General features: G+C 44.1%; 49 protein-coding genes (1 of these 49 running past the window's edge). 30 read left to right on the top strand and 19 right to left on the bottom strand.

Going from position 1 to position 57671, the window contains the following annotated elements:
• Nucleotides 1-184: 184 nt before the first annotated feature.
• Entirely contained in the window at nucleotides 185-490 is a 306-nt protein-coding gene (locus tag ACRD6K_RS13550) for a hypothetical protein (RefSeq protein WP_430973671.1), read from the top strand.
• 315 nt (nucleotides 491-805) lie between these two features.
• Here ACRD6K_RS13550 and ACRD6K_RS13555 read toward each other — a convergent pair whose 3' ends face one another.
• Complete coding sequence (locus ACRD6K_RS13555) at nucleotides 806-2386, bottom strand: sulfatase family protein (RefSeq protein ID WP_430973672.1); 1581 nt, start codon at nucleotides 2384-2386, stop codon at nucleotides 806-808.
• A gap of 240 nt (nucleotides 2387-2626) precedes the next feature.
• Between ACRD6K_RS13555 and ACRD6K_RS13560 the strand changes: the two genes are divergently transcribed.
• The 6 genes from ACRD6K_RS13560 to ACRD6K_RS13585 all read left to right on the top strand — a co-directional run bounded on the left by ACRD6K_RS13560 (nucleotide 2627) and on the right by ACRD6K_RS13585 (nucleotide 10626).
• Nucleotides 2627-3856 (top strand): M48 family metallopeptidase, encoded by a 1230-nt coding sequence (locus ACRD6K_RS13560; RefSeq protein WP_430973673.1) that lies wholly within the window; start codon nucleotides 2627-2629, stop codon nucleotides 3854-3856.
• A gap of 101 nt (nucleotides 3857-3957) precedes the next feature.
• Entirely contained in the window at nucleotides 3958-4332 is a 375-nt protein-coding gene (locus ACRD6K_RS13565; protein ID WP_430973674.1) for a four helix bundle protein, read from the top strand.
• Between the two features lie 86 nt (nucleotides 4333-4418).
• Complete coding sequence (locus ACRD6K_RS13570; protein WP_430973675.1) at nucleotides 4419-5675, top strand: competence/damage-inducible protein A; 1257 nt, start codon at nucleotides 4419-4421, stop codon at nucleotides 5673-5675.
• A 177-nt stretch (nucleotides 5676-5852) separates the two neighbouring features.
• Nucleotides 5853-8327: an AsmA family protein gene (locus ACRD6K_RS13575; RefSeq protein ID WP_430973676.1), complete on the top strand. Its 2475-nt coding sequence runs from the start codon at nucleotides 5853-5855 to the stop codon at nucleotides 8325-8327.
• A gap of 82 nt (nucleotides 8328-8409) precedes the next feature.
• Nucleotides 8410-9438 carry a glycoside hydrolase family 43 protein gene (locus tag ACRD6K_RS13580; RefSeq protein ID WP_430973677.1) on the top strand — a complete coding sequence of 343 codons (1029 nt, stop codon included), beginning with the start codon at nucleotides 8410-8412 and terminating at the stop codon, nucleotides 9436-9438.
• A 255-nt stretch (nucleotides 9439-9693) separates the two neighbouring features.
• The gene (locus tag ACRD6K_RS13585) at nucleotides 9694-10626 is read left to right on the top strand and encodes a magnesium transporter CorA family protein (RefSeq protein WP_299580645.1); all 933 of its coding nucleotides are present in this window, start codon (nucleotides 9694-9696) and stop codon (nucleotides 10624-10626) included.
• A gap of 202 nt (nucleotides 10627-10828) precedes the next feature.
• Here ACRD6K_RS13585 and ACRD6K_RS13590 read toward each other — a convergent pair whose 3' ends face one another.
• The 4 genes from ACRD6K_RS13590 to ACRD6K_RS13605 form a co-directional block, all read right to left on the bottom strand.
• Nucleotides 10829-11821: a GntR family transcriptional regulator gene (locus tag ACRD6K_RS13590; RefSeq protein WP_430973678.1), complete on the bottom strand. Its 993-nt coding sequence runs from the start codon at nucleotides 11819-11821 to the stop codon at nucleotides 10829-10831.
• A gap of 60 nt (nucleotides 11822-11881) precedes the next feature.
• Nucleotides 11882-13174, bottom strand: coding sequence for an L-fucose:H+ symporter permease (fucP, locus tag ACRD6K_RS13595; RefSeq protein WP_430973679.1), 1293 nt, complete (start codon nucleotides 13172-13174; stop codon nucleotides 11882-11884).
• 48 nt (nucleotides 13175-13222) lie between these two features.
• Nucleotides 13223-14362, bottom strand: a complete 1140-nt coding sequence (locus ACRD6K_RS13600; protein WP_430973680.1) for a DUF6786 family protein — start codon at nucleotides 14360-14362, stop codon at nucleotides 13223-13225.
• A gap of 122 nt (nucleotides 14363-14484) precedes the next feature.
• On the bottom strand, nucleotides 14485-16266 hold the full coding sequence (locus ACRD6K_RS13605; protein ID WP_430973681.1) for an L-fucose isomerase: 1782 nt from the start codon (nucleotides 16264-16266) through the stop codon (nucleotides 14485-14487).
• Between the two features lie 133 nt (nucleotides 16267-16399).
• Between ACRD6K_RS13605 and ACRD6K_RS13610 the strand changes: the two genes are divergently transcribed.
• The gene (locus tag ACRD6K_RS13610; RefSeq protein ID WP_430973682.1) at nucleotides 16400-17818 is read left to right on the top strand and encodes a dicarboxylate/amino acid:cation symporter; all 1419 of its coding nucleotides are present in this window, start codon (nucleotides 16400-16402) and stop codon (nucleotides 17816-17818) included.
• Here the strand turns inward: ACRD6K_RS13610 and ACRD6K_RS13615 are convergent.
• The 3 genes from ACRD6K_RS13615 to ACRD6K_RS13625 form a co-directional block, all read right to left on the bottom strand.
• The gene (locus tag ACRD6K_RS13615; protein WP_299580663.1) at nucleotides 17815-18225 is read right to left on the bottom strand and encodes a DUF134 domain-containing protein; all 411 of its coding nucleotides are present in this window, start codon (nucleotides 18223-18225) and stop codon (nucleotides 17815-17817) included. The two genes, ACRD6K_RS13610 and ACRD6K_RS13615, sit on opposite strands and share 4 nt — an antisense overlap.
• Complete coding sequence (gene aroC, locus ACRD6K_RS13620; RefSeq protein WP_430973683.1) at nucleotides 18226-19299, bottom strand: chorismate synthase; 1074 nt, start codon at nucleotides 19297-19299, stop codon at nucleotides 18226-18228.
• A gap of 64 nt (nucleotides 19300-19363) precedes the next feature.
• Nucleotides 19364-19942: an FKBP-type peptidyl-prolyl cis-trans isomerase gene (locus tag ACRD6K_RS13625; RefSeq protein WP_299580669.1), complete on the bottom strand. Its 579-nt coding sequence runs from the start codon at nucleotides 19940-19942 to the stop codon at nucleotides 19364-19366.
• Between the two features lie 269 nt (nucleotides 19943-20211).
• Here ACRD6K_RS13625 and ACRD6K_RS13630 point away from each other — a divergent pair, with 269 nt between their 5' ends.
• The gene (locus tag ACRD6K_RS13630; protein WP_430973684.1) at nucleotides 20212-22539 is read left to right on the top strand and encodes a TonB-dependent receptor; all 2328 of its coding nucleotides are present in this window, start codon (nucleotides 20212-20214) and stop codon (nucleotides 22537-22539) included.
• Nucleotides 22540-22624: 85 nt separating this feature from the next.
• On the opposite strand, the gene ACRD6K_RS13635 is transcribed toward ACRD6K_RS13630, so the two are convergent.
• Nucleotides 22625-25246 (bottom strand): putative LPS assembly protein LptD, encoded by a 2622-nt coding sequence (locus ACRD6K_RS13635; RefSeq protein ID WP_430973685.1) that lies wholly within the window; start codon nucleotides 25244-25246, stop codon nucleotides 22625-22627.
• An 84-nt stretch (nucleotides 25247-25330) separates the two neighbouring features.
• Here ACRD6K_RS13635 and ACRD6K_RS13640 point away from each other — a divergent pair, with 84 nt between their 5' ends.
• The 7 genes from ACRD6K_RS13640 to ACRD6K_RS13670 all read left to right on the top strand — a co-directional run bounded on the left by ACRD6K_RS13640 (nucleotide 25331) and on the right by ACRD6K_RS13670 (nucleotide 32371).
• On the top strand, nucleotides 25331-26488 hold the full coding sequence (locus ACRD6K_RS13640) for an N-acetylmuramoyl-L-alanine amidase family protein (protein WP_430973686.1): 1158 nt from the start codon (nucleotides 25331-25333) through the stop codon (nucleotides 26486-26488).
• Between the two features lie 69 nt (nucleotides 26489-26557).
• Nucleotides 26558-27817 carry an MlaD family protein gene (locus ACRD6K_RS13645; protein ID WP_430973687.1) on the top strand — a complete coding sequence of 420 codons (1260 nt, stop codon included), beginning with the start codon at nucleotides 26558-26560 and terminating at the stop codon, nucleotides 27815-27817.
• Between the two features lie 275 nt (nucleotides 27818-28092).
• Nucleotides 28093-29523 carry a chromosomal replication initiator protein DnaA gene (gene dnaA, locus ACRD6K_RS13650; protein WP_299578130.1) on the top strand — a complete coding sequence of 477 codons (1431 nt, stop codon included), beginning with the start codon at nucleotides 28093-28095 and terminating at the stop codon, nucleotides 29521-29523.
• A gap of 55 nt (nucleotides 29524-29578) precedes the next feature.
• The gene (locus ACRD6K_RS13655; RefSeq protein WP_430973688.1) at nucleotides 29579-30181 is read left to right on the top strand and encodes a YigZ family protein; all 603 of its coding nucleotides are present in this window, start codon (nucleotides 29579-29581) and stop codon (nucleotides 30179-30181) included.
• Nucleotides 30182-30483: 302 nt separating this feature from the next.
• Nucleotides 30484-31395 carry an aspartate carbamoyltransferase gene (gene pyrB, locus ACRD6K_RS13660; RefSeq protein WP_299578128.1) on the top strand — a complete coding sequence of 304 codons (912 nt, stop codon included), beginning with the start codon at nucleotides 30484-30486 and terminating at the stop codon, nucleotides 31393-31395.
• 5 nt (nucleotides 31396-31400) lie between these two features.
• A complete protein-coding gene (gene pyrI / locus ACRD6K_RS13665) occupies nucleotides 31401-31868 on the top strand; it encodes an aspartate carbamoyltransferase regulatory subunit (RefSeq protein ID WP_299578127.1) in 468 nt (155 codons plus the stop codon).
• Nucleotides 31869-31924: 56 nt separating this feature from the next.
• Nucleotides 31925-32371 (top strand): GAF domain-containing protein, encoded by a 447-nt coding sequence (locus ACRD6K_RS13670; RefSeq protein ID WP_430973689.1) that lies wholly within the window; start codon nucleotides 31925-31927, stop codon nucleotides 32369-32371.
• A 64-nt stretch (nucleotides 32372-32435) separates the two neighbouring features.
• Here the strand turns inward: ACRD6K_RS13670 and rbp are convergent, their stop codons facing one another.
• The 5 genes from rbp to ACRD6K_RS13695 form a co-directional block, all read right to left on the bottom strand.
• Nucleotides 32436-32708: an RNA-binding regulator gene (rbp, locus tag ACRD6K_RS13675; protein ID WP_299578125.1), complete on the bottom strand. Its 273-nt coding sequence runs from the start codon at nucleotides 32706-32708 to the stop codon at nucleotides 32436-32438.
• A gap of 316 nt (nucleotides 32709-33024) precedes the next feature.
• Nucleotides 33025-34206: a class I SAM-dependent rRNA methyltransferase gene (locus tag ACRD6K_RS13680; protein WP_430973690.1), complete on the bottom strand. Its 1182-nt coding sequence runs from the start codon at nucleotides 34204-34206 to the stop codon at nucleotides 33025-33027.
• On the bottom strand, nucleotides 34203-34781 hold the full coding sequence (locus ACRD6K_RS13685; RefSeq protein ID WP_430973691.1) for a 3'-5' exonuclease: 579 nt from the start codon (nucleotides 34779-34781) through the stop codon (nucleotides 34203-34205). Before ACRD6K_RS13685 ends, ACRD6K_RS13680 begins: the two co-directional genes overlap by 4 nt.
• 2 nt (nucleotides 34782-34783) lie before the next feature.
• Nucleotides 34784-35419, bottom strand: a complete 636-nt coding sequence (locus tag ACRD6K_RS13690; RefSeq protein WP_430973692.1) for a DUF5063 domain-containing protein — start codon at nucleotides 35417-35419, stop codon at nucleotides 34784-34786.
• 41 nt (nucleotides 35420-35460) lie between these two features.
• Nucleotides 35461-37392 carry a RecQ family ATP-dependent DNA helicase gene (locus tag ACRD6K_RS13695; protein WP_430973693.1) on the bottom strand — a complete coding sequence of 644 codons (1932 nt, stop codon included), beginning with the start codon at nucleotides 37390-37392 and terminating at the stop codon, nucleotides 35461-35463.
• A 160-nt stretch (nucleotides 37393-37552) separates the two neighbouring features.
• Here ACRD6K_RS13695 and guaB point away from each other — a divergent pair, with 160 nt between their 5' ends.
• The 6 genes from guaB to ACRD6K_RS13725 all read left to right on the top strand — a co-directional run bounded on the left by guaB (nucleotide 37553) and on the right by ACRD6K_RS13725 (nucleotide 45715).
• Entirely contained in the window at nucleotides 37553-39025 is a 1473-nt protein-coding gene (gene guaB / locus ACRD6K_RS13700; protein WP_430973694.1) for an IMP dehydrogenase, read from the top strand.
• Between the two features lie 48 nt (nucleotides 39026-39073).
• Nucleotides 39074-41014: a peptidylprolyl isomerase gene (locus ACRD6K_RS13705; RefSeq protein WP_430973695.1), complete on the top strand. Its 1941-nt coding sequence runs from the start codon at nucleotides 39074-39076 to the stop codon at nucleotides 41012-41014.
• Nucleotides 41011-41862 carry a hypothetical protein gene (locus ACRD6K_RS13710; protein WP_430973696.1) on the top strand — a complete coding sequence of 284 codons (852 nt, stop codon included), beginning with the start codon at nucleotides 41011-41013 and terminating at the stop codon, nucleotides 41860-41862. The genes ACRD6K_RS13705 and ACRD6K_RS13710 overlap by 4 nt, the downstream gene beginning before the upstream one ends.
• A 6-nt stretch (nucleotides 41863-41868) precedes the next feature.
• Nucleotides 41869-43212 carry a peptidylprolyl isomerase gene (locus ACRD6K_RS13715; protein ID WP_299578117.1) on the top strand — a complete coding sequence of 448 codons (1344 nt, stop codon included), beginning with the start codon at nucleotides 41869-41871 and terminating at the stop codon, nucleotides 43210-43212.
• A gap of 14 nt (nucleotides 43213-43226) precedes the next feature.
• Entirely contained in the window at nucleotides 43227-44189 is a 963-nt protein-coding gene (locus tag ACRD6K_RS13720; protein WP_299578116.1) for an AAA family ATPase, read from the top strand.
• A 74-nt stretch (nucleotides 44190-44263) separates the two neighbouring features.
• Nucleotides 44264-45715 (top strand): OstA-like protein, encoded by a 1452-nt coding sequence (locus ACRD6K_RS13725; RefSeq protein ID WP_430973697.1) that lies wholly within the window; start codon nucleotides 44264-44266, stop codon nucleotides 45713-45715.
• 47 nt (nucleotides 45716-45762) lie between these two features.
• Here the strand turns inward: ACRD6K_RS13725 and ACRD6K_RS13730 are convergent, their stop codons facing one another.
• The 3 genes from ACRD6K_RS13730 to ACRD6K_RS13740 form a co-directional block, all read right to left on the bottom strand.
• The gene (locus tag ACRD6K_RS13730) at nucleotides 45763-45984 is read right to left on the bottom strand and encodes a DUF2795 domain-containing protein (RefSeq protein WP_299578114.1); all 222 of its coding nucleotides are present in this window, start codon (nucleotides 45982-45984) and stop codon (nucleotides 45763-45765) included.
• 89 nt (nucleotides 45985-46073) lie between these two features.
• Entirely contained in the window at nucleotides 46074-46637 is a 564-nt protein-coding gene (locus ACRD6K_RS13735) for a cob(I)yrinic acid a,c-diamide adenosyltransferase (protein ID WP_430973698.1), read from the bottom strand.
• Entirely contained in the window at nucleotides 46637-47335 is a 699-nt protein-coding gene (locus ACRD6K_RS13740; protein WP_299578112.1) for an ABC transporter ATP-binding protein, read from the bottom strand. The genes ACRD6K_RS13735 and ACRD6K_RS13740 overlap by 1 nt, the downstream gene beginning before the upstream one ends.
• A 248-nt stretch (nucleotides 47336-47583) precedes the next feature.
• On the opposite strand from ACRD6K_RS13740, the gene recG reads away from it, so the two are divergent.
• The 8 genes from recG to rsxA all read left to right on the top strand — a co-directional run bounded on the left by recG (nucleotide 47584) and on the right by rsxA (nucleotide 55494).
• Nucleotides 47584-49683: an ATP-dependent DNA helicase RecG gene (gene recG, locus ACRD6K_RS13745; RefSeq protein WP_299578111.1), complete on the top strand. Its 2100-nt coding sequence runs from the start codon at nucleotides 47584-47586 to the stop codon at nucleotides 49681-49683.
• 302 nt (nucleotides 49684-49985) lie between these two features.
• Nucleotides 49986-50402, top strand: a complete 417-nt coding sequence (locus ACRD6K_RS13750; RefSeq protein ID WP_299578110.1) for a SoxR reducing system RseC family protein — start codon at nucleotides 49986-49988, stop codon at nucleotides 50400-50402.
• Between the two features lie 2 nt (nucleotides 50403-50404).
• Nucleotides 50405-51331, top strand: a complete 927-nt coding sequence (locus ACRD6K_RS13755) for a Fe-S cluster domain-containing protein (RefSeq protein ID WP_299578109.1) — start codon at nucleotides 50405-50407, stop codon at nucleotides 51329-51331.
• A gap of 14 nt (nucleotides 51332-51345) precedes the next feature.
• Nucleotides 51346-52677 (top strand): electron transport complex subunit RsxC, encoded by a 1332-nt coding sequence (rsxC, locus tag ACRD6K_RS13760; RefSeq protein ID WP_430973699.1) that lies wholly within the window; start codon nucleotides 51346-51348, stop codon nucleotides 52675-52677.
• A 36-nt stretch (nucleotides 52678-52713) separates the two neighbouring features.
• The gene (locus ACRD6K_RS13765) at nucleotides 52714-53697 is read left to right on the top strand and encodes an RnfABCDGE type electron transport complex subunit D (RefSeq protein WP_430973700.1); all 984 of its coding nucleotides are present in this window, start codon (nucleotides 52714-52716) and stop codon (nucleotides 53695-53697) included.
• On the top strand, nucleotides 53697-54329 hold the full coding sequence (locus tag ACRD6K_RS13770; RefSeq protein ID WP_430973701.1) for an RnfABCDGE type electron transport complex subunit G: 633 nt from the start codon (nucleotides 53697-53699) through the stop codon (nucleotides 54327-54329). Before ACRD6K_RS13765 ends, ACRD6K_RS13770 begins: the two co-directional genes overlap by 1 nt.
• Nucleotides 54326-54910, top strand: coding sequence for an electron transport complex subunit RsxE (rsxE, locus tag ACRD6K_RS13775; protein ID WP_299578105.1), 585 nt, complete (start codon nucleotides 54326-54328; stop codon nucleotides 54908-54910). The genes ACRD6K_RS13770 and rsxE overlap by 4 nt, the downstream gene beginning before the upstream one ends.
• A gap of 11 nt (nucleotides 54911-54921) precedes the next feature.
• Complete coding sequence (gene rsxA, locus ACRD6K_RS13780) at nucleotides 54922-55494, top strand: electron transport complex subunit RsxA (RefSeq protein WP_299578104.1); 573 nt, start codon at nucleotides 54922-54924, stop codon at nucleotides 55492-55494.
• A gap of 392 nt (nucleotides 55495-55886) precedes the next feature.
• On the opposite strand, the gene ACRD6K_RS13785 is transcribed toward rsxA, so the two are convergent.
• Together ACRD6K_RS13785 and ACRD6K_RS13790 are read right to left on the bottom strand one after the other, a co-directional pair.
• Entirely contained in the window at nucleotides 55887-56330 is a 444-nt protein-coding gene (locus tag ACRD6K_RS13785) for a DUF4293 domain-containing protein (protein WP_430973702.1), read from the bottom strand.
• Between the two features lie 101 nt (nucleotides 56331-56431).
• Nucleotides 56432-57671, bottom strand: partial view of a UvrD-helicase domain-containing protein gene (locus ACRD6K_RS13790; protein ID WP_430973703.1) — the end only. Its footprint extends 2075 nt past the window's final position; the window shows 1240 of its 3315 coding nt (coding positions 2076-3315); its start codon lies off the right edge, out of view — the gene reads right to left on this strand; its stop codon occupies nucleotides 56432-56434.

A 57671-nucleotide genomic window follows, 5' to 3' on the forward strand; every position in this document is an offset into this window, starting at 1 on the left:
ACTTCTCGTAATCAAACTTTTCTTTTACCATATCATGTAAATTTTAAAACATTCATTTTTGTTTACATGACACAGTTAGTTGAACACTCTCCCTGCCGGAATTCAAAACGACCAGACAGAATCGGGAGCTTACCATTCCGAATGGTAACAAGACTGCCTGGAATTGCAATAAGACCACTCGGAATTGGAACAAGACCGCCCAGAATTGGAACAAGACCAGCCGGAATTGAGACAAGACCGCCCGGAATTGCAGGAAGACCGTACTTCTGCTATTTCCTGCTGTTTTTCTGTCAAATCCCGGGCAAACGGGCAGTACTGGACCATGGATGGTGCGGTGCTTTCAGCCTTTTACGAACTCTCCCGTCCTATTATCTGTAATTGGGGCCAGCAAGCGATCGTTTTTCCCGGCCAACGACGCCACTCAACCGGGTGTTTATCAATACGATTACACAAGTTAAAACAAATTGAACTTAATAGCAACTTTAATTAAATTACGAAGAAGCCTGGGACCCCTCTTACTGGCGGGTTTTAATTGATTCGAAGGTGCGGCTAATTCTGATTCTACCGAGCTTGGTTTTGAATATGCATTTGGGGGCTAGGCAAATCAATCGCAAACCGGAGCCTGCAACACCCCAAAGGAAGTTTTTCTATTGACTTACTGATCGGATGACTTTGAGCCGTCCGATCAGTAAAATCCCGGGCTCACTGGAGATGCCACACGATGCAATCATGCGGCAGCGAAGGGCATATATTATCTATTTTGGCAACCCTTCTGTTAAGTTTAACCGTTGATATTCGGCGATTACTAATCCAACTTTTCCGTTTCAATATCAGTGGCATTGATCCAGCCTGCGCGAACCTTTTCACCAGCCATAAACCGGTTGTAAAAGTTTCGGGTAGCTGCCTCTGCATAAGGGTAATCCTCAAAACGATCGCCTTGTCCAAACATCCGTGGATCGCCTTCTGCCTTGAGTTCTGCTTCCATTTGCTCTGCCAGTTGGGCTTTAATTTCCTGGTAATCCGGCTTTGCGGCAAGGTTGCGCAGGCATTCCGGGTCATTGGATAGTTGATACAACTCTTCAGCCGGTCGTTTCCCAAAGTTCATCTCCCAAAACCAGCTTTCACCATTGGCTCTCCGGTTGTTCAGCACCCAGCTTTTAGTAGGCGATCCATCACAATTCATATATCCGGTTTCCGGGTTTCCCGAAGGCCAGCGTTCCGGATGATAATTCCTCAGATAAAGAAACTCTTTGGTCACAAGCCCGCGAATGGGGTACCCCTGATCATCAGGTCGCCCCATGTCATGACGCTCTTTTCCAATCACCATAAATTCCCGGCCGCATGCATCGGACAAATTCTCAAAAACAGGCAACAAACTCTCTCCTTCCATCGGTTGCATGGTAGGCTCCTTCACGCCGGCAACGTCCAAAAAAGTAGGGGCAAAATCGGTAAAACTCACAAAGTCATCCACCACCCGTCCCGGTTTTTCGATTCCTTGGGGCCACATAATCGCCAGCGGCAGGTGGTTCGAAAGCTCATACTCCATCCCTTTAATACGGGGAAAGGGCATTCCGTTGTCGGCGGTAACAACCACCAATGTATTTTCAAGAAGTCCCTGATCTTCCAGCATCTTCAGCATACGTTCCAGGTGCTGATCAAAATATTCAATCTCAAAAGCATAATCCAGCATATCGTAACGAACTGAATCATTGTCGGGCCAAAAGCCAAATACCTGGTCAATATCTGTTAGGCTTTTGCCCCCCTTCTCTACGCCTGCCCGAAACTCATACGCCCGATGGGGTTCAGTTGAACCATACCAAAAACAGAAGGGCTGCCCCTCTGCCCGCGCCTCCAGGAAAGTTTCAAAATTAGCTGCATAATCAATGTTCGAAATGAACCTGGCCGGCGGTGTTGTTTTCAATTGATTGAACGCAGGGCCAAGCAACTCGCGCCTTTTCCCATCAATTTCGCCCGGATTGCCCGGTGCCCAGCCTTTGGCCGTATGACCAACAAAATACCCCTGCTTTTGCAAGGCCTCGGCATAGGTCTCAAATTTCTCAGGGAAATAAGGCACATGATTCGCAGCGGCTTCCAGTTGCCAGCTGTTTCTCCCGGTAAGAATGCAGGAGCGCGAAGGAGCGCATTTGGCATTAGGCGTATAGGCGCGCGTAAACAGAAGTCCTTCGCGGGCCACGCGGTCAAAGGCCGGAGTTTTAACCCAATCACAACCGTAAGCTCCGGCATGTGGGAAAGACTGGTCATCGGCTATACAAAATAGAATATTGGGAGGCTGCTCTGTGGATTGCTCCGCCTCCTGACAAGACGAAAAACAGGTTCCCAACAGCAGGGTGCAAGAAACCAAAATCAAAGGTAAGTTTCGTTTCATAAGTTCGTTAGTATGAGTAATTGCTCCTTAAAACTAGGAACATTATTCAGAAGAAAAAACCCCTTGAAGCATGAAAACGAACAAATTCCATCTCTTTTGTGAGTGGATCGAAAAAGCATCGTTTTTCCTTTCGCGAAATCCTGACGCCACTCTTTTCCGGCAGGCAATAATCAAGAGGGATTATTCAGCTTTTACCATGGCTTTTTTTACCTTTGAATGCATTTTATAAAGCAATAATTTATGACACCCTTATTCTGGATCATTATTGGCATCCTGATTTTTGATTTCATTCTGGAACGTTGGTTGGATTACCTCAATACCACCCGTTGGAGTACTCAATTGCCCGACGAAGTAAAAGGAATTTACGATGAAGAAAAATACCGGAAGCAACAGGCTTATTCAAGAACCAATCATCGGTTTGGCATGCTAACCAGCTCTTTCAGCTTTGTGTTGCTGATGTTGATGTTCTTTTTCGAAGGGTTTGCCATTGTCAACAACTGGGCGCTATCGGTTTCCTCCAACCCCATTTGGGCAGCCCTCTTGTTCTTCGGAATCCTGATGCTAGGCTCCGACCTGCTTACCACTCCTTTCGACTGGTACAGCACGTTTGTGATTGAAGAAAAATACGGGTTCAACAAAACAACCGTGAAAACCTACCTGCTCGACAAACTAAAAGGCTGGCTGCTAGGCGCGCTCATTGGAGGCGGCTTGCTGGCGCTTATTATTTTCATTTACCTGAAAACCGGCGAGTGGTTCTGGGTGTATGTGTGGCTGGTAGTGAGTGGTTTTTCGGTTTTTATGGCCATGTTCTACTCTTCGCTTATTGTGCCGCTTTTCAACAAGCAAACGCCCCTGGAAGATGGGGAACTAAAACAAGCTATTCAGGATTTTGCCAGCAAAGTGGGCTTCAAGCTGGATAATATTTACGTGATTGATGGCAGCAAACGGTCGACCAAGGCCAATGCCTATTTTTCCGGATTAGGACCCAAAAAGCGGATTGTTCTTTACGACACCCTGATCAAAGACATGGAAATACCAGAGTTGGTAGCCGTTCTGGCTCATGAAATTGGGCATTACAAAAAGAAACATATTATCTGGAGCTTGCTGATTGGTCTGCTTCAAACCGGCTTGATGCTGTTCATCTTTTCATTGCTGATTGACAGCCCGGCACTATCGGCGGCTTTAGGGGTGGCCAAACCCAGTTTCCACATCGGGCTCATTGCTTTTGGCATTTTATACTCCCCTTTGTCGTCAATCATGGGCATTGGGATGAATCATTTATCGCGTAAGAATGAGTACGAAGCCGACGACTTTGCCGCTCAAAACTACAGCGGTGAACCACTGGCTTCAGCCTTGAAAAAACTATCGGTCAAAAACCTGAGCAACCTGCGTCCCCACCCGGCTTATGTTTTTGTCCATTATTCGCACCCGCCACTCTTGCAACGCTTGAAGGCCCTACGTGGAAAGTGATAAGAGAGGGTGAGCAAGGAAGGAAGAGAGAGAGAGAGAGAGAGTGTGTGTGTGTGTGTGATACGAAATATAAAAGACTGCAACCATTGAATGATAAAACTATGGAACCAATAAAAACACATCGAGACTTGAAAGTTTATACAAAATCTTTCGAAGCAGCCATGAGAATTTTTGTTTTATCCAAGTCTTTTCCAAAAGAGGAAGCCTATTCACTTACTGATCAAATTCGCAGATCATCGCGTTCGGTGTCCAGCAATATTTCGGAAGCTTTTCGCAGAAGAAAATACCCAAAGTCATTTACCAACAAATTAAATGAAAGTGAAGCGGAAGCAGCAAAAACTCAAAATTGGCTTGATTTTGCAGTAGCATGCAGCTATATTTCTCAGGATGACCATGAAACCTTAAATCAAGAATACGAAAACATTATTGGAATGCTAGTCAACATGCAGCGTCACCCCGACAAATGGAGCATCTGAGACTAATCTCATATTCTCAAAAGCTCACAGTCGCAGTCGCACTCACACTCGCACTTTCTCAAAATGAAAACAGGAACTAAAAGGAAATGAAAGCAGAAATTATTACCATAGGAGATGAAATCTTAATTGGTCAGGTGGTTGACACCAACTCAGCCTGGATGGGCGAACAGCTCAACCTGCACGGCATTGAGGTTTTTCAAATTACGTCGGTGCACGACAAGCACGACCACATTATGGAAGCGCTGGCCAATGCCGAAAAGCATGCCGATCTGGTGCTGATTACCGGGGGGCTTGGCCCCACCAAAGACGACATTACCAAAAAAGTGCTGTGCGATTATTTCGATTCTCAGCTGGTGCTGGATGAGTCGGTGCTGCAGCGCGTAACCGAACGCCTGACCAAACGCAATGTGGCTATGAACCAGTTGAACAAGGACCAGGCGCTGGTACCTGACAAATGCACGGTGCTCACCAATTCCACAGGAACAGCTCCGGGAATGTGGTTCGAGAAAAACGACACCATTTTTGTTTCCATGCCCGGCGTACCTTTCGAAATGAAAAGCATCATGAGTGAAGAGGTGCTTCCACGATTGGCATCCAACGGCAAAGCAAAATCAATTTATCATCAAACGGTGTTGGTTTACGGCATCCCCGAGTCCATGCTGGCCGAAAAAATTGAACACTGGGAAGAAGCTCTTCCGGATTTTATCAAACTGGCCTACCTGCCCAGCCAGCTTATGATTCGCCTTCGCCTCAGCGCCTATGGCAATCAAATGGAGCAAATGCAAACAGAAGTTCATCGGCAAATCGACCTGCTGAAACTGCTCATTCCAGAGAACATATTTGGGTACAATGGCGATACCCTGGCAGGCGTAACCGGCCAGCTGCTTGCCCGTTTGGGAGCAACCCTGAGCATTGCCGAAAGCTGCACCGGAGGTAATATTGCCCATTTGTTTACCTCCAACCCAGGCAGTTCAGCCTACCTGAAAGGTGGAATTGTCGCTTATTCCAACGAGGTGAAAACCGCCGTTTTGGGGGTGAAACCACAAACGCTGGAAGCGCATGGAGCCGTGAGCCAGGAAGTGGCCCTTGAAATGGCTCAAGGGGCACAGCAAGCGCTCCAAACCGACTATGCCATCGCCACCACAGGCATTGCCGGCCCCGATGGTGGTACGCCCGATAAGCCGGTGGGCACCGTATGGATTGCAGTTATCAGCAAACATAACATCAAACTGGAACGTTATACTTTTGCACACAACCGCGAACGAAATATTTTGCGATCGTCGCAGGCAGCCATTAACTTGTTGCGCCAACTTATTTTGACGGAGCAACCAAGTTTGGCATGATTATTTCTTGAAAAATCAGCTTTGCGCTAAAATAATTACGAGCGCTATTAAGAATATGTAACAGGTGAATAATTCATTCAACTGAAACGTTCTTAAATCGATCAGCGAACCAATACGCCAAATTAACCCAAGCGTATAGGAAGCTAAACGTTAGTACAATTAAAAAAAACAATAAAAATGAAAAAAGTAATTCTGACCGTATCGGTGATTATAATTCTGCTTCTGGCAGCAATTATCATTGTTCCAATCGCTTTTAAAGGTCCTTTGCTGCAAAAAGTAAAAACTACCATCAACAACCAGGTGAATGCCAAGGTGGAGTTCGAAGACTTCAACCTGAGTCTGTGGCGAAGTTTTCCCAGTGTCTTGATTGAGCTGGAAGGCCTGACGGTTGTTGGAACCGGCGATTTTGCCCAGGACACATTGGTAAGCATGCAATCACTGGCAACAGATATTTCCTTAAGTGATTTGTTCAAAGGCGAAGATTTCACCATTCAAAGTCTGCGTTTAAAAGAAGCGCAGGTCAACCTGCTGGCCAGCCAAACCGGCCAGGTGAACTGGGACATTGTTAAGGCCAGCGACCAGGTAGAAACGGTTGAAGAATCGGGCGAAGGCATGGCCATTTCGCTGCAGGACATCGAAGTGCGCGACTTAAGCCTGATTTACAAAGACGAAGCCTCAGCCATGGTGGTGGCCCTGATGCATGCCAACCTGGATGCCAGCGGACGCATGGAAGGAACAATTACCCACTTTGACCTGGATGCAGAAGTTGGCGAGTTTAAATTTGAATACGACTCCACCGAGTACCTGAGCAACACCGTTTTGAAAGTTAAAAGTCAGCTGATGGCCGACTACGATAAAATGAACTTTGAATTCGGAGAATCCACCCTTCATCTGAATGAGTTGCCCCTTGACCTGAGCGGACGCTTTGAAATGCCTTCGGACAGCATGTACTTCGACCTGAAGTTTAAGCAACCCCAAAGTGATTTTACGACCTTGCTGGCCATGGTACCACAGAGCTACCAAAGTTATCTGGAAGATATTAAAACCACTGGAGAAGCTGGTTTTGAAGGAATGGTAAAAGGCTGGTACTACGAAGATGACATGCCCGAAATTGACCTGCGCTTATTGGTTAAAAACGCTAGCCTGAACTACGCCGGTTCACCTGAAAAGATTGAGCAAATCTCGATGGATGGACATATCAGCAAGCCTCAGGGTGACTTTGATCTGCTGACGGTGAACGTTTCCAAAGCTCATGCGCAAATTCGCGAAAATCCGATTGACGCCCGCCTTACCATTACCACGCCCATGAGCGACCCTCAGTTTGATGCTTACTTCAACGGAAAAATCGATTTCACCCGCTTGGCTGAGATTATTCCGATGGACAGCATGGAATTGAAAGGAGTTATGGATGGTAACCTTGCCGTCAAAGGACGGATGTCAGCCATTGAAAAAGAAGATTATCAGAAAATATCATCTTCAGGTGCTGTCAACTTTAAAGATTTTAGCATTAAAACCCCACAAATTAATCAAACCGTTGAAATTAGTTCGGGCTCTTTAAAAGTGGACAACACGGCAATTACCCTTAGTTCGCTGAACGCCAAAACCGGGCAAAGTGACTTTCAGCTCAAAGGAAAACTATCGAACTACCTGCAATACTTCCTGATGGACAAAACCTTGAAAGGTGATTTCACGCTGAGTTCAAATTACCTGAACTTCAACGAGCTGGCAAACCTGATGGCAGAGGATACGGTAACAACAACAGCTGTAACAGACAGCGTTATTGCTTTCCAGGTTCCGGCTAACCTCGATTTGGCCTTCAACTCCAACATCAAGCGGGCTACTTTTGATAAAATGGACATTCAGAACATCGTTGGGTCGATTGTGGTGAAAGACCGGATGCTGGTTTTGAAACAGCTGAATATGGACATGTTGCAAGGTAAAATGACCGTAGATGGCTCCTACAAAAGTAACGATGCCAACCAACCTTTCTTCGACTTTAACATGAATATCAGCGCCATTAAAATTCCGGCGGCTTATCAGTCGTTTGGCCTGATGCAGCAGTATATCCCCATTGCGGCACGCAGCCAGGGAGACATTTCAACCCAAATAAAATTCAACGGACAGCTCAATGAAAAGCTTGAAATTATTACGTCAAGTCTGGACGGAGATGGACTTTTCAACACGCAAAACCTGCAAATCGTTGATTCCCCCACGTTCGATCAAATCAAGAATTTCATTAAAAAGGAAAAGCTGAAAAATGTTAAGGTTGATGATTTCACCGCCCACTTTAGCCTGAATAAGGGCAATGTGGAAATGAAGCCATTCAAAACAAAGATTGCCGACCAGGATGTAGACATTCACGGTAACCTTTCTGTAACAAAGGTGCTCGACCTGAAGATGGACTTTAAGGTAAACCGCGATGATTTGAGCGGGGATATTGACAATGCTCTGGGCTTTTTGCCAGGCTCGAAAAACATCACCCTCATTCCGATTACGGTAAACATTGCCGGCGATTTAACCCAACCCAAAGTATCGCTGGATTTAAGCCAGGCCAAAAAGGAAATTCAGGAAGAAGTAAAAAAGTCAACCAAAAAAGAACTGGATAAATCGGTTGAAAAAATAGGAAACCAATTAAAGAAGTTATTTAACTAACTCAGGCTGTTGCCAAGTCTCTTAAAGCCTATTCGAAGATAGGCTTTAAGAGACTTTTTTAAATCAATAAACCAAACTAACCATGAAAAAAACAATTCTCCTGCTGCCACTGGCAGCAATGCTGGCCTGCGGGCAAGTGCCGAAAGATTCCAGCGCCCCCTTAAGCTCAGGCAATCCGATAGCCGAAGGCTGGTATGCCGACCCCGAAGTCGCGATTTTAAACAATCAGTACTGGATTTTTCCAACTTATTCGGCCAAATATGAAGAACAGGTTTTTCTCGACGCTTTTTCTTCAGATGATCTGGTTAACTGGACCAAGCACGAACACGTGATTGACACCGGGATTGTAAGCTGGGTGCACAAAGCCATGTGGGCCCCATCCATTATTGAAAAGGACAACAAGTATTACTTGTTTTTTGCCGGGAATGACATTCAAAATGAATCCGGCCCCTTGTACGATGCCAAGCTGGGTGACAAAAACAAGCAGGGCGGAATTGGTGTTTGCGTGGCTGATAAGCCCGAGGGCCCCTACTCCGATTTGCTGGGAAAACCACTGATTCAGGAGTTTTACAACGGCGCCCAACCCATCGATCAATTTGTATTTAAAGCCTTGGATGGCAAGTACTACCTGGTTTATGGCGGCTGGGGCCATTGCAACATCGCACAAGTCAGCGATGACTTCACCCAACTCATTCCTTTTGAAAATGGTGAAATGGTTCGGGAAATTACGCCGGAAGGCTATGTGGAAGGCCCAACCTTCTTTATTCGCAACGGTCAGTATTATTTCATGTGGTCCGAAGGTGGCTGGGGCAATTCCACCTATAAAGTGGCTTATGCCATTGCCGACAGTCCGTTTGGCCCTTTCGAGCGCATGGCCACGGTCTTGGAGCAAGATCCGGATATTGCCACCGGAGCCGGTCACCATTCGGTTCTTAATATTCCCGGAACTGATGACTGGTACATCATTTATCATCGTCGGCCAATTCCGAACCAGGACCGCGACCATCGGGTGATTTGTATCGACCGCATGTACTTCAACGAAGATGGAACCATTCAACCCGTGAAAATGACTTTTGAAGGAGTCAAACAACGTACACTCCCTTCGAGCTAACAAATAGGTAACACTGCATTTCAACAGGAACTGGCAAAAGAACAGCCTGTTGAAATGCGTTTTCGCTCTCCTCCCCCGTTCTTCCGTACAAAACTTTTGGAGTTTGTTCTTCTTTAAACTTGTTTTCGTAGCTTTGCAACGCAATAAAAAAACAATCTCATGGACGAAGACCCTGGTCATCAGAAAAACGAATTATTAACCTCGTTGTAGGAGGGCCGGCTGCCTCCTGCGCAAGAATTAAAAGGAGGCAAAATCATGCTTAAAATCTTCAAAAGCTTTGGTGGTTACGTGCAAATCCCAAAAGCTGAAAATGGCTGCTGGATCAATGTTGTTCAGCCATCTCAAGACGAAATCAATCGCATTCAGACCGAATTTAATGTTCCTGCTGACATCATTCAGGATATTCTTGACGTGGACGAACGACCGCGCTATGAGGTTGATGAAGATTGGTCGCTGATCATTCTGCGCATTCCGGTGGAAAGCCCGTCCAATGGCGTGCCGTATTATACCGTTCCGCTGGGCATTTTCCGAACAGAAAACTTAACCATTACCTTGTGTTCAGCCCCCAATGAGGTGCTTCCTGTTGATAAGCCCGCGCTGTACCGGGGACAAGGCCTGTTGGTTCATGATGATTTGAATTTTGTAATCAAGCTGTTTCTGCGCTCCGGAAGCACTTACCTGCGCTACTTGAAACAAATAAACCAGCAGACCGCACTTATTGAAAATGAACTGGAAAAATCCATTCGAAATAAAGAGCTGAATAAGCTGCTGAAGATGGAAAAATGCCTGGTCTTTTTCATTACTTCACTAAAAGCCAATGAAATAGTACTCGCTAAACTTCGCAATGCACTGAAAAAAGACATTACGGAGTTGAACGAAGATTTGCTGGAAGATGCCATCATTGAGAACAAGCAGGCTCTGGAAATGTCGCAGATTTATTCTGATATTCAGAGCGGAATGATGGACGCATTTGCTTCGGTTATTTCCAACAACCTGAACGTGGTGATGAAACAGCTGGCTTCCATTTCCATCATCCTGATGATTCCAACCTTGATTGCCAGTTTATACGGAATGAATGTTCCCAATCATCTGGAGGACAATCCCTGGGCCTTTTTCTTTGTCATCTTAATTTCGGCCTTCCTGGCACTGGTGGGGATTATTATCTTCCGAAAGAAAGATTTATTCTGAACTCAATTGATTATCTTTCTTGGTAACGGACAAGCAAGATTTTCAGCAACTTAGCGAATACGAAAGTTGAGCGCCTCCCTTTTCGATGCCGGGGATCATTGGTTTGCCAACTAACGCAAAGACCTCTGAAGGTTGAATTCAGAGGTCTTTGTATTTTTGGGGTAGTCGATTTTAGTCTTCCCGAAAATTCCCGGCAAGCTTGTTACAGCGAGTCACGCCAAATGAGTTTGGGAGGTAGTGTTTCAAACACTTTCTGCTTGTTGCCAACAAAATGGGCCGCCTTCCGCCCCATCTCTTCAAAATCGACCGAGATCACGGTTATACCGTTGCCCACAATCTCTTTCATCGGAGAATCATTGTAGGAAATCAGTCCAACATCTTTTCCCAACACCAGCCCTTGACGTTTGCAGGATTTGATGATATAAACCAAATCATCCTCTTTAATCACCAGGTAAGCCTGACCACGTTCGATGCTCTTATTTTTGATGCGGGAAATAACAGCATGCTTCAGCTTATTCTCCTGACAAAAGCCTTTAAAGGTATCAATTGCCACCCGTGGGTGCGGGGTCGATTCCGGAAAGACCAGGTTAAACTCGTCATAAGTCGCAATTCGTTCCAAACCTTGCTGCAGGCAGTTGTAAAAGGCTTGTTCAAAATCCTGCACAATGTAGGCTATTTCACGATCAGCTGGTTTTCCCATATCCAGAATTAACAGCTTGTTCGGGTCAATTTTCCGAACCACCTTTTCAATGCGGTCATTCTGAATATTCATTACCACATACATGCTGTATCTGCCCAAACTATTCAAAATAAGCTGTTCAAACACATCCGGATTGTAATGATGAAACAGCAAATCAACCGTGTAATTCTCTGGTAAAATCGTTCGAAAGCTGGTGTAAAGTTGCTCTTTAAACGCACTAAAGTCATCCAGCAACACCATTACTTTAAATGACTCATGGCTTACAAAATAGCCTTTGGTTGGTGTTGACGAAATTACACTGCGCTGCTTCAATGTGGTGTACGCCTTAAAAACAGTATCCCGGGACAAACCGCTTTCGCGGCTGAGTTTATTAACCGATGGCAAAAAATCGCCTTCATTCAAAACGCCACTGCTAATTGCTTCATTAATAGCATGAATCAATTGCTGCATTTTGGTCTGCGATGACGATTCATCCAACTTAAATGTAAATTCCATACTTCTATAATTAATACGCCCCCACTTTGTGCCTCCCAATAAACAAGCCTCAAAAACACATCAATCCAAATGCACTTTCAGGCATCGGTAGCCATAAATACCAATTACCACAAAGCAAATAAAGGGCAAAATGAAAGAGAAATTAACGGCTGGCAACCAGGCAATCGTTCCCTGGTCGATAATCAACCCTTGCAACGGCGGCATTAAAGCACCGCCCACAATGGCCATCACCAAACCGGCAGCCCCAAGGGTAGCATCATCTCCAAGACCATGAAGAGCAATCCCGTAAATTGTTGGAAACATCAGCGACATAAAAGCCGAAGTAGCCACCAGCAAATACAGGCCGGGCATTCCCTGAATCAGAATCACTCCCGTTGTTGTCAGCATTCCTCCAACTGCAAATAAAGTCAGCATTAGCCGGGCATTCAAATATTTCATCAAAAAAGTACTGATAAAACGGCTCATAATAAAGATGGCCATCGCAACAATGTTGTAACGTTGTGCCTCAGCTTTGGGTATTCCCAGGTTGTCAGCATACTGAATGATAAAAGTCCAGCACATGATTTGTGCACCCACGTAAAACACCTGGGCAATCACGCCTTCACGGTATTTGGCATTTTTGATTAGCCGCTTGAAGATGTCTTTGGCATGAATGGTATGATCGGCTTTGGCACGGGTTGGCATTTTCGCCATGGCAATAACCACAAACATGAAGATGACAAAAAAGCCAAGTATAACATACGGATTACGAATAATCTGCAAATCCTGGGTACGAATGGCGGCCTTTTCAGCGGCTCCCAGGGTTTCAAAGATCAGGTTGCCGGCAGCATCCCGCTTATCCGACTCCAGCGATGACAGAATCAGCTGTGAAGCAACAAACATCCCCAAGATGGATCCCATGGGATTAAACGACTGCGCCAGATTCAAACGTCTGGTAGCCGTTTCTTCCGGTCCCATAGCCAAAATATAAGGATTGGCAGTTGTTTCCAAAAAAGCCAGACCGAAGGTTAAAATATACAGGGAAACCAGAAAAAATCCGAACACCTCGTACTGCGCAGCCGGAAAAAACAACAGCGCTCCAATGGCATATAAGGCCAGCCCAATAAGGATCCCCACCTTGTAGCTATAGCGTTTTATAATTAATGCCGCAGGAATTGCCATGGTGGCGTAGCCCCCGTAAAAGGCAAACTGCACCAAGGCAGCCTTGGCATTGGAAATTTCCATCACTGTTTTGAAAGCAGCCACCATCGGGTTTGTAATGTCGTTGGCAAAGCCCCACAAGGCAAAAAGGCTGGTTATTAGAATGAAGGGGACGAGTAGTTCCGAAGGAACAACTTTATGTTTTGTTTTCACGTTTAGTTTGATTTTAGTTTGTTTGGTTTATAAATTCGTTGTTTCGACCTATAGTTTTGATTTAATGGTTTGAATTGAAACACCCAACAGTTTTTCAGCAATTGGATTTAAAGCTGCTTCATCTCCTTCAAAATGAAATGTTCGCTGGAAATGCATTTTTACCTCCCCTGCTTTCAACGCAGCTGCAGAAGAGGATGATTCTAACTCATAAAACGGCCCCAATTGACTGCCATCCGCCAGAGGACCATCATTGTAGGCATTAATGGCATCGCCTTTAAATGGTTCGGCCTGGACTTCCTCCCACGAAGAATTGACATAGTCTGCTGAGGTTGAATCCAGGGAGCACAACAGGATGGTCAGGCACTGATTTTGAGCATCATAACTCCCCAAAACCGGCAAGGCTCGTTGGGGTGAAATGCCAATCTTGCTGCGGTGTTTCCCATCAGCTTTCAAATACACAGCCACATCGTCAACAGCAATGCGGTCTTCTGGAACTTTTCCAAAGTAATCATCCGTAACGACAGTCCCTTCACCATCTTTTTTGTAAGGAACCACCAAGGTCACTTCGGGCGAGGGTTGGTACATGGACAGCATCCAGATAGATGGCATGCCTGTTTCCTTATTCCATTCAGTAGCACCGGTATTCTTAAGCTGATTCAGCGATTCGTAAGCGACCACACGAACAGATTCATCCAGCTGAATAGGCAGAAACTCTTCCAGCTCAATCGGGTCAATAATACTTACCCGCCGGGTAATTTCCATGGCAAACTCGTTTCCGGAATAGTTGGTTAGGTCAAAACTTTTCCGAAAAGTCGCCGTTTCCTGGTTGGCTTCAATCACATCCCAAGGCATCGAATCAATAGCCGCTGGCACCCGCCAGTTTCCCATGGTCATGGGTTTGCCCGGCTCAAAGTAAAACGAAAATTGTCCTCCTTCGGGGCCAATCCAAAAACGCTCTTCTCCTCCAAAAGGGTTAAATTGTTCCGACAACTCGCTGCTTCCCAGCAAATCGTGGTTGATCCATCCAAAAGAGTAGCCCGCTTCACCCGAGGTCGTGCTGGTCATTACCCGACCTTGGAATTCGGGGACCACCACTAAACGTGATGATCCCGCTACCAATTCTATTGTTGAATAATGTTCTTGAAGTTGTGTTAAATCATAGCCATACTGGCCTTTATGAAATTCCATAGGTTTCGTCTTTCTGTTATTATCGTTGCAAGACCAATTGGTTGCCATTAATGAAACAGCTAAAATGCCAATTATTATTGAAACGACTCCATGTTTCATAACAAAAATATTAAACAATATAGTTATCCATAATTTGGACCATACGTTTGGCAAGCTTTGTAATCCGCAGCTTCCTTGTCCATTCCGAATGAAGCCCATGCACTTGGACGGAAGATGTCTTTTTCATCCACATTGTGCATTGAAACCGGAATCCGCAGGATTGAAGCCAGGGTAATCAAGTCAGCTCCAATATGACCATAGCTGATTGCACCGTGATTGGCTCCCCAATTGGCCATGACGCTATAGACGTCTTTAAAGGCATCAGAATCATTCAAGCGTGGCACAAACCAAGTTGTAGGCCAGGTTGGATCGGTGCGTTCATCCAGTACGGCATGAACATCTTCAGGCAGTTCAACCGTCCAACCTTCAGCAATTTGAAGCACTGGTCCTAAGCCTTTCACCAGGTTAACGCGTGACATGGTCACAGGCATTTTTCCGGCCGTTTTAAATTGCGAAGAATAGCCACCACCACGGAAATATCCCAGACTTGCCGGGCACCAGCGCGTATTGTCCAAACAAGCTTGTGCCTCATCTTCTGTTACATTCCAGTATGGTTTCATAACCGGATTGCCCTCTTCATCTTTTTGTTGAGCCGTAGCATCCAAAGTTGTTGATCCGGAGTTGATCAGGTGAATCACACCATCGCGAGCCAGCCCGGTAAGTTCTTTTCCGGTAACACGCTTAACCGCTTCCGGGCTCCAGTAGGTACGAACATCAGAGAAAATCTGGGCGGTATTGGTCAATAAATGGCCAAACAACATGGGAACAGCATTCAGGCTATCGTTCTCTGTTGCAAAGATAAATGCTTCACGCAAACCATTCCAGTCAAAGGATGAATTCAGAATAGCTTCTGTAAAATCAGCATTCGGATAGTAGTCTGTCCACTGACGTTGTCCCTGGAAACCACCTGCAATGGCGTTATGTCCGCGGGCTTCTTCACCAAAGCCAAGCTCTGCCAGTTTCGGATTACCAATCATCAGGTCGCGGCAGATCAGGGTCATTTTAACCACAGTTTCCCATTCCCAGTCTTTACGTTCACGATCACGTTGTTTGTCCGGTGCATTGCGATCCTCGCCTTCCTGGCAATTTTCTTTCACCCAAGCCAACGCTTTTTCAAACTCTTCCCGATCATAAATACCTTCATCCATCCGACGAATTACTTCTAACGACTCCACAAACTCTGTTCGCATGCCTAAGTAATCCTGAAAGAAATTGGCGTCCACCATGGAACCGGCAATTCCCATGGACGTGTAGCCCAACGACAGATAAGATTTGCCTTTCATTTGTGCTGAAGCCAGGGCTGCTTTTGTAAATCGGAGGATTTTTTCGCGCACATCATCCGGAATTGAGGTATCATCAGAATCCTGTACATCGCGGCCATAAATACCAAAAGCCGGTAAGCCTTTTTGAGTGTATCCTGCCAATGCTGCAGCCAGGTAAACGGCTCCAGGGCGTTCTGTTCCATTAAAACCCCACACAGCTTTGGGAATAAGCGGGTCGGTATCCATCACTTCGGAACCATAGCACCAGCAAGGCGTTACAGTCAGGGAAACTCCTACGCCTTCGCGGCTGAATTTATCGGCACAACGAGCAGCATCAGCCACACCACCAATCGTGGTATCCGCAATTACACATTCCACCTTTTCGCCAGAGGGGAAACGCAGGTTTTCTTCAATTAATTGAGCGGCTGCTTTAGCCATATTCATCGTCTGAACCTCAAGTGATTCGCGAACTCCGCGCTCACGTCCATCAATCGTAGGACGAATTCCAACTTTAGGCAACCGGCCGATTAAGCGATTTTTCATAGTCTTTTGTGTTTTTATTAGTTTATTGTATTGTGCTGTACTGTGCTGCTAAATTAAAAAGAATTCGATATAAAAAAGATGTTGGATAACATGCATCAAATAGCTAGATTTGTACATATATTAATTCACATCTATGCGTCTATTTAAACTCGAACTCCATTGGCAAATCCTGATTGCCCTTATTCTTTCTATCTTTTATGGTATTCTATTTCCAACCCAGTACACCTTCAACCAAGAAACAATCAGTTATTTAGAAAAGAAGCTCCTTTCAAAGGAAGTTGTCACTAAAATAGAATCCAACAAAGGAGCCGAGTTCAGCACGCTGAATGAATTCAACACAAACCTGAAACGCATTCTAACTGCGGAAGAGTTTGAAGCTCATAAAAATACGATTCAAAAGGCCAGTTACGACAACCCGCAGGTAAATGCCATTAGCTGGATGGGTGATCTGTTTTTACGATCCTTAAAAATGCTAATTATTCCACTCATTTTGAGTTCGCTGATTTCCGGGATTACTAACATTGGAACGGGTAAAAACCTGGGGCGCTTAGGACTTAAAACAATGGGCTATTATGTGCTTACATCGCTGCTGGCCATTGTTACAGGCCTGTTTTTTGTGAACTTATTCAAGCCCGGTGTTGGTGCCGACTTAAATTTTCAGCAACATGTAGAAGGGTTGGTCGACAAGCAGCGATCTTTTCGCGATATCCTGATTGAGATTGTTCCGGAGAATATCTTCCGGGCTTTCAATCAAAGCGATATGCTTTCCATCATCTTCTTTGCCGTATTGTTTGGCTTTTTCATTACCAAAGCAGATCTTGTCAACCGGGAAATTCTGAAGAAGGCATTCAACGCGCTGTTTGATGTGATGATGAAAATCACACTCTTCATCATCAAATTCACTCCGCTTGGAATTTTTGGAATTGTTGCCAAGGTGATTGCCGACCAGGATGATTTAACCAGCCTGATGTCGCGTATGGGAATTTATATGGGTACGGTAATTCTGGCCTTGGGAGTTCATTTCTTTATCAGCATCCCTCTTCTATTAAAAGTCCTGGGAAAAATAAATCCTCTAAAGCATTTCAGAAACATGACCACTCCCCTGCTAACAGCCTTTTCAACTTCTTCATCAGGAGCCACACTCCCGCTAACGATTGAGGCCGTTGAATCCAAGTCCGGCGTGTCGAACAAAATTAGCAGTTTTACTTTACCCCTGGGGGCCACGATTAATATGGATGGAACAGCGCTTTATGAATGTGTGGCAGCCATTTTTATTGCCCAAGCGTACGGACAGCATCTGAGCATTGGGCAACAGGCCATTATCGTGACAACCGCTTTGCTTGCCTCCATTGGCGCTGCGGCCATTCCTATGGCCGGATTGGTAATGATTAGTGTAATTCTGGCTGCAGTCGGACTTCCGCTTGAAGGAATTGGCTTAGTCCTTGCCGTTGATCGAATTTTAGACATGTTTCGCACAGCAACTAACGTGTGGAGTGATAGTTGTGGAGCCGTTTTAATTGCTAAAAGCGAAGGCGAAACACTTCAGGTTTAGTCTTCCTTGTAAAACTCGTTTAAGGAAATAATTTCAGAAGAATGACAAACCGGACAGTTCTCTTCCGAACTGGCCATATTGAATTTAGCGTTACACGCGTTGCAACGATACCAGTTTTCATCAAACTGAAAGTTTCCGCCACGAATCAACAAGTCTTTACCTTCAACCATGGCTTGGGCAACTTTGTTGCGCGCCGACTCATAAATACGAGTCAGTGTTGGGCGCGAAACATCCATGCATACGGCGGCCTCTTCCTGGGTCAGATTATCATAGTCCAGTAATTTGATGGACTCATATTCTTCAAAGAAAAGCACAACTTGTTCTGCTCTGTTTTTAGGCCCGAACACCGAGAATCCCTTCACCGAAGGCGGAGCCAATAGTCGACGTTGTCGTTTTTTACGAGGCATCTAATTATGATTTATTTTACTCAACAAATAATGATCAGCAATAACCAAGGCTGCCATTGCTTCTACAATGGGGACAGCACGTGGTAACACACAGGGATCATGACGACCTTTGGGATTGATCGTTATTTCATTTTCATCTTTATCGACCGTCTGCTGCTCTTTCAGCAAAGTCGCAATGGGCTTAAAGGCCACATTGAAATAAATATCCTCTCCATTGGAAATTCCTCCTTGGATTCCTCCGGAGTTATTGGTTTTTGTACGTATGCCTTTTTCTGACTTGACAAACACATCATTGTGCTCAGAACCACTCAGGCGGGTACCGTCAAAACCAGAGCCATATTCAAAGCCTTTTACAGCATTAATTCCCAACATGGCATGGCCTAAATCGGCATGTAACTTGTTAAAAACCGGTTCGCCCAAACCAACCGGAACGCCTTGCACAACGCCTTGAACCACACCACCAACAGTATCGTGATTTTTGCCGGCCAGTTCAATGCGAGCAATCATTTTATCAGCAGTTTCCGGATCGGGACAACGAACAATATTACTTTCGGTCTGGTTCAAATCCAGTTCCTGATAGCTTTTGGTCAATTCAATATCGCCTACCCGCTGCACAAAGGCATGAATGTTAATACCCACTTGTTTCAGCATCAACTTGGCAATGGAACCGGCTACTACGCGGGCAATAGTTTCGCGGGCCGAAGAGCGGCCTCCACCACGATGATCGCGGCTTCCATATTTCTTCAGATACGTGTAATCGGCATGCGATGGCCGGAAAACATCTTTCAGATTGTTGTAATCATTGGAATGTTGATCCTTATTTCGAATTAAAAAACCTATGGGAGTTCCCTGGGTTTTTCCTTCAAAAATACCGGATAGAAACTCTACCTGATCCGACTCCTGACGTTGGGTGGTAATTTTTGACTGACCGGGTTTTCTTCGATCCAGCTCATGCTGAATAAAATCCAGGTCGATTTCAATACCAGCAGGGCAGCCGTCAATAATACCACCAATTCCAACTCCATGGGATTCCCCAAACGAGGTTAATCTGAAAATTTGTCCAAAGCTATTCATGCTTATGATAAAAAAATATTGCTCCTGAATGTTCAGGAGCAATCGTGAGAATTCGTTTTATTTCTTAGCAACCGCAACCGCAGTCACCTTGATTTGCTCCTTCTGTTGAGCAGCCTTCTTCTTCGCAGCCACAGCCACCGCTGTTACATCCGCAGCCGGCACCTTGCACAGTTGCTGCAATTTCCTCATCAGTAGCATCGCGCACTTCCAGTACTTTACCCGTAAAGAACAAATCTTCTCCAGCCAAAGGATGGTTGAAATCCATTTTTACGTTTTCATCGGTAATTTCTAGTACCAAGCCGTTCATGCGTTGACCACTGGCACTCATCATTGGAACCGTGTTACCAACTTTAATGATTTCATCGTCAAATTTTCCTTCCACCAAAAACAGGTGTTTCGGAAGATCAACAATCGCATTTTCATCGATCTGCCCGTAGGCTTCTTCGCATGAAAGATTTATATTGAAGTCGTTACCTTGCTCAAGCCCTTCTAACAGCTCTTCAAACTTAGGCATCATCAAACCAGCACCATAAACAAAGTTTAGTGGTTTCTCAGCCGTTGCTTGTTCAATCAATTCTCCGTTCGCTCCTTCGATTCTTAGATCGTAAGTCAAAGAAACCATTTTGTTTTTAGTAATCGCCATTTTAAACTATTTAGATTGATTTTGAATAATTAGTGCAAAGAAATAAAAAACATTCATATAATGAAAGGTGCCTCTTTGCTCCAACTTGCACATTTAATGATAACATCATAAAATTCGGTTGGTTTAATTCTCTAGTCAATAATTTATAAAACTTAATATTCAATATTAACTATTTATGAATAATTCCTTTTCGGGAAGCTAATTCGGAACTTTTATTGGCCTATTTGGTTGTAATATTTTTAGTTCAAAAAACAACAAATAGAATTACCATGAAAAGAATCTCTTTATTCATTGGCATACTGCTCCTGCTTACTTCTACCCAACTGCTTGCGCAACGAACAGATGCCAATATCTTCGGAGATGTGAAGGCTGAAGGAGAGCACATCCCGTTTGTCAATGTTTACATTAAAGGCACCAACTATGGAACCGTTACCGATGAAACCGGACACTTTATGCTGGTTAACCTCCCGGTTGGAAAGCATACCATCATTGCCAAGATGATCGGATATAAGCCGGTTGAAAAGTCGGTGGACCTGATACAGGGTCAAAGCATCGAACTCAACTTTCTGCTGGAAAAGAAAAGTCTGGCTGTTGATGAGGTCGTTGTTACCGGCACCAAAACGTTTAAACGCCAAACCGAGTCTGCAGTTATTGTCAATGTGCTGGACTCTAAAATATTCGACTATGTGCAAGCCAACACCATCTCAGAAGGGCTGAGCTTTCAACCCGGCTTACGTATGGAAACAGACTGCCAAACCTGTAATTATTCGCAATTGCGGATGAATGGACTGGGAGGCGCTTATTCCCAAATCCTGATCAACAGCCGCCCAATTTTCAGTCCGCTGACCGGGCTTTACGGGCTGGAGCAAATTCCAACGGAAATGGTTGACCGAATTGAAGTGGTTCGTGGCGGTGCTTCTGCCTTGTATGGCTCCAGTGCTATTGGCGGAACAGTTAATGTCATCACGAAATTTCCGTCACGCAATGCCTATAGTCTGTCCATGAACAATGCTGTCATCAACGGAGATGCCAACGACAATCACATCAATGGAAACGTGACCCTGCTCACGACCCAGCGCAATGCTGGTGCAACCATATTTGTATCGCGAAGAGACCGCCAAGCCTACGATCACAACGATGATGGCTTCTCGGAAATGACCGCCCTTCAAAACAATTCATTCGGATTTAACTCGTATTTTCGATTAAACCAAAATCAGAAACTGGAGATGAATTTTGCCAGTCTGCATGAATATCGCCGTGGTGGAAACAAGAACGATGAGCCAGCTTATCTGGCCGATCAGTCGGAAGAACGGACCCATGATATTCTGATGGGTGGTCTGGATTACTCGTTGGATTTCGACAACAACCGGACTTCGCTTTCGGCATTTTTGGCCGGTCAATACACCGAACGCAAGCACTACACCGGCATTCGCCCAGACACTGATGAAGAAATCATCGCTCACAATGCGCTTCCTCCCTATGGAAATACCGACAACAACACGTTTATTGGAGGCGTGCAAGTCAACCATACCTTGTTTGACTTTTTTGGTGGCCCCAACATCATCACTACCGGATTAGAATACAACTACAATCAGGTGAATGATGAAATTGAAACCTACGACTACCTGCTTGATCAGACCTCCAAAAACCTGGGTTTCTACCTGCAAAGTGATTGGTCTGTCACTTCAAAACTAAACCTGCTCACGGGTGTTCGTGCCGATCAGCATAACTATGTGGACAAAATCATTCTTAATCCACGCGTATCCGCGCTGTACAAGTTTAACCAGGAAACCCAGTACCGAATCTCCTGGTCAACAGGTTTTCGGGCACCACAGGCCTTCGACACCGACATGCACATCGCTTTTTCGGGCGGTGGCATTCAACAAGTTCAGCTGGCAGATCAGCTGGATGAAGAGCGCTCTCAAAGCATCAGCACTTCGCTGAACTGGGACCGCGCTACGGAATCGCATATTTATGGGTTTACCATCGAAGGATTTTACACCCAACTGAAAGATGCTTTCATTTTAGAAGAAATGGACAATACTCCGGAAGGAAATTCAATTCTGGAGAAACGAAATGGCGGAAACTCGCAGGTATTTGGTGGAACATTTGAAGCACGGGCCAATTTCAACCAGAAACTGCAACTGGAAGGCGGATTAACCTTACAAAAGAGTCAATACGACGATGAAGTGGCTTGGTCGGCCGACATTGCAGGAACCAAAGATTACCTTCGCACCCCCGACTCATACGGCTACTTTACACTTGCCTACACGCCCGAGAGTCCATTTAAAGCCACCCTTTCCGGCATTTACACCGGCTCCATGCTGATTCCTCACTACGGACTGGCAGGCGATGCAGGAACACCTGAGGCAGATGTTTTATTTGAATCCGACACCTTTTGGGAAACCAACATCAAGTTGTCCTATGATTTCAAGCTGCCTCACCTCGATTCGAACCTACAGCTTTTTGGCGGAATCAACAATGTATTTAATCAATACCAAGATGATTTTGACCAAGGAAAATACCGAGACAGCAACTACGTATACGGTCCGGCTAAACCACAAACAATATTTTTCGGTGTTAAACTCTTCAACTAGTCTGGCCTAACAGGCCTGCAACAAAAAGAAAGCCCGCAGTATGATTTATACTGCGGGCTTTCTTTTTATACTAAGCTAACGTTGACTAGTTATTGTCGAACCAGCTACGCTGTTTGTTTACCTTCAAATCTTTCAACATCGAAGATGAGGCGTTGATGGTGAAACTATAACTCTTACGCTGTCCGAAAGGAACAAAGTTAAAGCTCATATTCCAGCAGTGCAGTTTCCGGTTGATATTGAATGTGGTGAATGAAAACTCACCAGCCTGAACATCGAAGTTGGTCGTCAACTGCATATTCCATTCGCGGGTCAGATTCAGTCTTCCGCTAAAGTTCAAACTTTGGTTGATTTGGGCATCATGATACGGGCTTCTTTTCGAATAGCTTAAACTATAGTCGAAGCGAAAATCCCAAGGCATGCTAAAATCGTAATACTCCACACGACCATCCGGATAAACCACTTCCTCCACTGTCGACTCCTCGCCTTCCTTCTTCTCATCTTCCTTTTTCGATTTGAAAGACATTCCAAAAGACAAGTTAGCATTGGTTAAACGTCCCAGCTTAGCCAAGCCGGAAGCTTCATTCCACATAAATTTGTTAATCTTATTCCCTTTCGTGTCCGTTGCATACGGATCAAGTGTTCCGCCAAAATTAAGGTTAACACCCTTAATTGTTGTCCGTCCATTGATACGGATATTGCTCAAATTCAACGAGTCAGCAATCAGGTTATAGGAACCGCTAAAGCCAAGGTTGTCAATAATCTTTATCTTCTGAAATTTTCCTTCGGCACCGGTCGTGTCATTTTTAGCGGCAACTTTGGCTTCCAGGTTATTGGTCAACCCAAAGTTGATGGAACCACTTTCTTTTGAAGTTGCTGAACCAAAAACGCCATTGGCAAACCGGTTATAGCTAATCACATTCCCTTTCTCATCAATATAGCTGTCCCAGAAACCGTATTTCGGATCAGTGAAGTCAGGATTGTAACTCAGACTAATGGAAGGCGACATTTTATGACGAATGGCTTTAATCCTCGAATTCGGGTTCTTAATCTGATACATCCCGTAAATATTGGTCTGCGAACTCAGGGCAAACGAATAGTTGTAATTCCGCTTAAAGTGGTAAATGGTATCCACCCAAAGCGTTCCCTCCTGAGCAACATGGTCAAAAGCATAGTTTTTTTCAAGGTAATTGGTATACCAACGTTCCGAATAACTAATGCTTGGACTCACATTGATGTATTTTAACAAATTGAAGTTGGGCAAGGAAATTGGAATCGTGTGTTTCCAGCCATTGCTCCAGTCAGTTACCAGTGACTTGCTTAAAATTTCATCTTCGCGGGCCGTTATCGAATTTTTGATGTTTCCGGTATAACTAAAACCAATTTTCTCGTACCATTTTGCCGAGCCAACCCGCCCCTTTTGCTTAAACGGATAAATTTTAGCCATGGAAAAAGTAAGCTCCGGAAAACTTAGTGAAATGGTTGAATCCCTCGAGTTTTGCGAATGCCTGAAGCTGGCAGACATATTAAACGGCGAGTTTTCCCATTTCTTGGAGTAGGAAATACTCGATGATTTAGTGGTCTGCAAATAATTTTGTACGTTATACGAGTTTTGCTTGTCGTAGCTGGTTGTTGACAAGTTCACATTCGCTGAAAAAGTTTGAAATGGATTGGCTTTGCTGTCCTGCGAGTGCGACCATTGCAGGGAGAATCCGGGTGACCGGCTGAAATCAGGCAAACCCGGATCGCTGTATCGGTTTACATTGTACCTGAAATCAAAGCTTCCCGAAAACTTATACCGTTTTTTATAATTGGTATGCAAGTTACTTCCCCACGATCCTTTCGAGTAAATATCCCCTTTCACAGTCAAATCAAAAAACTGACTTGCGGCCCAGTAATATCCTCCTTCACGCAGGAAAAACCCCCGGTTTTGTTCTTCTCCATAGGTCGGTATTATAATACCTGACGAATATGTTGGCGAGTTTGGGAAAAAGCCAAAAGGAATCATTGGAAAATAAATCGGAAAATCTTCCAGTACCAAATAAGCCGGCCCGGTAATGATTTTCTTATTTGAAATCACCTTGGCTTTGGTCATTCTGAGGTAAAAGTGCGGATGATCAGCATCGCAAGTCGTGTACTTTCCTTTTTTCAGAATGAAAGCGTTGGCATCAATCTTTTTGGTTCGTTCACTATGCACATAGCCCTCGCCCTGCTGCGTTTTCACTTCAGTAATAATCCCCTTTTGCGTTTCAAAATTGTAGCGCAGGGTTTCACTTTCAAACTCCTCCTGCCCATCTTTAAATACCGGCTCACCCTGCATGACATCCGCAGAGTCCGGTACCCCTTCAGCATAAACTTCTTTGGTTTGAAGATCCAGCTCAATGTAGTCAGCTTTCAACTCAATGGTTTGGTAAGTTACTACGGCATCTTTATAGAGATACACTTTTTTACCATCCAGAGAAATCACAATAGAGTCGGTGGCATTATAGGTAATTGGGGCTTCCAAAACTGTTGAACTGGCCGAATCAGAACGACTGATTGTATCAGGAACAGCTTCGCCAGCTACCACCAATGAGTCGACTGGCAACTCTCTTAGAGGCTTGATTACTTGTGTTGTGTCCGGCAATTCCTGCGCAAAAGCAGAAAGACCCAACAAAAGCAGCATATATGTAAATCGAATTCTTATCAAATCAGGTAAAATGTTTGCCATTGCGGTCACGTTGGTCTGCAAAAATATAAATTCAACCCAGACAAACGGGCCAACGAATGCAAAATAATTTTAATATTTCTATTTTTGTTTCATTCTATAATCATCAATATGGACATCAGCCCAAAAATAACACTTGTTATTGCCTTTCTAATCTTATGGTTCCCGCCAATCGTGAAAAGTGGCAACCTGCCGGACAAACCCTTCACCGTGATCATCGATCCCGGGCACGGAGGACGTGATCCGGGTGCAGTAACAAAACAGATTAAAGAAAAAGATATTGTCTTGAACATTGGCTTGAAATTGGGAAATTATATTCAAAATAATCTTCCTGACGTCAAAGTTGTTTATACGCGTGATAAAGATGTGTTTGTTCCCTTGCACCAGCGTGCTGCCATTGCCAACAAGCATAAAGCCGATCTTTTCATCTCGTTGCATGCCAATTATTGTGGCACTCCTTCCATTGCCGGAACCGAAACCTTTGTGCTGGGACTTCACCGTACCGAGGAAAACCTGGACGTGGCCAAGAAAGAGAATGCCGTCATTTTAATGGAAGAAGATTACTCCACAACTTACCAAGGCTTTGATCCGAATTCGTCGGAATCATACATCATGTTTGAAATGGTACAGGACGAACACTTGTATCAAAGTATCAACCTGGCTGCTTCCATTCAGGATCAGTTCCGAGAGCGGGCAGGCCGGAGAGACCGAGGCGTGAAACAAGCCGGTTTTTTGGTTCTGCGCCAAACCAGTATGCCCAGCGTTTTGGTTGAAGCTGGTTTTTTAAGCAACCCGAAAGAAGCCAATTACATGAATACGGATGACGGGCAGGCTTACCTGGCATCAGCCGTATTCCGGGCTGTAAGAGAATATAAAAAAGTGGTGGACAGCAAAAGTGATTATAAACTTGTTGCTAGCAATACACCTAGCGAAACACCTGCTGCTGAGCCAGTGAAAAAAGAACTTCCAGAGAGTAGTGACCAGAACATTTATTTTTGCATTCAGCTTGCCGCAACCAGCAAAGCCATTGACACCAAACCATCTAATTTTAAAGGGTTAAAACAAGTTGAGCGCAAACAAATGAGCCCGGTGTACAAATATTTTTATGGCAAAACCCAAACGCTGGAGGAAATAAAAACACTAAGAAATCAAATTAAACACTTATTTCCGGATGCCTTTATTGTTGCTTTTGAAAAGGATAAAACCATCCCTATAAAAAAAGCCTTGCGCAAAATAAAACCGTAGTTCACAACACAATGTTTGTAAACTACCGGAATGCTCACTAATATTGTAAATAATAAGCAGAAAACATCTATGAAACTCTCGAAGTATACCAAGTTAGGTCTTTTAATTGTATTTAGTTTTGCCATCTTCATTTGGGGTATGAATTACCTCAAGGGAATTGACTTTTTCAAACAAAACACCACCTACCATGTCGTGTATGAACGAGTTGACGGGCTACTGGAATCCAGTGCCGTAATGATGAATGGCTACCAGGTGGGGCAAGTCAAGTCCATTGATTTTTCAGCCAGAAATGATGGAAGTCTTGTCGTGGCCTTTTCGTTGGAAGGTGATTTTCTGATACCGCGAGGATCAGCCGCACGAATCGTTTCCTCAGACATTATGGGGACCAAATCAATCAAATTGCAAATTGTTCCATCCAATGCCTATTACCAGCCGGGAGACACCATTCCCGGAAGTATTGAGGAAGATTTGAAAGAACAAGTAAGCATGCAGGTACTGCCTCTGAAAAATAAGGCCGAACAATTGCTGGGCTCGCTCGACTCCGCGATCACCGTCATTACTTACGTATTTAATGCTGAAGCCCGGAAAAACCTGGCCGAAAGTTTTACACGAATCAACCAAACCATTCTCAACCTCGAAACAGCATCCAACGAAGTAAGCGAACTGCTGGTTTCGGAGAAATCCAACCTTCAAGGTATAATTCAAAATATGAACGAACTGTCGGCAAGCCTGAATGCCAACAGCGATGACTTTACCAATATTGTCAGCAACTTCTCTTCCATCAGTGACAGTCTTGCTGCAGCCGATCTGGCCAAACTCATTGGGGAGCTCCATGCCTCGGCTCAAGGCATGAACAGTATCCTCGAAAAGCTGGATACCGGCAAAGGAACAGCCGGAAAATTGATTAATGACGAAGAACTATACAGTAACCTGGCCGACATGAGCCAAAGCCTGGACAACCTGCTCAAAGACCTTCGGAACAATCCGAAACGCTACGTCCACTTCTCAGCTTTCGACCTAGGCAAAAACGTTTATGTTTCTCCTGAAAGAGCTCAAAACAAAAATGCCGACTACACCCTGAAAGTTCATTTAATATCGAGCCCTAAACGGATGTCGTTGGAAAATTCGATTTTTGAGCAATTTGAGCAAGTAGAAGAGGTGGAAATATCCGGCGTATACAGTTACCTGACGGGAAGTACATCTGACATCGATGAAATTATGAAAATGCACACTAAAGCTAAAACTGTTTTCCCAGATGCAAGTATAGTTGCATTTAAAAATGGACGGAAAGTAAGACTGGAAAAGGCTTTGAAGAAATTAGGAAATTAGCATCTTAATTTTTTCATAAATTTTAAAAAATCGCAACCTCCTCAGAATACAATGGTTCCAGAACGAAGCAAGTATAAATGATTGACTGCTTGACTGTTATAAAGCATGAAAAAAGTATTTTTTTTAACTACCTGACTACGAAGTAGGTTATATTGGTTTCATAAAAGTCAAGTCAAAATTGATTTTTTTAATACTTATTTTTTCACAAGATTTGTTGTCGGGAATTCAACTAGGGAAAAAATTTGTCGAATTATATTTAAATCCTGCTGTTCAAAATGAGTAACAATCATCTTGCTGTATGGAATCGTTGTCTTTCAGTTATAAAAGATAATGTTCCTACAATTAGTTTTAAAACATGGTTTGAGCCAATTGTACCGGTAAAAATTAACGATCAGGTATTGACCATTCAGGTACCAAGTCCATTCTTTTACGAATATTTGGAAGAGCAGTACATTGATCTGTTGCGCAAAACCTTACGAAAAGAAGTAGGAAACGATGCCAAGCTCGAATATGTTGTTGTAATGGGGAACAACCAAACAAACACGCAACCTTACACGGTTAAATACCCAACAACAAACAATAGCAAAATCCAAAATAAACCATTAAACGTACCATTAAAAACGGAGGGGAAAGCGTCTATCAGGAATCCGTTTATTATTCCTGGTATTCAAAAACTTCAGGTTGACCCTCAATTAAAGCCTGACAACACCTTTGAAAATTTTGTTGAAGGCGAATGTAACCGTCTGGCCAGAAGTGCTGGCTATGCGGTATCACAAAATCCGGGAGGAACAGCTTTCAACCCGTTAATGATTTACGGAAACTCTGGACTTGGAAAAACGCACCTGGCCCACGCCATCGGTATTGAAGTTAAGGAACGTTTTCCTGAGAAAATTGTCTTGTATGTCAACGCGAACAAATTTCAAACACAATACACGGAAGCCATCCGTAATAACAACCGCAACGACTTTTTGCACTTCTATCAAATGATTGATGTGCTGATTCTGGATGATGTGCATGAATTTGCTGGAAAAGAAAAAACGCAGGAGACTTTCTTCCACATTTTCAACCACCTTCACCAAAGCGGAAAACAATTGATTCTGACTTCGGATAAACCACCTATTGAACTGAAAGGCATGGAACAACGCTTACTTTCTCGTTTCAAGTGGGGTTTAACAGCTGATCTTCAGATGCCAGACTTTGAAACCAGAATGGAAATTCTGAAACGCAAGACCTACAAAGACGGCATTGAAATCAAAGAAGAAGTATTGGAATATGTTGCTTCGCATGTTGGGAACAATGTTCGTGAACTGGAAGGAGCTTTGGTTTCGCTGCTGGCTCAGTCAACCCTGAACCGCAAAGAAGTAACCATTGAACTGGCCAGCGAAATGGTCAACAAATTGGTAAAAAGCTCGAAACGCGAATTATCCATCGATTACATTTCAAAAGTAGTATGCGACTATTTCAACATGCCGGTTGACACGCTTCAGGCACGCACCCGGAAAAGAGAAATTGTTCAGGCACGGCAGTTGGCAATGTACTTCTCCAAAAGCCTGACCAAATCATCCTTGGCATCCATCGGTTCCCAAATTGGGAAGAAAGACCATGCTACGGTGTTGCACGCTTGCAAGACAGTAAACAACCTCAAAGAAACGGACAAGAATTTCAAGTTCTTTGTAGACGAGATAGAAAAGAAATTAAAAATGTAACTGTAATCAGTGCTGGCAGATCAATTTGATCTGCCTTTTTTTTATAACTTTAAAAATGACCGATTCTTTCCGAACCATAGCCGAAGCAGCAGAAGGCCTGTTTAAAGACAAAGGCAGCAAATTCATTGCCTACGCTTTTCCGGTTGAAACCGAGGATGAAATCAAAGAGCACATTCAGGAACTAAAGAAAGCCCATCACTCGGCGCGTCACCATTGTTATGCCTGGCGCTTGGGAGCTGCCAAAAAACGCTTCAGGGCCAACGACGACGGAGAGCCCTCATCAACAGCAGGCAAGCCGATTCTGGGCCAGATCAAGCGTCTGGAACTTACCAATGTCTTGGTCGTAGTGGTTCGATACTTTGGAGGAACCTTACTGGGAGTTGGAGGGCTGATTAATGCATACAAAGCCGCAGCCGCTGATGTGCTGGACCAAACCACAATCATTGAAAAGCTGGTGGAAACCTATTTCACGCTTGATTTTGACTATCCCAACATGAATCCGGTCATGCGTATTTTTAAGGAAGAAGAGCTGGAGCAGAAAGAAACCAGGTTTGAACTACGTTGCCAGATTACAACATCAGTCCGGCAAAGTGAAGCTGAGCGTATCATGGAAAAATTCCGGAAAATTCACGGTGTAAACGTAACACTTGTTGATTAATCCCGATTTTGTTGATAAATCGCTAATAAAACACACCAAAAAGGCAATTGTTACATGCACAATTTATTTAATTTTGGATTTTGATGAAGCGTTTAAACGTTCAATATGAATTCCCAAAAGGTGAGCAGGATCACCTGACATATTTTTTTCCCAAATTTAGACGTTTCATCAAGGTCTTGGATAGACATTTTTCAACTCAGCAAATTTATTTGTTACCGGTATATTTTCCGGATAGTAAAAACCAACAGTGATTTTTTAATCCTGTTGGTTTTTTTTTGAAATCACTTAATGACACAGATCGAATGAATAAAAAAGATTTAATTTCCATCATGGATTATTCGAAGGAAGACTACCTGAGAATAATGGATCTGGCTGCAGATTTTGAAGCAAATCCCAATCAGAAATTATTGGATGGCAAAGTTGTAGCCTCGCTCTTTTTTGAGCCATCAACCCGTACCCGGTTGAGTTTCGAAACCGCCATCAACCGTATGGGCGGTCGAATTATCGGGTTCTCTGATGCCGGTTCGTCCAGTGTAACCAAAGGAGAAACGCTGCACGACACCATACGTATGGTCTCACAATATGCTGATCTGATTGTGATGCGCCATCCCATGGAGGGAAGTGCCCGGTATGCCGCCGAAGTTTCCTCAGTTCCGGTTATCAATGCCGGCGACGGAGCCAACCAGCACCCCACCCAAACCCTGCTGGATATGTACTCTATTTTGAAAACCCAGCAGACGTTTGACAACCTGAATCTGTTCATGGTAGGCGATCTTCGCTACGGACGTACCGTACATTCACTGCTGATGGCCCTGTCTCAATTCGACAACCCCATCTTCAATTTCATCGCTCCCGAAGAGCTGCTGATGCCCGAGGAATACAAAATTTACCTGCGCGAAAAAGGGATTCGCTACTTCGAGCACCTGGAGTTTACCGATATCATCTCAGAGGCTGACATCGTTTACATGACCCGCGTGCAAAAAGAACGTTTTTCAGACCCCATGGAGTACGAAAAAGTCAAGAATGTCTACATCCTTAAAAACAGCATGCTCAAAAACACGAAACCCAACATGCGTATTCTGCACCCACTGCCTCGTGTTAACGAAATTGCTACCGACGTAGACCAAAATGAAAAAGCCTACTATTTTCAGCAAGCACGCAACGGTGTTTATGCCCGCGAGGCCATCATTGCTCATGCTTTAAACTTAAAGTAATTGTCATGAAAGAGCATAAGAAAAAATTAAAACTGAAAGTCAGCGCCATCAGTGAAGGCACCGTAATCGATCATATTCCTTCTGAAAACCTGTTTGATGTAATTTCAATCCTGGAACTGGATCAAACACCAAACATGATCACCTTTGGCGCCAACCTCGAAAGCGACAAGCTGGGTAAGAAAGCCATCATCAAGGTTTCCAATCAATTTTTTGAGAATGATGAAATCAACAAAATTGCGCTGATTGCTCCGCATGCGAAACTAAACATTATTCGCGACTACGAAGTGATTGAGAAAAAAGAAGTTACGATACCCGATCGCATCGTTGGAATTGTTAAGTGTTTCAACCCAAAGTGCATCACCAATTCGGAGCCCATAACCACTTCATTTTCGGTTATTTCGAAGGAACCTGTAGCGCTTAAGTGTAAGTATTGCGAGAAAATTACCCACGAAAACCAAATGGTTATCAAATAAGTAAAAGGCCATAAAGGCAGTTAAACAACGTGCATTATTATTTTAATAACGAGAAAATGAGACCAGATTTTAGTGCCATTTTAGAAGAAGTCAAACAGCAGGTTGCCAGCAATCCGGTAGACCTGCACCTAAGGGTTTGCCAGCTATTGAAAGAGAAAGTCTATCATTACGACTGGGTGGGTTTTTACCTGCTTAAAAACGGCATGCTCGAACTGGGAGACTATGTGGGAAAGCCTACCGATCATACGCAAATTGCCATTGGCAAAGGCGTTTGCGGACAGGTAGCAGAAAAGAAAGAGACCATCATTGTTCAGGATGTAAGCCAGGAAGCGAACTACATTGCCTGCAGCTTGGATGTACAGTCAGAAATAGTGGTTCCCATCCTTCGTAACGGCGAATTTATTGCCGAATTGGATATTGACAGCCACTCTCCTGCCCCATTCACACAAGAAGACCAGGACTTTTTGGAACAGGTTTGCGCCTTACTCAAAGCTTCTTTTTAAAACAAAAAGGTTCGTCCGGAAATCCGGACGAACCAATATTTTTAGCAGTCTATAAAAGTCAGCATTAATAGCGATCTCTTCTTGGAGGTCTTTCCGGTCTGGGCCGGGCTTTGTTAACTTTTATATTTCTTCCGTTTACTTCAGCTCCATCCAATTCTTCAACGGCTTTGTCTCCTTCGGATTCAACAGCCATTTCAACAAAGCCAAAACCTTTGGCTCTTCCAGTTTCACGGTCCTTAACAATTTTCACAGAGACAACTTCTCCGTATTCAGCAAAAATTTCACCCAGTTCGTCTTCTCTAAGATTGTAGTCCAGGTTACCTACGTAAATGTTCATAGTTTAAGAATAAAAAATTTGAAATAAATAAAAACATAACTGGCGGGGAAAAACATGCGGACCGTAAAATTCAATTATCCGAATAATTTATCACAGAAACCAAGCAAATTCACCCCCTACCCTAAATACATAAAATAACGTTGTCAGTTGGGGATGAATGTGATTCATTTTCCGGGAAAAGGTTGATTTTTAATCTGAAAAAATACCGATTCGCAACCATACTCTATACAAAAATAAGTATTGTTTCGAATCTGCAAATTTTTTCAATGGTTTTTTGCACAATAAATTATGAAAAACGAAAAAAACTATCGTCCATCTAATCAACGTATAAAACCAAGCCTTTTAAATATTCTCCTTCAGGGTGATAAATATTGATGGGATGATCAGCCGGCTGATGAAGTTGATGCAAAATGCGCACCTTACGCCCCGAAATGGCTGCTCCGGAAAATACTGCTTCCCGGAATTGATCTTTGCTAACCACCTGCGAACAGCTGAATGTGAATAAGATACCGCCCGGACGAATTTGCTCAAATGCTTTAGCATTCAATCGCTTGTAAGCCTGAAGCGCCTGACGTAGCGCACCACGGTGCTTGGCAAAAGCCGGTGGATCAAGAATTACCAAATCGTAACGATCTTTCATATCTCGCATAAAATCAAAGGCATCAGCCACATAAGCCTCGTGGCGTTGATCGTCTTTAAAATTCAGCGCCACATTTTGCCGGGTGAGCTCAATGGCTTTAGCCGATGCATCCACAGAGTGCACCTTATTGGCTCCTCCCTGCATGGCAAAAAAGGAGAAACCTCCGCTGTAGCAAAACATGTTCAACACATCGCGGCCTTTCGAAAACTGTTCCACAAGCTTCCGGTTTTCCCGCTGATCGATGAAAAAGCCTGTCTTTTGCCCTTCCACCCAATCAACCCGGTAAGAAAGTCCGTACTCCTGAACAATGCAAGGCTCCGACTGGCCCAGCAAGTAGCCGTTTTCAGGTTGAATATTGGCTTTGAATGGAAGTGTTTTGTCACTCTTATCGTAAACGGCAACCAACTGGTCGCCCATAAGTTCTTTAAATAATTCGGCCAGCTCATGCCGAACAAGATACATACCCACCGAATGCGCCTGATAAACCGCCGTTCCGTTGTAAAAGTCAACAATCAGTCCGGGCAGGCCATCGCCTTCGCCATGAATAAGGCGAAACACATTGGTTTGAGATTCATGAAAGCCCAGGCTGCGACGCAGTTCAAGAGCTACAGCAAGTTTCTTTTTCCAGAAATTACGATCAATCACGGTATCTTCAAAAGACAGCACACGCACCGCAATTGAACCAATCTGAAAATGGCCAATGGCTAAAAATTCGTCTTTGCTGGAAACCACGCGAACCAACTCTCCTTCTTCCAACTCCCGACTAATGTAGTTGACGGCCCCCGAAAAAATCCAGGGATGAAACCGGTTTAGCGATTGTTCTTTTCCGGCTTTCAGGGTAATTATGGGTAGGTTCATGACTGTGCTGCAATTAAGGAGTTAAAAATTTCGCAAGCAACCCAGGCATCAGTGGCCGCATAGCTCAGTTGCGCTTCAGTTAATTCATCGGCTTCCCAATTAGACAGACGCTGCGATTTGGAAATGCGAAATCCTAAAACAATGCCCGTAATTTTTTTCAGGCTAAAATCTTGTATCCCATAGCCTTTTACTTCATCCTGAAGTTCGATAAAGCCCTGAGGTGTAAATCGGTTAATTTTTTGAAGTGCCTTGATATCGTCGCGGATAGCCACGCCCACTTTGGCGATTTGTTCATCGGCTAAAATGTCTTTCAGCTCATTGGGTAAGCCAATTTTATTGATTCGGAAGATAAAGGCTTTATCGGATGTTGACAACTGCAGTAGCGCTACTTGGTGGACCTGTCCTCGCTTAAACGAAGGTTTGGTTTCCGTGTCAAACCCTAAAACATCCTGGTCACGCAAATAAGCGATGGCCTTTTCTAACTGTTCTTGACTATCCACCAAAACAATTTTTCCATCAAAGGCATGTAATGGTAATTCGGCCAGTGCTTCTTTCGTAATACTTTCTATAAACATACTTAATCTCCCTGATTCTTGAATAATTGGTTCAGCCATTCCGGCTTGTTGCCTGCACCCTCTTCCTCCTCACGAGGGTCATTCTCCACGGCTATATTTACCTGGTCTTCCAAATCAACATCGCCATAAATGAGTGCATGAACAGCTCGTAAGGAATTTACCAGACGTTGTCCCCAGTAGTTTTTAAAATTATCGATACAAACCCATAAGGCTTCCTGCATCACCAGTTCATCACCAGTCCGGTAAGACATCAAAAAGTCCTTCAAATCCTGATAAATGTCGGTTAAACACTCTGAAATACTGGAACTCAACGGGGCATCGCTGAATTGCATATCTGCATCAAATACTTCCTGAAAATCATCGTATTCTCCCAAAAGATTCATCACCTTTTGCTGCAGAAAGTTATAATCAACCTCACTAACAAACTTTTCCAGTCCCATTTCTTCAAAACTCTCCACATCAGGCAAAACCGATGTTTTCAGGTACAGTAAAGGCAAAATTTTCTGTGCCCGGTTCAAAAAAGAAAGTGTGTTTTGCGTATTGGCTGTTTCCAGAAAGTTACAATATTCGTTGGCTACCGTAACAAACTCAATAGCATTCTTAGAATAAACAATTGGATTTAAATTTTCCTCGGTCATATTGTGCAATTAATCCTGCAAAAATAATAAGATTTTCCGTTTCATTCGGTTTTTGAACCGTTAGTCTCCGGATTCCTTTTCCATTCCAGCTTATTATCAATGCGCCGCACAATCTTACCATTGTCCATTAGCCAGCGGATGACCTTTATTTTCAGGTCTTCTTTGCCTTTCAATTTCATGATCAGTTCTTCAAAAGTAGATGCTTCCGCTAAACTCTTTTTAATATCTTCAGCCAGCTGATCAAACTCGAGCTTACTCAGGCTCAACTCATTCCGCTCCAGACACACGTCACATTTCCCACACCGAACCGACTCATCTTCACCAAAATAGTGAAGTAAAACCTGGCTTCGGCACTTTAGTTTTTGGGTTGAATAGTGAATCATTGCATCAATCCGCTTCTGATAATCGTTTTTGCGGTCGGCATAATGTTCTTTCGAAATCTTCAGACGGCTGATATCAATTCGCTCCTTCGGGAAGTAAATGTAAGGCGTGTTTTTCCGCGGAATGTAATGGATAATTTTATGGGCATTCAGGTGATTCAAAAAACGATAAACCACCTCCAGACTAAGGCCGGCACGCTTAGCCAGCACCTCTTCATTAATCGGTACATAATCAGAAAAAAGGCCGGAATAAGAACGCAGCAATAATTTGGTAAAGCCATCGAAACTCGAATTGGCCACCTGAAACTTATACAGTTCGTCGCGCCCAACCACAAACGTCACGCGCGACGGGTTATCGCTTTCTTCCGTCAGCTCCAGGTACCCTTCACGCTGTAAAATTTTAATGCTACTGTAAATAGCCTGAATCTGCATCTTGTATTTCGAGGCAAAATTGCCCAGGTTAAAGTCCTTAGTCTGATTTTTTCCATAGCCAACCGCCATTTGAAAGGTATTGCAAAGTGCCTGGTACACATTCTTGATGACCTGAATTTCGGGAAAGGATTTTTCCACATTCTTTTTTAAGGCCAGAATATCCGATTGGCCATAAATCAGTACCGCATAAGCTTTCTTTCCATCCCTTCCGGCGCGGCCAGCCTCCTGGAAATAAGCTTCCGGCGAATCCGCAGGACCATAATGAATCACAAACCGAACGTTGGCTTTATCGATCCCCATTCCAAAGGCGTTAGTGGCTACAATCACCCTTGTTTTCTCCGATTTCCAGTCGTCTTGCTTGCGCTCCCGGTTTAAGCTGCTGAGGCCGGCATGGTAATAGTCAGCCGAAATCTGATTGCGTCGCAAAAATTCACTGATCTCTTTGGTCAGCTTCCGGCTGCGTACATACACAATCCCCGTTCCTTTCGCTCGTTTAACCGATTGCAGCAAATAATTCAGTTTATCTTCCCGTTCGCGAACAATATAAATCAGGTTTTCGCGGAAAAAGCTTTTACGCAGAATGTGCTCCTTTTTAAACGCCAGCTGTTTCTGAATATCTTTTTCAACCTCACGGGTAGCAGTGGCCGTAAGGGCCAAAACCGGCACATCGGGCAATAGTTTCCGAAGCTCAGTTATTTTTCGATACGAAGGCCGAAAATCGAAGCCCCATTGCGAAATACAGTGCGCTTCATCAACCGTAATCAGGTTGATATCCATATTGGTCAGATGCTCCTTGAAGCGCTCGGTGTTGATTCGCTCCGGAGACAGATACAAGAATTTGTAATCTCCCCAGCTGGCTTTGTCAAAGGCAATTTTGATTTCCTGCTGACTTAAGCCCGAATGAATCGCCAACGCTTTAATGCCCTTTTTACTCAGGTTCTCCACCTGATCTTTCATCAAGGAAATCAGCGGGGTAATGACCAAACAAATTCCGGGTTTTGCCAAGGAATACACCTGAAAGGTAATTGATTTCCCACCACCGGTAGGCATCAATCCCAAGGTGTCATTTCCCTTATCAACTGACTGAATAATTTCTTCCTGCAACGGACGAAAATCTGAATAGCCCCAGTAACGGGTTAATATGGATTTAAAATCACTCAAGCGAACTAATTTTTTGCAATGATTATAAAAACAGATTCAACTTAACAAATTTTAATGAAATTTAATTTTTTTAATGGAGTCTTGCAATGCCCGTATCCAAGCTTAATCCGGTTATTTTTTGTAGTTTTGGCCTATTGTATCAAACCCAAAAATCGCAACCATGTCGTTTTATGCCGATAAAATAATCAGCGAAGGATTGACATTTGATGATGTACTACTAATCCCCTCATATTCTGATGTATTGCCTCGCGATGTTGATTTGAGTTCTTCCTTTTCGCGCTCCATCAAGCTAAACACCCCTATCGTTACGGCAGCCATGGACACGGTTACCGAAGCCACCTTGGCTATTGCCATTGCCCGCGAAGGCGGTATCGGGGTTTTGCATAAAAATATGAGTATTGAGGAACAAGCCCAGCAAGTAATGACTGTAAAACGAGCTGAAAATGGCATGATTTACAACCCCATTACGATTGAGCGACATAAGCTTGTACGCCATGCACTGGAGATCATGAAAACCTACAAAATCGGAGGGATTCCGGTGGTTGACTCCAATAACCTGCTGGTTGGCATTGTTACCAATCGCGACCTTCGCTTTGAGCAAAACATGGATCGTCCGATTGCTGAAGTCATGACTTCGGAGAATTTGGTTTACACAGCCGAATCAACCGATCTGGACAAAGCAGCCGAGATTCTTCAGAAATATAAAATTGAAAAACTACCGGTAGTCGATCAGCATAAAAAATTGATTGGTTTGGTTACCTATAAAGACATTACCAAGGCCAAAGACAAACCGTTGGCTTGCAAAGATCATAAAGGGCGGCTACGCGTTGCTGCTGGCGTTGGTGTCACCAGCGACTCAATGGACCGAATTGATGAGTTGGTAAAAGCCCAGGCAGACGCCATTGTTATTGACACCGCACACGGGCATTCCAAAGGCGTTTTGGAAACCTTGCGAAAGGCCAAAGCCAAATACCCGGAAATTGATTTTATTGCCGGAAACATTGCCACTGCTGAAGCTGCCGCCGAAATGGTACTTGCCGGAGCTGATGCCGTAAAAGTGGGTATTGGTCCCGGATCAATATGCACCACCCGCGTGGTAGCCGGAGTCGGAATCCCACAACTATCGGCCATTTATGATGTTGCCAAAAGCCTAAAAGATAGTGATGTTCCGGTCATTGCTGACGGAGGTATCCGTTATTCCGGCGACATTGTTAAAGCCATTGCTGCCGGAGCCAATTCCATCATGGCTGGCTCCCTGTTTGCCGGAGTAGAAGAATCACCCGGTGAAACCATCATTTTCCAGGGTCGAAAGTTCAAGTCCTACCGCGGCATGGGTTCTGTGGAAGCCATGCAAGCCGGTTCGAAAGACCGGTACTTTCAGGATGTGGAAGATGACATCAAAAAACTGGTTCCGGAGGGTATCACTGCCCGGGTTCCTTACAAAGGCACGCTTTACGAAGTCCTTTACCAGCTGATTGGCGGATTGAAAGCAGGAATGGGCTACTGTGGTGCCAGAAACATTGAGGAGTTAATGCATGCCAAGTTCACCAAAATAACGGCATCCGGCATTCAGGAAAGTCATCCGCATGATGTTTCTGTAACCCGGGAAGCTCCCAATTACAGTAGCCGTTGAATAGTCCCGGCACAATTTTAAGTTGAAATTTTTATTGATAATCCTTGTATGCCTCATTTCCTGCTCTTCTTTTTTACCGTATTAACCACAACCTTTTGTTTGGGTCAAGGCGATTCCGACATCATTGTTACCATTGATGATCACGCCATAACCCAAGAAGAGTTTGTTCGGTTATACCATAAAAATACCCAGCTTATGCTTGATGGTGCAGAGATGAAATCGCCCCGCGAATACATGGAATTATTTATCAATTTCAAGCTGAAAGTTTTGGAAGCCCAACGCCTGGGTTACGATACACTCCCTACTTTTGTAAACGAACTAAACACATACCGGGACGAACTGGCCAAGCCCTACCTAACAGCTGTTCAATATACCGACGAAATGGTAAAAACGGCTTACGAGCGCATGCAAACCGAAATCAATGTCAGTCATATACTGTTGCTGGTAAAAAACGATGCAAGCCCACAGGACACCTCAAGAATTTACAATCAGTTGCTCGAACTTCGCAAACAAATAAACAACGGTGCAGCTTTTGAAACACTTGCCGAGAAATACTCCGAAGACCCTTCGGTCAGGCAAAACAAAGGCAATCTGGGAAACTTCAGTGCCTTTCAAATGGTCTACCCTTTTGAAGATGCTGCCTACAAAACGGCAGTTGGTGAAGTTTCCTTTCCGGTTCGAACCAAGTTTGGCTACCACCTCATCCAAGTTAACCAAAAGCGTCCTGCCCGTGGTCAGCTCAAAGTAGCACACATCATGAAAAAGCTGGACGAACAAGCCAGCAAAGAGGCCATTCAGCTTGCGAAACAACAATTGGACAGTTTGCTCAAAGAACTACAAAACGGGGCCGATTTTGCCCGTTTAGCCGAGCTTCACTCCGACGACCGTCAATCGGCCAACAAGGGAGGCATACTGTCCTGGTTCTCCTCTTCGGGTATGCCACCTCAATTTGCAGAAGCCGCTTTTGCCTTGAAGCATGATGATGAGCTTTCGCCCGTCCTTCGTACACCTTACGGATGGCATATCATCAAACGTCTGGAGCACCGACCAGTTCCATCATTCGATGAACTGGAGGATTTCCTGAAAGAGAAAATTCGAACCAATCCCGAAATCAGCCAACATAATGCCGAGCGTTTTATTCAAAATTTGAAGGGTGAATATCAGTTCAAGCAGGATGAGCCAGCCCTTGCTGCACTAACCAGCGCGCTACAAAAAGCGCTCGACAGCAACAAGCTGGATCAATTCCGACCAGCCAAGCCTGATCAGGTTTTGTTTCGTTTTGCCAATCAGCAAGTAACTTCAGACGAATTTTTGACTTACCTCAAGCCAATTGCTGCAGATCAAAAGACAATTTTAATCCCTCAGGCTTATAACAACTTTGTAGCAGAAACCCTGCGTCAATACGAAAACGCTCATCTGGAAACAAAATATCCGGAATTTCGAAACCTAGTTCAGGAATACCATGATGGCATATTGCTTTTCAATATTTCAGAAGATAAAATCTGGCATGCAGCTGCTACTGATTCAGCCGGACTGGTCGCTTTTTACAAAAAAAATCAATCGAAGTACCAATGGGATACCCGCTTTCATGGTTGGCGCATCAAATGCCCCACTCAGGAGTCAAGGGATTTTATTGAGGCCGTCTTTGAACAAGAACCCGAAATTCGGTTAACAGAACTTCAGGATCTTCTAAAAAATCATCGCAATGAAGAAGGCGTGGAAGTGGAGTTTGGCTATTTTGAACAAGGCCAGGATCCTTTAGTGGATTATTTTGTTTGGAATGCACCAAAGCCCAACGACTTTGTGGATGGCCTGTATTTTGTTCGTGGAAACAAAGTGCCGCCGCAAGCCAAAACGCTGCAAGAAGCCAAAGGCTTGTATATTGCCGACTATCAGCAACAACTGGAGCAAGACTGGCTAAAACAACTCCGAAAACAGTACAAAATAAAAATAAACAAAAAATTACTCAATAGCCTGGAAAAACAATGAAGCATACACCATTATACATTGGATTAATACTACTGCTATTTAGCGCCTGTAAGGTTGAACAGGAGAAAGTTCCGCTGGCTCAGGTGGGAACCAAAATCCTCTACCTCGAAGAAGTGGAAGAAGTTTTGCCTGGCAGCCTCAGCACGGAGGACAGCACCATCTGGATGGATGATTTTATTCAGAAATGGGTGCAACGAGAACTAATGGTTCTGAATGCAGAAGAAAACCTGAGTGCTTCGCAAAAAGATGTGAGCCGCGAGTTGGAAGACTACCGCAATTCGCTGATCACTTACCGGTATAAGAAAGCACTCATGGAACAAAAAATGGACACCCTGATCACCGATCAGGAGATTGAAAACTACTATGAGTCGCACAAAAAAGAGTTCATCCTGAAAAACGACATCGTTAAAGCGGTGTATTTAAAAACCCCCATCGAGCTGTCCAACCCCGAAATACTGAAAGAGCTGTCGATGGATAATGATCCTCAAAAACTGCTTGAACTGGACGAATATGGCATTCGTTACGCCAAAAGCTACGACCGGTTTGGAGATAAATGGATTGATGCCAACCGCATCTTAACCCAAATTCCGCTTGAAATAGATAACCTGGAACGTTTTTTACGCAGAAACAAGTTTATTGAAAGTGATGATACAGAATATTATTATTTTATTTGTATCCGCGATTTCAGGTTTAAAGGAGAATACGCACCTGTTGACTTTGTCAAGTCATCCATCAAAAATATCCTTTTGAATCAGCGAAAAATTGATTTTCTCAAAAAAATAGAGACTGATGTCTATCAAGAAGGCCTGGAATCGAATAAGTTCAAACTTTATACTATTAAAAAATAAACCAATATGTTTAAAAAAGTATTAGCTGGTATTTTGCTATTCAGTTGCTTTACAACCGCAACGCTGGCTCAAGATAAAACAATTGATCAGATTGTAGCTGTTGTCGGAAGCAACATTATCCTCAAATCGGATATCGAAAACATGTATATCCAGCAACAAGCTCAGGGAATCGTCTCTGATGGCGATATGAAGTGTGAAATTCTGGAAGACTTTCTGGTTGAGAAGCTTTTATTGGCCGAAGCAGAACTGGACACAAACATCCTGGTTAGTGACAGCCAGATTAACCAGAACCTCGACCAACGGATGCAGTATTTCCGCCAGCACCTGGGCTCGGACAAAGCCGTTGAAGATTATTTTAAAAAGCCTATTGCTCAAATCAAGGCCGATCTGGAAGAAGTTATTCGCAACCAGTCATTGACCAGTCAGATGCAAAGCAAAATCATCGATAAAGTGCAAGTTACCCCCTCCGAAGTTCGTTACCACTTCCGAAATATGAAGAAAGATGAGATTCCGATGGTAGAACCCATGATGGAATTTGCTCAAATTACGCTTTTCCCTCCCATCGAACTGGAAGAGGAAAACCGTATTAAAGCGCGCCTGCGCGAATTCAAGAAACGGGTTGAACAAGGAGAAAGCTTTGCCGTTTTAGCCGTAGCCTATTCTGAGGGACCTTCTGCTTCCACTGGAGGAGAATTGGGCTATATGGGACGTGCCGAACTGGATCCGGCTTATGCCACTGCTGCTTTCAACCTCAAAGGCGACCGTGTTTCCAATGTGGTAAAAAGTGAATTTGGCTACCACATCATTCAGCTTATTGACCGTCAAGGCGAGAAAGTGAACACCCGTCACATCATTCTGAAACCCAAAGCAACGGCCAAAGCCATGGAAGAGGCCCACAACCGACTGGACAGCTTGGCAAACTTTATTCGGAAAGAAGAGATTTCCTTCTCCGATGCCGCCATGCGCTATTCTTTTGACAAAAACTCAAGAAACAGTGGCGGAAAGGTGATCAACCCACAAACCATGTCAACCCGCTGGAGACAACAAGAGCTTCCCCCCGATGTAAGTAAAATATTAGACAAGCTGAACGTAAACGAAATATCAGAGCCGTTTAAAACGATAGACGACAAACAACGTACCGTTTATAAGATTGTTAAATTGGTGAACCGTACGGAACAACATCGGGCAAACCTGCAGGAGGATTACCAGATGCTGACGGAAATTTATCTTCGCGAAAAGCAAGAAGAAGCCCTGAATCAGTGGATCTCGGAACAACAGGCCAAAACCTATATCCGAATTGATCCAACCTATGCCAATTGCAATTTCAATTTTAATGGCTGGATAAAATAAACTGACCACCGGATATGAATTTCAAAAATGATGTTGAAGCCGTTGATGCCCTAAAAAGCAGATATGATGTACTTCAGGCAGAAATAAAAAAGCGAATTTACGGGCAGGATGAAATCATCAAGCAAGTACTTATTTCGCTTTTCAGCCGCGGACATTGTTTGCTTATTGGTGTGCCGGGACTAGCCAAAACCCTTCTGGTAAATACCATTGCCGAAGTGCTGGGTCTGCAATACAGCCGTATTCAGTTTACCCCCGACCTCATGCCCTCCGACATTATTGGAACTGAAATTCTGGATAAAAACCGGGAATTTAAGTTCATCCGCGGACCACTGTTTGCCAACATTATTTTGGCTGACGAGATCAACCGAACGCCGCCTAAAACGCAAGCAGCACTGCTCGAAGCCATGCAGGAACGGGCAGTAACTGCAGCCGGCGAACGTTTTCAGCTGGACAGGCCATTCTTTGTGCTGGCCACCCAGAATCCCATTGAGCAGGAAGGAACCTATCCCCTGCCCGAAGCCCAGCTCGACCGCTTCATGTTCTCGGTCTGGCTAGACTACCCGGAGTATGCTGATGAACTTGAGATTGTTCGCAATACAACCTCTGATTTTACAACAGAACTAAGTGAGATTATTTCAGCGGAAGAGATTAAGTATTTTCAGGATTTGATATTGAAAATTCCGATTAATGATCATGTATTGAAATATGCGGTTTCCCTTTCGGCCAAAACACGCCCCGAAACCAAGCTGGCAACGGCGGTAACCAACAAATACTTGAAATGGGGTGCCGGGCCAAGAGCCTCGCAATACCTGGTTTTAGGAGCTAAGACCCATGCCGTTTTGTCCGGGAAATATTCTCCCGACATCGAAGATGTCAAAGCGGTTGCCAAAACCATTTTGCGTCACCGGGTAATTAAGAATTACAAAGCCGAAGCCGAAAACATTTCCGTCGATCAAATTATAGAGGAATTGCTGTAATTTAAAATTAAATGAATTTGAAAACCAAGTACAGTAAACTCATATTCTTACTGATATTATTACCTGTCGTTTCAATGGCACAAACCAGGAAGCGCATAGACATTGAACAAGCAGAATATTTGCTAACAAATGATAAAATTGTAGCTAATGCTCGGCGCTTGATTGGCAATGTTATTGTCAGACACAACAACATTCGACTATGGTGCGACAGCGCTTATATGTACAACGATACCAACATGGTACATGCCTTTGGGCATGTACATATCCTGAAAGACGACACCCTGCATTTATACTCTGATTTTTTGAATTACAACGGAGATCTCAAATGGACAGTTGCCACAGGAAATGTTCGGCTGGTCAATAAATCGACTACGCTGACCACCGATACCCTGGATTTTGACATGACCAAAAACGTAGGCTATTACGATGACTACGGAACCGTTGTGGACAGCGCAAGCACCTTGTACAGCAAAATTGGTGAATATTACGCCAATGAGGACAAGGCTTATTTTAAAACCGAAGTGGAAGTGTTGTCGCAGAACTATACGTTGACCTCGGATACACTGATTTATGACACCAAAACCCAGGTCATCTCCATCGTTGGCCCAACCAACATCAAGGATGATGAAAACAACCTGTATGCCGAACGCGGGTTTTACAACAGCAATTCCGGCGATGTGGAACTGTACAACAACCCGGAAATCCTCGGCGAGGAGCAAAAGATCAATGCCGACTCCATCTTCTACAATAAAACGACCGGCGATGGACGCGCCATTGGCAATGCGCGGATTGAAGACTTCAAAAACCGAATGATTGTCAAAGGAAATCGGGTCGTTTATAATGACCAGACGGAAACATCGCTTGCCACCGATTCGGCTCATTTTATGCTTTACTCCGAAAAAGACACCTTGTTTTTGCACGCCGACACCCTGCTTTCCGTCCCGGACTCCATTCCTGACCAGAAGTTGGTGATGGCCTATTATCAGGTGAAATTTTTCCGGGAAGACATGCAGGGACAGTGCGACTCAATGGTGTACTGGTCGATGGATTCCACCATCCAGCTGTTTCACGAGCCCATTGTATGGTCTGAAAACAATCAAATGACCGCAGATTACATTGAAATGGTCAATCAAAGCAATGCCCCCGACCTGGTTCGCATGGAGCAAAATGCCTTTATTGTTGCCATGGAAGATTCAGGCCGGTACAACCAAATTAAAGGTCGTAACATGCTGGGGTATATCCGCGACAATGAATTGTATAAAATTAATGTGGATGGAAACGGACAGTCCATATACTATGCCCGAGACGGAGAAGGCATCATTGGGATTAACAAAGCGCAAAGCAGCTCAATTGAAATTTACCTGGACAGCAGTAAGGTATCGAAGATTGTGTTTATAAAAACTCCGGACGGACAGCTCATGCCTCTGCTCAACGTTCCGGATAAAGAGAAAGAATTGCCCGGGTTTCATTGGTATGATGCCATTCGCCCCAAGCAGGTAGAAGATATTTTCCACAAAAACAAATAGCAAGGCTTAAGCCTTGCTATTTGTTTTTTCACTTGCTTGAAAATCAATTAATACTCGTCCTCATTGAAGAAAAAGTCATCTTTGCTGGGATAATCCGGCCAAATATCTTCAATACTTTCGTATATCTCCCCTTCGTCTTCAATATCCTGCAAGTTTTCAATCACTTCTAGTGGTGCTCCTGATCTCATTGCATAGTCGATCAACTCATCCTTGCTTGCAGGCCAAGGTGCATCCTCTAATTTCGAAGCTAATTCTAATGTCCAGTACATATTCGAAGGAATTTTAGTTTTGATTCTTTTTTTTGATTTTGCGAATATATAAAAAATTACAGCAATACCTAAGAAAAAATGAGTTTTGCTCAAACTCCCGAATTCCAGGTATTTTCAGGCACCTGATCATCAAATGAGATCTTGCGTCCGAGCACAAAAAGGTAGTCTGAAAGGCGATTTATGAATTTTATCAGGTTTTTATTGACATCTGTTTTTTCAGATAGCTCAATAATACGCCGTTCTGCCCTTCGGCAAATGGTTCTTGCAATCTGCGCATGCGCTGCTGCCGGACTTCCGCCAGGAAGTATAAACTGATTCAGTTTGGGCAGCACCTTAAACATCTCATCCATCTCATTTTCCAGCAAAGCAATATCTGAATCTTTGCAGGGAATCTGATTTCTGAAATCAGCCGCCGAATCATCGGTAGCCAATTGAGCCCCTACTGAAAACAGCAAGGACTGAATCTGCTTTAAAATCGCCTGCGCATGCTCATCAATCCCCATGGCAACAATTAGCCCCAGGTAACTATTCAACTCATCTACGGTCCCGTAGGCTTCCAGGCGAACATCGTATTTTTTTACCCGGGCTCCACCGATAAGACCAGTAGTGCCATCATCGCCGGTTTTTGTATATATTCGAATTTCTTTATCCATCAAATTACAGGATTTGGGTTAACTTCATCTGATTCAATCTGCCCATCTTTCAAACGAATAATCCGATGAGCATGCAAGGCAATATCTTCCTCGTGAGTGACCACAATCAGCGTATTGCCTTTTTGGTGAATATCGGCAAAAAGCTGCATAATTTCTTCTGAAATTTTAGAGTCCAGATTCCCTGTTGGCTCATCAGCCAACAAAATAGCAGGTTTATTAATTAGCGCTCGGGCCACAGCCACACGCTGCCGCTGTCCCCCCGACAATTCGTTGGGTTTATGCTCAATCCGGTCAGCCAGGCCCACATCAGTCAATATTTTCGTTCCTCGTTCCTGTCTTTCTTGTTTCTTAACCCCGGAGTAAATTAAAGGCAACATCACGTTATCCAAGGCCGTACTTCGCGGCAACAGGTTAAATGTTTGAAAGATAAAGCCGATTTCCCGATTCCGAATTACAGCCAACTGGTCATCGGTCAAATCGCTAACATTGTGCCCGTTCAAAACATATTTTCCGCTTGTTGGAGTGTCCAAACAGCCAATTACATTCATCAGCGTTGATTTTCCGGAGCCCGATGCCCCCATGATGGCCACATATTCGCCCTCGTTGATTGTGAGACTGACGGAACGCAAAGCACGCACCACTTGTGTCCCTACTTTATAGTTTTTGACAATGTCGGTAAGGTTGATTACTTGTTTCATTTTTTTAGAATTGAGCTTTCAGTATTTAATTAGGAAAATTATCGTTTATTCGTCATTGGATTCGTAAATATAGGGATATAGTCCTAGATTTTCACTTAACGAAAGTATTTTTGATTTTCATAAATCATGATTAAATTCACGATCATACAAAAACCATGCAATTAATTTCGTTTTACAAACAGAATAATCTTAATAACTACTTTTTATAGGGTTATTCGCTGCTGGTATTTGTTTTTTATCTTTGCTTCATGCCTGAGTATTTAGATCAAGACATTAAATTTTTGCCGGGAGTAGGCCCCAAACGAGCAGAACTACTTAACAAAGAGCTGGGTATTCGTTCGTTTCGCGACCTGCTTTATTATTTCCCTTATCGTTATATTGACCGGACGCGCTTTCACCAGATTGCCGAAGTACGTGCCGACCAGGCCTACATCCAGGTCAAAGGAAAAATTCGTTCGTTTAAGCTTTTAGGCGAAGGAAGGAAACAACGCCTGAGTGCCGTTTTTTATGACGAAACAGGCAGCATGGATTTAATTTGGTTTCAAGGGACTAAATATATTTTGGAAAACCTGGTCCCCGGAAAAACCTATGTGGTCTTTGGTAAGCCATCTGTGTTTAGCGGCCGGGTCAACATCATTCATCCCGAAGTGGAAGACCGCCAAAGTGAGCAATTTAAAACTGGTGTTCTTCAGGCATTTTACAACACCACAGAAAAGCTCAAAAAGCGTTTTCTGAATACCAACGCTTTAAATAAAATTCAGTTTAGTCTGGCCAATCAAATTCAGGGAAAGATTTATGAAACCTTGCCCGAGAAAATCAAGGCACCTTTAAAGCTGATGAGCCTCAGCGATGCGCTCCATCAAATTCATTTTCCAGAAAGTACTCACTTGCTGCAAAAAGCCACTTTTCGGCTCAAGTTTGAAGAGCTTTTTTACATTGAACTAAAAATTATCAGTCTAAAACACCGTCGGCTGGAAGCCTTTAAAGGCTTTGTCTTCTCAAAGGTAGGCTACAACTTTAACCATTTTTATGCCAACAACCTGCCCTTTGAACTGACCGGTGCTCAAAAGAAAGTTGTAAAAGAGATCCGCAAGGATCTTGGCTCCGGTAAACAAATGAACCGACTGCTGCAAGGCGATGTGGGCAGTGGCAAGACACTGGTCGCCCTTATGGTGGCGCTGTTGGCTTTCGACAACGGATTCCAGGCCAGCTTAATGGCTCCGACCGAAATTCTGGCCATTCAGCATTTTAACACCATTCAAAAAATGCTTGATGGATTGGGCGTCAACATCGCCTTATTAACCGGATCGACCAAAAAACGGGAGCGCCAGGTCATTCACGAGCAGCTTGCAAGCGGCGAACTTCAATTGCTGATTGGAACGCACGCGCTGATTGAAGATTCTGTTAGTTTTAACCAACTGGGTTTGGTCATCATCGATGAGCAGCACCGCTTTGGCGTGGCCCAACGCGCCAAGCTATGGAAAAAAAATGCCGGCATTCCGCCTCATATTTTGGTGATGACTGCCACCCCAATCCCCCGAACCCTGTCCATGACCCTTTATGGTGATCTGGATGTTTCGGTCATTGATGAGCTACCCCCGGGACGTAAACCCATTTCAACCAAGCACTTCTTTGAAAATCGGAGAAAAGAGGTTTATCAGTTTATTCGCTCGCAAATCGATGCCGGTCGGCAAGCCTACATTGTTTATCCGCTCATCAGCGAGTCGGAAAAGATGGACTACAAAAATCTGGAGGACGGCTATGAACTAATGCAAGAGGTTTTCCCCCGATACAAGCTTAGCATGGTTCACGGGCGCATGAAGCCCGCCGAAAAAGAGGCTGAAATGCAACTTTTCAAAGAAGGCAAAACACAAATCATGGTGGCCACCACCGTTATTGAAGTAGGCGTTGATGTTCCGAATGCCTCGGTGATGGTGATTGAGAGTGCCGAACGCTTTGGTCTGTCTCAGCTTCACCAACTTCGCGGACGTGTTGGACGTGGAGCCTCGCAATCCTACTGCCTGCTGATGTCGTCCTACAAAATTAGCAATGAAAGCCGCAAACGGCTCGAAACCATGGTTCGAACCAACGATGGTTTTGAAATTGCCGAAGTGGATCTTCAGCTAAGAGGGCCTGGCGATATTGAAGGCACGCAACAAAGTGGCTTGGGTGTTAACCTGAATATTGCCAATCTGGGAAAAGACGGTGAAATTTTACGGGTAGCGCGAATGATTGCCAGCGAGATCCTGGAGGATGACCCCCGATTGGAAAAAGAAGAGAACAAATTGCTTCGTTATCACTACCTAAAAATGAAGAATGCCGAGTTCAATTGGAGCGTAATTAGCTAAGATTAGTTAACAGCTTTTGCTTTTTTTTGCTTATCAGGCACGCTAAAAATACCGTCACATTGCAAAACAGAGATTAATTTATCGGCAAAACACTGCCATCTCCAGATGGCAGAAAACAATGATCTTTGTCATAAACCCTTGCATAATACTAATATTCAACCAGTTCCAAGACACCTACAAATGACAATTATTTAAAATAAATATAAATAGGAGTTGATGTTTTAAAAATGATTTAAAGTAGGGACCGAGTTATCTAAACATCTTTAGTTTTGCAGTCATAAATATGCTAGGAAGTAGAAAAGATGTCAGGAGAAATTTCACACAAAGGAATTATTAAAGCACTTTCTGCTCAACGAATTCTTGTTGAGATTATCAACGAGTCAGCCTGCTCTGCTTGTCATGCCAAAGGCATGTGTTCTGCCGCTGACATGAAAGAAAAAGAAATAGAAATCAATCATTTTTCGGGCGAATTCCATGTAGGCCAAACCGTTGAAGTGGTGGGCAAAACCTCTCAGGGGTTTAAAGCCCTTTTTTATGGCTACCTCCTCCCCTTTCTACTAATTATGATTGTATTAATTACACTGACCAGCTTGCAATTTAGCGAGGGAATCAGTGGATTGCTTTCGCTGTCAATTCTTATTCCGTATTATTTAATCCTTTATTTTACGAGAAACAGAATTCGCAAAAGCTTTGAATTTGAAATCAAGCCTTTACAATAGTTATGAGTGATACGATTATTTATACCATGATTGCTTTGAGTGCGATTGGCATTTTGGCTGCTGTCATTTTGTACTTTGTTGCTCAAAAGTTTAAAGTATACGAAGATCCACGGATCGATGAAGTTGAAAACGCACTCCCCGGCGCAAATTGCGGCGGATGCGGGTACGCAGGTTGCCGTGCTTTTGCCGAAGCCTGTGTGAAAGAAAACGACTTGTCGGATCTTTTTTGTCCCGTTGGTGGAAACGATTGCATGGGCGATGTAGCCGGTGTACTGGGACTGGAAGCCGTTCAGCAGGATCCTCGTGTAGCCGTTGTGCGATGCAACGGGAGCTGTGAACATCGTCCGAAGACCAACCAGTACGATGGAGCCTCTTCTTGTGCTGCAGCCGCTTCGCTGTACAGTGGCGATACCGGATGCCAGTTTGGCTGCCTTAGCCATGGCGACTGTGTTGCTGCCTGCGACTTTGACGCCTTGCACATGAATCCCGAAACCGGCTTGCCGGAAGTTGTTGACGACAAGTGTATCGCTTGCGGTGCCTGTGTGGAAGCTTGTCCGAAAACGCTGATTGAGCTCAGAAAACGGGGCCCCAAAGACCGGAAGATTTTTGTTTCCTGCAGAAATGAAGACAAAGGCGGCGTAGCCAAAAAATCCTGTGCAGTGGCCTGTATTGGCTGTTCCAAGTGTTTTAAAGTTTGTCCCTTCGATGCGATTACCATGAACAACAACTTGGCTTTCATCGATTCAGACAAGTGTAAATTGTGCCGTAAATGTGTGGTTGAATGTCCTACCAATGCCATAATTGAAGTAGGGTTCCCACCTCGCAAAATAAAAACAGACCTGCCCCCTAAGCCGGCAGTAAAGAAGGAAGCAGTTGTCAAACCAGAAAGTACTGCTTCTGAAGAAAAGAAAACCGAAAACTTAGATTAAAATAGGAGGCCATCGTGTTAAAAACATTCAAACTCGGCGGGGTTCATCCGGCAGAAAATAAACTTTCAGCCGACAAAGCCATTGAAAAACTGGCTTTGCCCAAAAGCGTTTTTATCCCCGTAGCCCAGCATATTGGAGCACCAGCAAAAGCCCTGGTTAAAAAAGGCGATCAAGTGAAAGCAGGACAACTCATTGCCCAGTCCGGGGGATTTGTTTCTGCCAACATTCACTCATCCGTTTCCGGAACCGTCAAAAAAATTGATTTGTCGCCCGATAGCTCCGGCTATCCCAAGCAAGGCATTTTTATTGATGTGGAAGGCGACGAATGGGCAGAAGGCATTGACACTTCAGATAAGCTGGTTGAAAAATTTGAAGCTGACAGCAAGAAAATCATTGATAAAATTAATGCAGCCGGAATTGTGGGCTTAGGAGGAGCCACCTTCCCTACCCACGTAAAACTGATGCCACCACAAGGCATGACAGCCGAAATGCTGCTGATCAATGGCGTAGAGTGCGAACCTTACCTGACCTCGGATCACCGGGTGATGCTGGAGAAAGCACCTGAGTTGCTAGTTGGAATTCGCCTGTTGATGTGCGCACTAGAAGTCAAAAAAGCTTACATCGGTATTGAAAACAATAAGCCCGATGCCATTGCTCACCTTCAAAAACTAACGGCTTCGGATGCATCCATCGAAGTGGTTCCTTTGAAAGTAAAATACCCACAAGGCGGTGAAAAACAATTAATCAAAGCAGTTACCGGCCGCGAAGTACCTTCTGGCGCACTTCCCATTGCTGTTGGCGCTGTGGTTAACAACGTAGGCACAGCCCTGGCTGTGTATGAAGCCGTTCAGAAAAATAAACCGCTGGTTGAACGCGTGGTGACCATCACCGGAAAATCGGTAGCCAAGCCTTCTAACTTTTTAGTACGCATCGGAACACCCGTTCAGGAGCTGATTGATGCAGCAGGCGGACTTCCTGAAGATGCCGGAAAAATTATCAGTGGTGGCCCAATGATGGGAAAAGCCATTGCTTCCACGACTGTTCCGGTAACCAAAGGAACATCAGGAATCCTGATTATGCAGGACAAGGAAGCCAAACGGGAACAGATGAAAACCTGCATCCGTTGTACCCGCTGTGTTACGGTTTGCCCGATGGGTCTTGAGCCCTATTACCTAATGACTGTTTCTGATAAAAAGCTGTGGGAGAAAGCAGAAGAACAGCACATCATGGATTGTATCGAATGTGGTTCATGCAGCTATACTTGCCCGGCTGATCGTCCTCTGCTGGATTATATCCGCCTGGGAAAAGGCAAAGTGGGTTCCATCATTCGCTCAAGAAAAAACTAATTCGTAAGTAAAATTCATAATTCTGATCAACAAGAGATGAGTAAATTGCTAACAATATCACCTTCACCGCATGTTCATACCAGCGATTCGGTGAATAAAATTATGTACCGGGTACTTCTGGCACTGGTGCCGGCCTTAGCCTGGTCCGTTTTTATGTTTGGCTTCGAAGCCATTCGCGTTACACTTTTAGCTGTTGCCGCATGTATGGCCTTCGAGTTTCTGATTCAGAAATTTCTGTTAAAAGAAGTCCCGCAAATTACCGATGGTTCAGCCGCACTTACCGGCATCCTTTTAGCCTTTAACGTTCCGGCAAGTCTTCCCTCCTGGATGATTATCGTTGGAGCCCTTGTTGCTATTGGTGTTGGAAAACTATCCTTCGGAGGTTTGGGAAACAATCCGTTTAACCCGGCTTTGGTTGGCCGTGTGTTTTTGCTGATTTCCTTTCCGGTGCACATGACCAGCTGGCCGGTAACCCAACATGCCACCGTTGACGCATTGACTACAGCTACCCCTTTGGCTCTTTTAAAAGAAGGAGTAAAAGCCGGACAGCCGGTAAGCGAAGTTATGCTTAACCTGCCTTCCAACATGGATTTGCTGTATGGAAACATGCCGGGTTCGCTTGGTGAAATTTCAGCCCTGTTTCTGTTGCTGGGATTTGCTTATATGGTCTGGAAAAAAGTTATTACCTGGCACATCCCCATCTTCGTATTGGGAACCATTTTTATTTTTCAGGGAGCTTTGTGGATGCTGAATCCTGAAAACTTTATCGAGCCGGTTTTCCACCTGCTGACCGGTGGAGCTATGCTTGGCGCAATTTTTATGGCGACGGATATGGTTACCTCGCCCATGACCGTTAAGGGACAACTGATCTTTGGAGTCGGAATCGGGGTTCTGACAGTTTTAATCCGAAACTTTGGAGCCTACCCGGAAGGAATATCCTTCGCCATCCTGATCATGAATGGATTTACGCCGCTCATTAACGCATATATTAAACCAAAACGATTTGGAGGGACGAAGTAATGGCACAAAAAGAATCGACATTTTTAAACATGACCTTGACCCTGTTTTTGGTTACCTTGATTGCGGCAACGATACTGGGTTTTATTTACGACTTGACCAAAGGTGATATTGCCCTGGCCAAACAAAAAGCACAAAAAGAAGCGATTGAAAGCGTTTTGCCGGCCTTCGACACGCTCGGCGACTCCTATAAAGTACTGCCCGAAGATGCGACTGACAGCCTGGAGTTTTTCCCGGCTTACGATGCCAACCAACAGTTGGTGGGAATTGCAGTAAAAACCTTTACCAAAGATGGTTTTAGCGGACTGATCAGCATTATGGCTGGTTTGGCACCCGATGGAACAGTTACCGGCTTTGAGGTACTTGAACACAAAGAAACGCCGGGTTTAGGAGCCAAAATGAACACTTGGTTTAAAGATGAAAGCAAACCCGGACAAAACATTATTGGCAAAAGTCCGGCAACAAGTAAATTTGAAGTGAGCAAAGATGGTGGCGATGTGGATGCAATCACCGCTTCAACAATTACCAGCCGCGCCTTTTTAGATGCGATTGTCAGGGCTTACAACACCTACAAAAACAATCCGGATCAGCAGGAAATCAGTACCAATCAAGTGAATGAAGGAGGACAGTCATGAATCAAATGAAGAACTTCACCAAAGGATTTATCAAAGAAAACCCGGTTTTCGTCTTATTGCTTGGCATGTGTCCAACACTTGGAGTTACCTCTTCGGCCATCAACGGATTGGGTATGGGTCTGGCAACAACTTTTGTGTTGCTAATGTCAAACATTGTCATTTCAGCCATCAAAAATGTCATCCCCAGCAAAGTTAAAATCCCCAGTTTCATTGTAGTTATTGCCTCGTTGGTAACAGTTGTAGAGCTGGTGATGCAAGCTTACCTGCCAGCCCTTTACAAAAGTCTGGGCTTATTCATTCCGCTGATTGTGGTAAACTGCATTGTACTGGGACGGGCAGAAGCCTTCGCCTCGAAAAACACCCTTGTTTCCTCTGCCATCGATGGCTTGGGAATGGGCTTAGGTTTTGCGTTTGCCTTAACCCTGCTGGGAGCTGCCCGCGAATTTTTGGGTAGTGGAAAAATCTTTGACATCGCAATCTTCCCCGAAGATTATGGCATGTTGCTGTTTGTACTGGCCCCGGGAGCATTTATTGTTCTGGGATACCTGATTGCATTAATCAACCGAATGAATAAAGCATAGGAGGTCTTACCATGGAATATATTATTATCATTATATCGGCTATTTTTGTCAACAACATTGTACTTAACCAATTCCTGGGGATATGCCCGTTTTTGGGTGTTTCCAAGAAAATCTCGACAGCTGTAGGCATGACCGGTGCGGTAACTTTTGTGATGGTTATTGCAACGATTGTAACTTACCTTATTCAGGTATCGATTCTGAACCCGCTGGGCTTACAGTTTCTGCAAACCATTTTCTTCATTCTGGTTATTGCTTCATTGGTACAATTGGTTGAAATTATCCTGAAAAAAGTGAGTCCATCGCTTTACCAGGCTCTGGGCGTTTTCTTGCCACTAATTACGACGAACTGTGCTATTTTAGGTGTGGCAATCCTTACCTACCAGAAAGAATTTAATTTGATGGAAGGTGTGGTATTTGCCATTGCAAACGCCATCGGATTTGGCTTAGCCTTGGTGCTGTTTGCCGGCCTGCGCGAACACCTCGACCTAATGAACATTCCAAAAGGATTGAAAGGAACACCGATTGCCCTGATTGTTGCCGGTATTTTGGCAATGGCATTCATGGGATTCAGTGGCTTGGTTTAACTAACAATCATTTTATTACAATTAAACCTATATTTCAAACTTATGAGCAATTAGAATCCAACAAAACACTTGAAAATAGGTCAAGCAACATCTTACGGGGTGTTGCTTTTTTTTGTGTCTGTAAGGCTGAAAACAACTGCTGTCCGATTCAACAACAACTCAACCTTCCGGTTAAGTTGCTTGTGAAATTCGTTCAAGTGCAATTAACCCCCTAATGCCTGCACCCATTCGTCTGCATGACGACTTACCAGTCCAGCTCCCACGCCAACCATCCTTCAATATAAGCTCATCCAATTCAGCAAACGGTCCATTTTCAGCGCAAGGCAAACTGCTTGCCACAAAAAAAAGCACCTCCCAACGGAAAGTGCTTTTCAAAAATGTCGTTTCAATGCTTATCGAATCCGGTTAACCGAGCGAACCAGGTCTTCATCCTTGCGGATGTTACGAATAGCCAGGTAATCGAGAATAATGGCAACCAGGGGAAACACGACAGACAACTTAAAGCTGATTTCAGCACCTTTAAAATCGTAGTAGGTAAAAAAGTAAAACATGCCAAAGAGCCCCAACAACAAAATGATGGTAAACGTAAGCAAGCGCATCTGCAATACCCTGTTTTTATAAAGAAAGATAGCCACAACATGCAGCACAAGAATAAGCCCGACAAAAAGCATGATCGGAAGTCCGTTATTAACCAGCTCGCCATTTTTCAGAATGCCTTTAATATTGAACAGGTACAACTCGTTGTGCGCCACAATTTCAGCAAATGGAAGAGCAAACAAAGCGCCGATCAAGATAGCGGCAATAAGCATATAAATAGTTTGAATACGTTGAATCATGATTTAAATTTTTTTGACAAAATTACATTTTTGGGCAAATGTGGCAACTCCACGAAAGGAAAAGTTTCATACCAATCGCCTGCGCTCTGCGTAAAGCAAACTTAATCATCCACTTTTACCCGTTTATTGCTTTGCGTATACCAAATATAGCCCGAAACATGGGGATAGCCGCAACGCTTCAGTTCATTTACGTAACTACGCACCTGGTAATGGTATTTATCCAACTCTTTTTCGCCCGATTTATAGTCAATCACAATCACCTCTTTTTCTCCCAGCATAATGCGGTCGGGGCGTTTCACGGCTTCTCCGGTTAACACCGAGCGTTCGTTCAACACGCGATAAGTGCCATCAAACCAGCTTTTCACCTCCGGGTCAGTCACCAGTTCATTCAGCTGTTGGGTCATTTGTTGGGCTTCATCCGCCTGCACAACGCCCTTAAAGACCAACGATTTCACCGCCATATCCACATCATCGGCCGTTGAGATTTTCGCCAGCACTTCGTGAAACACCTTTCCCTTGTTAATCTTCGTCGACGCCAGTTCATCGGCAACAAAAAAGTGCTCATTGCGCTTTCGCAAATTCAGGTAATCATGAAAATCAGCAAAACGAAACTGGTTCAGCTCCAACCGATTTTCAAACATTTTTTCTTTGGACGTTGTGGGCTTGATAGCCCCCACGGCAAAGCTCATCGTCTCAGAATCGTAATGTTCAGCCAACTGGCAAAACAAAGTTTGATCCTGGGTTAAAGGCAATGCAGCGGCCTTTTCCAAGGTATGAAGCAACACATCAGCCATGTTGCCAAACTTACCGGTTGTAACTGACCAAGTGAACAAAGCGGTCCGGGCACGTGTAAAAGCCACGTAAAGCATGTTCAAATTATCGATGTAGTTGCTAATTTTTTCCTGAAAATATTCGCGAAAGAAAATAGACTCCCCCATTCGCTTTTCAAATTTAACAGGCACCAGTTCCAGTTGGTCAAAGGGCGGCAACTGCGGACGACACCACAGCATGGGGGCGTGTTGCGGCGACACATCAATTTTCCAGTCGCAGAACGGAATAAAAACATAGTTGTATTCCAGCCCTTTTGCTTTATGGATGGTTTGAATCCGGATGGCATCCAGCTCTTCCGAAACGGCAATGGTTTTCTTTTGTCCCTGATCTTCCCACCAAAGCAGGAAAGCGGCAATATCCGTGGTCCGGCTCTTCATAAAACCCGCCACCTGATCAATAAAAGCCTGCAAATAGGCTAATTCTTCTTTCAGGCTGAAAAGGTTAAACAGCTCGCACACTTTAAAGCTAATTTCCTGAATATTGCGCCCCCCAAGTGTTTCCGAGAAATAG

Origin of the sequence: Sunxiuqinia rutila (assembly GCF_050589705.1) — a bacterium.
GTDB classification, from domain to species: Bacteria; Bacteroidota; Bacteroidia; order Bacteroidales; family Prolixibacteraceae; genus Sunxiuqinia; species Sunxiuqinia rutila.

What these genes read in the sequence shown, in the direction of transcription:
- ACRD6K_RS13555 (WP_430973672.1), bottom strand. Translation starts at nt 2,386, where the DNA reads ATGAAACGAAACTTACCTTTGATTTTGGTTTCTTGCACCCTGCTGTTG.
- ACRD6K_RS13560 (WP_430973673.1), top strand. Translation starts at nt 2,627, where the DNA reads ATGACACCCTTATTCTGGATCATTATTGGCATCCTGATTTTTGATTTC.
- ACRD6K_RS13565 (WP_430973674.1), top strand. Translation starts at nt 3,958, where the DNA reads ATGGAACCAATAAAAACACATCGAGACTTGAAAGTTTATACAAAATCT.
- ACRD6K_RS13570 (WP_430973675.1), top strand. Translation starts at nt 4,419, where the DNA reads ATGAAAGCAGAAATTATTACCATAGGAGATGAAATCTTAATTGGTCAG.
- ACRD6K_RS13575 (WP_430973676.1), top strand. Translation starts at nt 5,853, where the DNA reads ATGAAAAAAGTAATTCTGACCGTATCGGTGATTATAATTCTGCTTCTG.
- ACRD6K_RS13580 (WP_430973677.1), top strand. Translation starts at nt 8,410, where the DNA reads ATGAAAAAAACAATTCTCCTGCTGCCACTGGCAGCAATGCTGGCCTGC.
- ACRD6K_RS13585 (WP_299580645.1), top strand. Translation starts at nt 9,694, where the DNA reads ATGCTTAAAATCTTCAAAAGCTTTGGTGGTTACGTGCAAATCCCAAAA.
- ACRD6K_RS13590 (WP_430973678.1), bottom strand. Translation starts at nt 11,821, where the DNA reads ATGGAATTTACATTTAAGTTGGATGAATCGTCATCGCAGACCAAAATG.
- ACRD6K_RS13600 (WP_430973680.1), bottom strand. Translation starts at nt 14,362, where the DNA reads ATGGAATTTCATAAAGGCCAGTATGGCTATGATTTAACACAACTTCAA.
- ACRD6K_RS13605 (WP_430973681.1), bottom strand. Translation starts at nt 16,266, where the DNA reads ATGAAAAATCGCTTAATCGGCCGGTTGCCTAAAGTTGGAATTCGTCCT.
- ACRD6K_RS13610 (WP_430973682.1), top strand. Translation starts at nt 16,400, where the DNA reads ATGCGTCTATTTAAACTCGAACTCCATTGGCAAATCCTGATTGCCCTT.
- ACRD6K_RS13615 (WP_299580663.1), bottom strand. Translation starts at nt 18,225, where the DNA reads ATGCCTCGTAAAAAACGACAACGTCGACTATTGGCTCCGCCTTCGGTG.
- aroC (WP_430973683.1), bottom strand. Translation starts at nt 19,299, where the DNA reads ATGAATAGCTTTGGACAAATTTTCAGATTAACCTCGTTTGGGGAATCC.
- ACRD6K_RS13625 (WP_299580669.1), bottom strand. Translation starts at nt 19,942, where the DNA reads ATGGCGATTACTAAAAACAAAATGGTTTCTTTGACTTACGATCTAAGA.
- ACRD6K_RS13630 (WP_430973684.1), top strand. Translation starts at nt 20,212, where the DNA reads ATGAAAAGAATCTCTTTATTCATTGGCATACTGCTCCTGCTTACTTCT.
- ACRD6K_RS13635 (WP_430973685.1), bottom strand. Translation starts at nt 25,246, where the DNA reads ATGGCAAACATTTTACCTGATTTGATAAGAATTCGATTTACATATATG.
- ACRD6K_RS13645 (WP_430973687.1), top strand. Translation starts at nt 26,558, where the DNA reads ATGAAACTCTCGAAGTATACCAAGTTAGGTCTTTTAATTGTATTTAGT.
- dnaA (WP_299578130.1), top strand. Translation starts at nt 28,093, where the DNA reads ATGAGTAACAATCATCTTGCTGTATGGAATCGTTGTCTTTCAGTTATA.
- ACRD6K_RS13655 (WP_430973688.1), top strand. Translation starts at nt 29,579, where the DNA reads ATGACCGATTCTTTCCGAACCATAGCCGAAGCAGCAGAAGGCCTGTTT.
- pyrB (WP_299578128.1), top strand. Translation starts at nt 30,484, where the DNA reads ATGAATAAAAAAGATTTAATTTCCATCATGGATTATTCGAAGGAAGAC.
- pyrI (WP_299578127.1), top strand. Translation starts at nt 31,401, where the DNA reads ATGAAAGAGCATAAGAAAAAATTAAAACTGAAAGTCAGCGCCATCAGT.
- ACRD6K_RS13670 (WP_430973689.1), top strand. Translation starts at nt 31,925, where the DNA reads ATGAGACCAGATTTTAGTGCCATTTTAGAAGAAGTCAAACAGCAGGTT.
- rbp (WP_299578125.1), bottom strand. Translation starts at nt 32,708, where the DNA reads ATGAACATTTACGTAGGTAACCTGGACTACAATCTTAGAGAAGACGAA.
- ACRD6K_RS13680 (WP_430973690.1), bottom strand. Translation starts at nt 34,206, where the DNA reads ATGAACCTACCCATAATTACCCTGAAAGCCGGAAAAGAACAATCGCTA.
- ACRD6K_RS13685 (WP_430973691.1), bottom strand. Translation starts at nt 34,781, where the DNA reads ATGTTTATAGAAAGTATTACGAAAGAAGCACTGGCCGAATTACCATTA.
- ACRD6K_RS13690 (WP_430973692.1), bottom strand. Translation starts at nt 35,419, where the DNA reads ATGACCGAGGAAAATTTAAATCCAATTGTTTATTCTAAGAATGCTATT.
- guaB (WP_430973694.1), top strand. Translation starts at nt 37,553, where the DNA reads ATGTCGTTTTATGCCGATAAAATAATCAGCGAAGGATTGACATTTGAT.
- ACRD6K_RS13705 (WP_430973695.1), top strand. Translation starts at nt 39,074, where the DNA reads ATGCCTCATTTCCTGCTCTTCTTTTTTACCGTATTAACCACAACCTTT.
- ACRD6K_RS13710 (WP_430973696.1), top strand. Translation starts at nt 41,011, where the DNA reads ATGAAGCATACACCATTATACATTGGATTAATACTACTGCTATTTAGC.
- ACRD6K_RS13715 (WP_299578117.1), top strand. Translation starts at nt 41,869, where the DNA reads ATGTTTAAAAAAGTATTAGCTGGTATTTTGCTATTCAGTTGCTTTACA.
- ACRD6K_RS13720 (WP_299578116.1), top strand. Translation starts at nt 43,227, where the DNA reads ATGAATTTCAAAAATGATGTTGAAGCCGTTGATGCCCTAAAAAGCAGA.
- ACRD6K_RS13725 (WP_430973697.1), top strand. Translation starts at nt 44,264, where the DNA reads ATGGCACAAACCAGGAAGCGCATAGACATTGAACAAGCAGAATATTTG.
- ACRD6K_RS13730 (WP_299578114.1), bottom strand. Translation starts at nt 45,984, where the DNA reads ATGTACTGGACATTAGAATTAGCTTCGAAATTAGAGGATGCACCTTGG.
- ACRD6K_RS13735 (WP_430973698.1), bottom strand. Translation starts at nt 46,637, where the DNA reads ATGGATAAAGAAATTCGAATATATACAAAAACCGGCGATGATGGCACT.
- ACRD6K_RS13740 (WP_299578112.1), bottom strand. Translation starts at nt 47,335, where the DNA reads ATGAAACAAGTAATCAACCTTACCGACATTGTCAAAAACTATAAAGTA.
- recG (WP_299578111.1), top strand. Translation starts at nt 47,584, where the DNA reads ATGCCTGAGTATTTAGATCAAGACATTAAATTTTTGCCGGGAGTAGGC.
- ACRD6K_RS13750 (WP_299578110.1), top strand. Translation starts at nt 49,986, where the DNA reads ATGTCAGGAGAAATTTCACACAAAGGAATTATTAAAGCACTTTCTGCT.
- ACRD6K_RS13755 (WP_299578109.1), top strand. Translation starts at nt 50,405, where the DNA reads ATGAGTGATACGATTATTTATACCATGATTGCTTTGAGTGCGATTGGC.
- ACRD6K_RS13765 (WP_430973700.1), top strand. Translation starts at nt 52,714, where the DNA reads ATGAGTAAATTGCTAACAATATCACCTTCACCGCATGTTCATACCAGC.
- ACRD6K_RS13770 (WP_430973701.1), top strand. Translation starts at nt 53,697, where the DNA reads ATGGCACAAAAAGAATCGACATTTTTAAACATGACCTTGACCCTGTTT.
- rsxE (WP_299578105.1), top strand. Translation starts at nt 54,326, where the DNA reads ATGAATCAAATGAAGAACTTCACCAAAGGATTTATCAAAGAAAACCCG.
- rsxA (WP_299578104.1), top strand. Translation starts at nt 54,922, where the DNA reads ATGGAATATATTATTATCATTATATCGGCTATTTTTGTCAACAACATT.
- ACRD6K_RS13785 (WP_430973702.1), bottom strand. Translation starts at nt 56,330, where the DNA reads ATGATTCAACGTATTCAAACTATTTATATGCTTATTGCCGCTATCTTG.